This window comes from Achromobacter marplatensis (assembly GCF_049060505.1).
Taxonomy (GTDB): Bacteria; Pseudomonadota; Gammaproteobacteria; order Burkholderiales; family Burkholderiaceae_B; genus Achromobacter; species Achromobacter marplatensis_A.
Window position 1 is genome coordinate 1 of the sequence record NZ_JBMGRB010000003.1, and the last position, 56,844, is coordinate 56,844.

Annotated in this window: 53 protein-coding genes and 1 riboswitch; of the genes, 27 read left to right on the plus strand and 26 right to left on the minus strand. The window is 65.6% G+C overall.

Annotated features, from left to right (window positions below; all coding sequences use genetic code 11):
• Both ACI0FO_RS08195 and ACI0FO_RS08200 read right to left on the minus strand, forming a co-directional pair.
• The coding region (locus ACI0FO_RS08195; protein WP_416025701.1) for a hypothetical protein at nt 1-236 on the minus strand (236 nt) is incomplete at its 3' end.
• Nucleotides 237-303: 67 nt separating this feature from the next.
• Nucleotides 304-1,965: a ShlB/FhaC/HecB family hemolysin secretion/activation protein gene (locus ACI0FO_RS08200; RefSeq protein ID WP_416025703.1), complete on the minus strand. Its 1,662-nt coding sequence runs from the start codon at nt 1,963-1,965 to the stop codon at nt 304-306.
• Nucleotides 1,966-2,352: 387 nt separating this feature from the next.
• Here ACI0FO_RS08200 and ACI0FO_RS08205 point away from each other — a divergent pair, with 387 nt between their 5' ends.
• The 7 genes from ACI0FO_RS08205 (at nt 2,353) to ACI0FO_RS08235 (ending at nt 10,587) form a co-directional block, all read left to right on the plus strand.
• The gene (locus ACI0FO_RS08205; RefSeq protein ID WP_416025705.1) at nt 2,353-2,865 is read left to right on the plus strand and encodes a winged helix DNA-binding protein; all 513 of its coding nucleotides are present in this window, start codon (nt 2,353-2,355) and stop codon (nt 2,863-2,865) included.
• Nucleotides 2,866-2,874: 9 nt separating this feature from the next.
• The gene (locus tag ACI0FO_RS08210) at nt 2,875-4,728 is read left to right on the plus strand and encodes a dipeptide ABC transporter ATP-binding protein (protein ID WP_416025707.1); all 1,854 of its coding nucleotides are present in this window, start codon (nt 2,875-2,877) and stop codon (nt 4,726-4,728) included.
• A 50-nt stretch (nt 4,729-4,778) separates the two neighbouring features.
• Complete coding sequence (locus ACI0FO_RS08215) at nt 4,779-6,311, plus strand: ABC transporter substrate-binding protein (RefSeq protein WP_416025709.1); 1,533 nt, start codon at nt 4,779-4,781, stop codon at nt 6,309-6,311.
• Nucleotides 6,312-6,479: 168 nt separating this feature from the next.
• Nucleotides 6,480-7,403, plus strand: coding sequence for an ABC transporter permease (locus ACI0FO_RS08220; RefSeq protein ID WP_105556445.1), 924 nt, complete (start codon nt 6,480-6,482; stop codon nt 7,401-7,403).
• Between the two features lie 5 nt (nt 7,404-7,408).
• Entirely contained in the window at nt 7,409-8,278 is an 870-nt protein-coding gene (locus ACI0FO_RS08225) for an ABC transporter permease (protein WP_105556446.1), read from the plus strand.
• 69 nt (nt 8,279-8,347) lie between these two features.
• The gene (locus ACI0FO_RS08230; protein ID WP_416025712.1) at nt 8,348-10,087 is read left to right on the plus strand and encodes a peptidase M14; all 1,740 of its coding nucleotides are present in this window, start codon (nt 8,348-8,350) and stop codon (nt 10,085-10,087) included.
• 62 nt (nt 10,088-10,149) lie between these two features.
• Nucleotides 10,150-10,587 (plus strand): acetyltransferase, encoded by a 438-nt coding sequence (locus ACI0FO_RS08235; RefSeq protein ID WP_416025714.1) that lies wholly within the window; start codon nt 10,150-10,152, stop codon nt 10,585-10,587.
• A 233-nt stretch (nt 10,588-10,820) separates the two neighbouring features.
• Here ACI0FO_RS08235 and ACI0FO_RS08240 read toward each other — a convergent pair whose 3' ends face one another.
• The 5 genes from ACI0FO_RS08240 to ACI0FO_RS08260 form a co-directional block, all read right to left on the minus strand.
• Entirely contained in the window at nt 10,821-11,006 is a 186-nt protein-coding gene (locus ACI0FO_RS08240; protein WP_416025716.1) for an oxidoreductase-like domain-containing protein, read from the minus strand.
• Nucleotides 11,007-11,036: 30 nt separating this feature from the next.
• Complete coding sequence (locus ACI0FO_RS08245) at nt 11,037-11,594, minus strand: GNAT family N-acetyltransferase (protein WP_416025718.1); 558 nt, start codon at nt 11,592-11,594, stop codon at nt 11,037-11,039.
• 7 nt (nt 11,595-11,601) lie between these two features.
• Nucleotides 11,602-13,176 (minus strand): lytic murein transglycosylase, encoded by a 1,575-nt coding sequence (locus ACI0FO_RS08250; protein ID WP_416025720.1) that lies wholly within the window; start codon nt 13,174-13,176, stop codon nt 11,602-11,604.
• Nucleotides 13,177-13,264: 88 nt separating this feature from the next.
• Nucleotides 13,265-14,638, minus strand: a complete 1,374-nt coding sequence (locus ACI0FO_RS08255) for an MATE family efflux transporter (protein ID WP_416025722.1) — start codon at nt 14,636-14,638, stop codon at nt 13,265-13,267.
• Between the two features lie 7 nt (nt 14,639-14,645).
• The gene (locus tag ACI0FO_RS08260; protein ID WP_416025724.1) at nt 14,646-15,359 is read right to left on the minus strand and encodes a hypothetical protein; all 714 of its coding nucleotides are present in this window, start codon (nt 15,357-15,359) and stop codon (nt 14,646-14,648) included.
• A 158-nt stretch (nt 15,360-15,517) separates the two neighbouring features.
• Here ACI0FO_RS08260 and ACI0FO_RS08265 point away from each other — a divergent pair, with 158 nt between their 5' ends.
• The 8 genes from ACI0FO_RS08265 (at nt 15,518) to ACI0FO_RS08300 (ending at nt 25,143) form a co-directional block, all read left to right on the plus strand.
• Complete coding sequence (locus ACI0FO_RS08265) at nt 15,518-16,453, plus strand: LysR family transcriptional regulator (RefSeq protein ID WP_416025726.1); 936 nt, start codon at nt 15,518-15,520, stop codon at nt 16,451-16,453.
• A 44-nt stretch (nt 16,454-16,497) separates the two neighbouring features.
• Entirely contained in the window at nt 16,498-17,448 is a 951-nt protein-coding gene (locus tag ACI0FO_RS08270) for an adenosine deaminase (RefSeq protein WP_416025728.1), read from the plus strand.
• 153 nt (nt 17,449-17,601) lie between these two features.
• The gene (locus ACI0FO_RS08275; protein WP_416025730.1) at nt 17,602-18,882 is read left to right on the plus strand and encodes a carboxylesterase family protein; all 1,281 of its coding nucleotides are present in this window, start codon (nt 17,602-17,604) and stop codon (nt 18,880-18,882) included.
• 46 nt (nt 18,883-18,928) lie between these two features.
• Nucleotides 18,929-19,876, plus strand: coding sequence for a Bug family tripartite tricarboxylate transporter substrate binding protein (locus tag ACI0FO_RS08280; protein ID WP_416025732.1), 948 nt, complete (start codon nt 18,929-18,931; stop codon nt 19,874-19,876).
• A 139-nt stretch (nt 19,877-20,015) separates the two neighbouring features.
• Entirely contained in the window at nt 20,016-21,515 is a 1,500-nt protein-coding gene (locus tag ACI0FO_RS08285) for a DHA2 family efflux MFS transporter permease subunit (RefSeq protein ID WP_416025734.1), read from the plus strand.
• 141 nt (nt 21,516-21,656) lie between these two features.
• Complete coding sequence (locus ACI0FO_RS08290; protein ID WP_416025736.1) at nt 21,657-23,045, plus strand: amidohydrolase; 1,389 nt, start codon at nt 21,657-21,659, stop codon at nt 23,043-23,045.
• 173 nt (nt 23,046-23,218) lie between these two features.
• Nucleotides 23,219-24,196: a Bug family tripartite tricarboxylate transporter substrate binding protein gene (locus tag ACI0FO_RS08295; protein WP_416025738.1), complete on the plus strand. Its 978-nt coding sequence runs from the start codon at nt 23,219-23,221 to the stop codon at nt 24,194-24,196.
• Nucleotides 24,193-25,143: a BMP family ABC transporter substrate-binding protein gene (locus ACI0FO_RS08300; protein WP_416025740.1), complete on the plus strand. Its 951-nt coding sequence runs from the start codon at nt 24,193-24,195 to the stop codon at nt 25,141-25,143. The genes ACI0FO_RS08295 and ACI0FO_RS08300 overlap by 4 nt, the downstream gene beginning before the upstream one ends.
• On the opposite strand, the gene ACI0FO_RS08305 is transcribed toward ACI0FO_RS08300, so the two are convergent.
• Nucleotides 25,116-25,625, minus strand: coding sequence for a GNAT family N-acetyltransferase (locus tag ACI0FO_RS08305; protein WP_416025742.1), 510 nt, complete (start codon nt 25,623-25,625; stop codon nt 25,116-25,118). The two genes, ACI0FO_RS08300 and ACI0FO_RS08305, sit on opposite strands and share 28 nt — an antisense overlap.
• 140 nt (nt 25,626-25,765) lie before the next feature.
• On the opposite strand from ACI0FO_RS08305, the gene ACI0FO_RS08310 reads away from it, so the two are divergent.
• On the plus strand, nt 25,766-26,569 hold the full coding sequence (locus ACI0FO_RS08310) for an aspartate dehydrogenase (RefSeq protein WP_416025744.1): 804 nt from the start codon (nt 25,766-25,768) through the stop codon (nt 26,567-26,569).
• 109 nt (nt 26,570-26,678) lie between these two features.
• Here ACI0FO_RS08310 and ACI0FO_RS08315 read toward each other — a convergent pair whose 3' ends face one another.
• Complete coding sequence (locus ACI0FO_RS08315) at nt 26,679-28,511, minus strand: ABC transporter ATP-binding protein/permease (protein WP_416025746.1); 1,833 nt, start codon at nt 28,509-28,511, stop codon at nt 26,679-26,681.
• A 197-nt stretch (nt 28,512-28,708) separates the two neighbouring features.
• A complete protein-coding gene (locus ACI0FO_RS08320) occupies nt 28,709-29,596 on the minus strand; it encodes a LysR family transcriptional regulator (RefSeq protein WP_416025748.1) in 888 nt (295 codons plus the stop codon).
• 116 nt (nt 29,597-29,712) lie between these two features.
• On the opposite strand from ACI0FO_RS08320, the gene ACI0FO_RS08325 reads away from it, so the two are divergent.
• The 5 genes from ACI0FO_RS08325 to ACI0FO_RS08345 all read left to right on the plus strand — a co-directional run bounded on the left by ACI0FO_RS08325 (nt 29,713) and on the right by ACI0FO_RS08345 (nt 32,787).
• The gene (locus ACI0FO_RS08325) at nt 29,713-30,549 is read left to right on the plus strand and encodes an amidohydrolase family protein (protein WP_416025750.1); all 837 of its coding nucleotides are present in this window, start codon (nt 29,713-29,715) and stop codon (nt 30,547-30,549) included.
• Nucleotides 30,546-31,535, plus strand: a complete 990-nt coding sequence (locus ACI0FO_RS08330; RefSeq protein WP_416025752.1) for a tripartite tricarboxylate transporter substrate binding protein — start codon at nt 30,546-30,548, stop codon at nt 31,533-31,535. The genes ACI0FO_RS08325 and ACI0FO_RS08330 overlap by 4 nt, the downstream gene beginning before the upstream one ends.
• 147 nt (nt 31,536-31,682) lie before the next feature.
• Nucleotides 31,683-32,066, plus strand: coding sequence for an RNA-binding S4 domain-containing protein (locus ACI0FO_RS08335; RefSeq protein WP_105556465.1), 384 nt, complete (start codon nt 31,683-31,685; stop codon nt 32,064-32,066).
• A complete protein-coding gene (locus ACI0FO_RS08340) occupies nt 32,063-32,419 on the plus strand; it encodes a translation initiation factor Sui1 (protein WP_416025754.1) in 357 nt (118 codons plus the stop codon). The genes ACI0FO_RS08335 and ACI0FO_RS08340 overlap by 4 nt, the downstream gene beginning before the upstream one ends.
• Before the next feature lie 14 nt (nt 32,420-32,433).
• The gene (locus ACI0FO_RS08345; RefSeq protein WP_416025756.1) at nt 32,434-32,787 is read left to right on the plus strand and encodes a DOPA 4,5-dioxygenase family protein; all 354 of its coding nucleotides are present in this window, start codon (nt 32,434-32,436) and stop codon (nt 32,785-32,787) included.
• Between the two features lie 4 nt (nt 32,788-32,791).
• Here the strand turns inward: ACI0FO_RS08345 and ppk2 are convergent, their stop codons facing one another.
• Together ppk2 and ACI0FO_RS08355 are read right to left on the minus strand one after the other, a co-directional pair.
• The gene (gene ppk2, locus ACI0FO_RS08350) at nt 32,792-33,991 is read right to left on the minus strand and encodes a polyphosphate kinase 2 (RefSeq protein ID WP_416025758.1); all 1,200 of its coding nucleotides are present in this window, start codon (nt 33,989-33,991) and stop codon (nt 32,792-32,794) included.
• Nucleotides 33,992-34,140: 149 nt separating this feature from the next.
• Nucleotides 34,141-35,331, minus strand: a complete 1,191-nt coding sequence (locus ACI0FO_RS08355; protein ID WP_416025759.1) for a trans-sulfuration enzyme family protein — start codon at nt 35,329-35,331, stop codon at nt 34,141-34,143.
• 95 nt (nt 35,332-35,426) lie between these two features.
• Between ACI0FO_RS08355 and ACI0FO_RS08360 the strand changes: the two genes are divergently transcribed.
• Nucleotides 35,427-36,233, plus strand: coding sequence for a hypothetical protein (locus ACI0FO_RS08360; RefSeq protein WP_416025760.1), 807 nt, complete (start codon nt 35,427-35,429; stop codon nt 36,231-36,233).
• Nucleotides 36,234-36,270: 37 nt separating this feature from the next.
• Here ACI0FO_RS08360 and ACI0FO_RS08365 read toward each other — a convergent pair whose 3' ends face one another.
• From ACI0FO_RS08365 to ACI0FO_RS08420, 12 genes are all read right to left on the minus strand, one after another.
• Nucleotides 36,271-36,927, minus strand: coding sequence for a methionine ABC transporter permease (locus ACI0FO_RS08365; protein WP_088588938.1), 657 nt, complete (start codon nt 36,925-36,927; stop codon nt 36,271-36,273).
• Nucleotides 36,908-38,014, minus strand: coding sequence for a methionine ABC transporter ATP-binding protein (locus ACI0FO_RS08370; protein ID WP_416025762.1), 1,107 nt, complete (start codon nt 38,012-38,014; stop codon nt 36,908-36,910). Before ACI0FO_RS08370 ends, ACI0FO_RS08365 begins: the two co-directional genes overlap by 20 nt.
• 1 nt (nt 38,015) lies before the next feature.
• Nucleotides 38,016-38,888, minus strand: coding sequence for a MetQ/NlpA family ABC transporter substrate-binding protein (locus ACI0FO_RS08375; RefSeq protein ID WP_416025764.1), 873 nt, complete (start codon nt 38,886-38,888; stop codon nt 38,016-38,018).
• Between the two features lie 142 nt (nt 38,889-39,030).
• Nucleotides 39,031-39,456: a CopD family protein gene (locus ACI0FO_RS08380; RefSeq protein ID WP_416025765.1), complete on the minus strand. Its 426-nt coding sequence runs from the start codon at nt 39,454-39,456 to the stop codon at nt 39,031-39,033.
• Nucleotides 39,457-39,552: 96 nt separating this feature from the next.
• Nucleotides 39,553-40,416 carry a DUF2242 domain-containing protein gene (locus tag ACI0FO_RS08385; RefSeq protein ID WP_416025767.1) on the minus strand — a complete coding sequence of 288 codons (864 nt, stop codon included), beginning with the start codon at nt 40,414-40,416 and terminating at the stop codon, nt 39,553-39,555.
• A 163-nt stretch (nt 40,417-40,579) separates the two neighbouring features.
• Nucleotides 40,580-41,566: an ABC transporter ATP-binding protein gene (locus tag ACI0FO_RS08390; protein WP_416025769.1), complete on the minus strand. Its 987-nt coding sequence runs from the start codon at nt 41,564-41,566 to the stop codon at nt 40,580-40,582.
• On the minus strand, nt 41,563-42,621 hold the full coding sequence (locus ACI0FO_RS08395) for an ABC transporter ATP-binding protein (protein WP_416025771.1): 1,059 nt from the start codon (nt 42,619-42,621) through the stop codon (nt 41,563-41,565). Before ACI0FO_RS08395 ends, ACI0FO_RS08390 begins: the two co-directional genes overlap by 4 nt.
• Entirely contained in the window at nt 42,618-43,514 is an 897-nt protein-coding gene (locus ACI0FO_RS08400) for an ABC transporter permease (protein WP_416025773.1), read from the minus strand. The genes ACI0FO_RS08395 and ACI0FO_RS08400 overlap by 4 nt, the downstream gene beginning before the upstream one ends.
• Before the next feature lie 4 nt (nt 43,515-43,518).
• Nucleotides 43,519-44,472, minus strand: coding sequence for an ABC transporter permease (locus tag ACI0FO_RS08405; RefSeq protein WP_416025775.1), 954 nt, complete (start codon nt 44,470-44,472; stop codon nt 43,519-43,521).
• Between the two features lie 59 nt (nt 44,473-44,531).
• Nucleotides 44,532-46,199 (minus strand): ABC transporter substrate-binding protein, encoded by a 1,668-nt coding sequence (locus ACI0FO_RS08410; RefSeq protein ID WP_416025777.1) that lies wholly within the window; start codon nt 46,197-46,199, stop codon nt 44,532-44,534.
• A 194-nt stretch (nt 46,200-46,393) separates the two neighbouring features.
• Nucleotides 46,394-47,668, minus strand: coding sequence for a Zn-dependent hydrolase (locus tag ACI0FO_RS08415; RefSeq protein WP_416025779.1), 1,275 nt, complete (start codon nt 47,666-47,668; stop codon nt 46,394-46,396).
• 55 nt (nt 47,669-47,723) lie between these two features.
• Nucleotides 47,724-49,100, minus strand: coding sequence for a spinster family MFS transporter (locus tag ACI0FO_RS08420; RefSeq protein ID WP_416025781.1), 1,377 nt, complete (start codon nt 49,098-49,100; stop codon nt 47,724-47,726).
• Nucleotides 49,101-49,220: 120 nt separating this feature from the next.
• Between ACI0FO_RS08420 and ACI0FO_RS08425 the strand changes: the two genes are divergently transcribed.
• The 3 genes from ACI0FO_RS08425 (at nt 49,221) to ACI0FO_RS08435 (ending at nt 52,408) form a co-directional block, all read left to right on the plus strand.
• Nucleotides 49,221-50,204 (plus strand): helix-turn-helix domain-containing protein, encoded by a 984-nt coding sequence (locus tag ACI0FO_RS08425; protein ID WP_416025783.1) that lies wholly within the window; start codon nt 49,221-49,223, stop codon nt 50,202-50,204.
• A gap of 102 nt (nt 50,205-50,306) precedes the next feature.
• On the plus strand, nt 50,307-51,404 hold the full coding sequence (locus ACI0FO_RS08430; RefSeq protein WP_416025785.1) for an NAD/NADP-dependent octopine/nopaline dehydrogenase family protein: 1,098 nt from the start codon (nt 50,307-50,309) through the stop codon (nt 51,402-51,404).
• A 2-nt stretch (nt 51,405-51,406) separates the two neighbouring features.
• Complete coding sequence (locus tag ACI0FO_RS08435; protein WP_416025787.1) at nt 51,407-52,408, plus strand: 3-hydroxybutyryl-CoA dehydrogenase; 1,002 nt, start codon at nt 51,407-51,409, stop codon at nt 52,406-52,408.
• Between the two features lie 9 nt (nt 52,409-52,417).
• Here ACI0FO_RS08435 and ampC read toward each other — a convergent pair whose 3' ends face one another.
• The gene (ampC, locus tag ACI0FO_RS08440; protein WP_416025789.1) at nt 52,418-53,593 is read right to left on the minus strand and encodes a class C beta-lactamase; all 1,176 of its coding nucleotides are present in this window, start codon (nt 53,591-53,593) and stop codon (nt 52,418-52,420) included.
• Between the two features lie 100 nt (nt 53,594-53,693).
• Nucleotides 53,694-53,784, plus strand: a riboswitch (glycine riboswitch).
• Nucleotides 53,785-53,923: 139 nt separating this feature from the next.
• Between ampC and ACI0FO_RS08445 the strand changes: the two genes are divergently transcribed.
• On the plus strand, nt 53,924-55,153 hold the full coding sequence (locus ACI0FO_RS08445) for a D-amino acid dehydrogenase (protein WP_416025791.1): 1,230 nt from the start codon (nt 53,924-53,926) through the stop codon (nt 55,151-55,153).
• Nucleotides 55,154-55,205: 52 nt separating this feature from the next.
• On the opposite strand, the gene ACI0FO_RS08450 is transcribed toward ACI0FO_RS08445, so the two are convergent.
• Nucleotides 55,206-56,168: a GlxA family transcriptional regulator gene (locus tag ACI0FO_RS08450; protein WP_416025793.1), complete on the minus strand. Its 963-nt coding sequence runs from the start codon at nt 56,166-56,168 to the stop codon at nt 55,206-55,208.
• 229 nt (nt 56,169-56,397) lie between these two features.
• Here ACI0FO_RS08450 and ACI0FO_RS08455 point away from each other — a divergent pair, with 229 nt between their 5' ends.
• Entirely contained in the window at nt 56,398-56,754 is a 357-nt protein-coding gene (locus tag ACI0FO_RS08455) for a DUF1428 domain-containing protein (protein ID WP_416025795.1), read from the plus strand.
• Nucleotides 56,755-56,844 lie beyond the last annotated feature (90 nt).

Below are 56,844 nucleotides of genomic sequence, written 5' to 3' on the forward strand. Positions count from 1 at the left end.
TTGTTCAGCACTACGCCCGACGGGCCCACGTTGAATTGGGTATAGCGGTTGTTGGAAACCCCGCCCGCCGACGGCGGTGCGATGTTGACGACGGGCACGCCGTTGCTGACGCTGACCGACGGCTTCGCGCCGGCCACGCTCTTGTCCACCGAGATCGGCAACGTTTGGGCCAACAACGGGGTCCACACTTGCGTGAACACGGTGGACCAGACAATCAGCGAACGAAGCTTGGACATGAGGCGTACCTAAGAATGCAACTCGGGGATTGAACGAGCCATCACGACACGGTGACGGCGCGGGCGATCAGAACTCGAACATCACAACCATTGAAAACACGGTGGTCGACGTCTTTAAGGAGTCGGGCTTTTTCAACGGCCAGCCGGCAGACAGGTCGTAGCTGGCATTGACGTATGGCACGGAAAACCGTCCGCGCAGTCCGGCAACCGCGCCGACCAGCGTGCGGCCCGACAGGAATGCGGCGGACGGGCCGCCGACACGGCCGACGTCGACTCCGGTATAGAACTGCTGCCCCGGCAAGCCCGTCAGGCGCTCCAGATTCAACGAAAGGTCATTGCGCAGCGACCAGCCATCTTCAGCGGCAAGGGTCATCTGCCCATCAAAGCCGCGCACCGCATAGCGGTTGCCGATAGTGAAATAGTCCGCGGGCACGACGGCGGTCTTGGCGTGCTGGATCTGCCAATTGCCTTGGTACGCGAAGGGTTGGTCCGCAATCTTGAAGGGCACGTAAAGGCCGATATTCGCGGTATAGATGGTGCTGCGCCCGTTCCAATCCGGGTCGCCGTAGACATAACCCGGCTGATCGGAATACTGCGGCAAGGTGCCGCGCACCCCGCCCCCCACGTCCAGCACCGACTGCCCCAGATATTGGCGATGCGCGTAGCTGAATTCGTAGCCGGTAACGTCACGGCGCTGCACATCGATGGGCACATCGTTCAGCGTGCTGTCCGTGCGCTTGCGCAACAACGTGAACGACGCGTTGCCCTTATAGGCGGTGCCGCGATACGGCACGACCGACACGCCTGCCTGCAATTGTTTGGTGGTGCCGCCATAAACGATGGGCTCTTCAAAGCCCGCCACTGTCTGCCGATACGTGGATTTGCTGGCGCCGGCAAAGAACATCCAATAGCCAAACGGGATGCTGTAGTTGATGGACGCCGCACGCGTGTTTGAATTTGAATCCCGCCAGCGTGCGTTGCTGTTCCACGACACCGACAATTGGTCATACAGGAACAACGGTGAATCCAACGTCAGGCCGGCGTTGACTTGGTACTTGCCAATGGCGTCCATGCCGCCGTTGTCGCCGCCAACATAGCCGTGCCAGCGCTTGCCGGAGCCCGGGCGGATGACGATATCCGAATCCCCAAGCTCGGGGCCGGGCGCGACGTCTATCGCCGCGTCCGCCTGACCGGCGAGCCGGCGGACATTCTCCAACGCCTGGTCCAGATCGCGCTGGTTCAGTTCGCCGCCTGGGCCAGTGGGCACGGCGGTGCGCCACCAGCCGATGGCGTCCTTGCCTTTAACGCCGGATATGCGTCCCGGCACATAGCGCAGCGTCAGTTTTCCCGCAGCCAATGATTGTTCGGGCACCAGCACGCGAGCGGTCACCCTGCCGCTGTCAATCAATTCACCGGTCAGATATTCCTGCAACGCGCGCAAGCCTTGCCCGCCCACGCACTGGTCAAGCACCGCTCGGCTGGCTTCCGATAGGAATGCGGGGGGCAACACCCCGTCCCACACCAGCTGTTTGATGGCGAAGCATGGGGTTTCGGTCGGAAATTGTAGGGCTTGGGGGGTGGGCGCGACGTCGGGTGTCAGGACGTCAGGGCGCTCGGCGGCCCGTTGGCGCTGCGCATCGATTTCAAGTTCCTGTCGGCGCTGGATCTCGGCGGCACGCCCGCCATCAGGCACCGGCTGGGCAAGTACAGCAACGGGGAAAACCATCATGGCGACTGCGACCTGCGCCCTTCGTCGCCCGCACAAAGCAACTTCCATACGTAAATCTCGCTGCGAAAAAATCGATGTTCTTTTGTCTACTTTGGATATTTATCGTTACTGATTCTGCTGTCGGGGTGCACTATATAACAATTTGTGTCTTTTTATATTGAAATTTTGGACATCAAAGTTAGTAGAACTTGCCCGAAATAGGAATCGGAAAAGTCTTAAATGCGGTTTTTTGCCGTGCGGCCATCAAACGGCGGTGTGCCCGGCCCGTGACACAGCAACAGCGACATATGCTTATTTCCCCGGGTTATCCCGAATGCCTCCATATCAACAAATCGTCAATAATTCGCCAACGTTTTGTCATCGATCCGTCCCTTATCCGCCTCATCCATGTCTGTATCCATCCGGGACGCCATTGTTTCCTCCGCCCATCTCGCCTCGTCCGCCCCGGAGTTGTCCGAGGTGGAATTCGGGCTGATCATCGCGTCCCACGCTTTCAATCGCTGGATGGTGCGGTGCATGGCTTGCGCGGGCTTGCCTGAATTGACCTCGCTGGACATCCTGGTGCTTAACCATGTGTTCCACCGCGGCCGCGGCAAGAAGCTGGCGGACATCTGCTTCACCCTGAATGTCGAAGACACCCATCTGGTGAACTATTCGCTGAAGAAGCTGGAGCGGCTGGGCGTGGTGCAAAGCGCCAAGACAGGCAAGGAAGTGATCTACACAACCACCGAAGCCGGCGCCGCCGCCATCCAGCGCTACGCTGAAGTGCGCGAGCAATGCCTCGTCAAATCGTTTATTGACTCCCCTGCCGCGGAAGACGCCAACCATCAATTGGCCAACACCCTGCGCACCCTGTCGGGCCTGTACGACCAGGCTGCCCGCGCCGCCACCTCGCTGTGAGAATCCACGTTGTCTAGCACTACTGCCTCTTCGTCTGCCCCGTTGTTGTCCGTGCGCGGCGTATCGGTCGATTTCAATACCGACACTGGCGTGTTCCGCGCCGTCGATGGCCTGGACTTCGATGTCCGGCCGGGCAGGACGCTGGCGATCGTCGGCGAATCCGGCTCGGGCAAGTCGGTTACGTCCATGGCGATCATGCGGTTGACCGACTACACCAGCGGCCGCATCGCCACGGGTCAAATCCTGTTCCGCGACAACGACGGCCGCGAAACCGACCTGACGAAAGCCACCGACGAGCAGATGCGCGCGATCCGCGGCAACGACATCGCAATGATTTTCCAGGAGCCGATGACGTCGCTGAACCCGGTGTTCACGATCGGCGACCAGATCGTCGAGGCCATCATGCTGCACCAGCAGCTATCGCGCTCGGCCGCGCGCCAATCGGCCCGCAAGCTGCTTGAGAAGGTGCGCCTGCCGGACGCCGAGCAATTGCTGGACCGGTATCCGCACCAATTGTCCGGCGGCATGCGCCAGCGCGTGATGATCGCGATGGCGCTGTCGTGCCAGCCGCGCCTGTTGATCGCCGACGAACCGACCACCGCCCTGGACGTGACCATCCAGGCGCAGATCCTGAACACCATCCGCGAATTGCAGCGCGACCTGGGCACGGCCGTCATCTTCATCACGCACGATATGGGCGTGGTGGCCGAGATGGCAGACGATGTGGTCGTGATGCTGCGCGGCAAGAAGGTCGAGCAAGGCACCGTCGACGACATCTTCAATGCGCCCAAGCATCCCTACACCCGCGCACTGCTGGCCGCGGTGCCGCGCCTGGGCAGCCTGACCGGCAGCGACCTGCCGCTGCGCACGCCGCAAACGGTGCTGGAAGGCGACACCCTGCGCGAAGTGGGTGAAACGCGCGAACAGGACACGGCACGCTACGACGAGCCGGTGCTGCGCGTGGAAAAGCTGACCACCCGCTTCGATGTGGGCCACAACCTGTTCGGCCGCGTCACGCATCGCGTCCATGCGGTCGAAAAGGTGAGCTTTGACGTCTACCCCGGCGAAACGCTGGCCCTGGTGGGCGAGTCGGGCAGCGGCAAGTCCACCATCGGCAAAACCTTGCAGCAACTGGTGGCGCCGACCTCGGGCGCGGTGCGCTACAACGGGCAGGACATCTTTTCGATGGATGCCGCCGGCCGCCAGCGCCTGCGCCAGGAAATTCAGTACATTTTCCAGGATCCCTACGCGTCGCTGGACCCGCGCAAGACGGTGGAATTCAGCATCGCTGAACCCATCCGCACGCACGGCCTATTGAACGGCGACGCGGCCATCGCCCGCCGCGTGGGCGAATTGCTAGAGCAAGTCGGCCTGAAGCCCGAGCACGCCAAGCGCTATCCGCACGAATTCTCGGGCGGCCAACGCCAACGGGTGTGCATCGCGCGGGCGCTGGCCAGCAACCCCAAGCTGATCATTGCCGATGAATCCGTGTCGGCGCTGGACGTATCCATCCAGGCGCAGATCCTGAACCTGTTGATGGATCTGCAGAAAGACCGCGGCCTGTCGTACCTGTTCATCACGCACGACATGGCGGTGGTGGAAAAGGTCAGCCACCGCGTGGCCGTGCTGTATCTGGGCCAGATCGTGGAACTGGGCACGCGCCGGCAGATTTTCGAATCGCCGCAGCATGCCTATACCCGCAAACTGCTGGCAGCGGTGCCGGTGGCCGAGCCCGGCCGTCACATCGACACATCGTTGATCGAAGGCGAAATCCCCAGCCCGGTGCGCCGCGTGGGCGACGAGCCCGCCATCATTCCCCTGATCGAATTCGCGCCCGGCCACCAAGTGGCCCGGGCGGCCTGAAGCCCCCTCTTTCCCTCGGCCCGACCCGACTTCCCGTCCCTGGAGCGACCATGCAATCCCTACGCACCACCTTTACCGCCGCCGCCCTGACCCTGGCGCTGGGCGGCGCGATGCCCGCCGTCTTCTCGACCGCGCATGCCGCGGGCACGCTCAGCGTGGCCATCAACCAGGACCCGGGCAGCTGGGATCCGATCGACACCTTCGTGACCTTCTGGGGTTCCGTGGGCGGCAACCTGTACGACGGCCTGACGATGCGCGGCGCCGACCTGAAGCTGCAACCGGGCTTGGCCACCAGCTGGGAATACCTGGACGACAACAAGCGCCTGCGCTTCAAGCTGCGCCAAGGCGTCAAGTTCCACAATGGCGAACCCTTCAACGCCGAAGCGGTGAAGTTCACGTTCGAACGCCTGCTGGGCGCGGAAGGCGCCAAGGGACCGCAAAAGTCCAACTACGACTCGATCGGCGAGATCAAGGTCGTAGACGAATACACCGTCGACTTCATCCTGAAGCAGCCCGATCCGGTGCTGCTGACCAAGCTGGCCGGCTACGGCGCCATGATCGTGCCGCCGAAGTACATCAAGGAAAAGGGCGAGGACTTCTTCAACACGAACCCGGTCGGCACCGGCCCGTTCAAGTTCGAAAGCTACCAGCCCAAGGTCAACGTGACCCTGGCGCGCAACGATGAATACTGGGGCGGCAAGCCCAAGCTGGACAAGGTTGTGTACCGTTTCATCGGCGAACCCGGCACCCAGGTCGCCGAGCTGCAAGCCGGCCGCATCGACATCGCCACGCTGATCCCGCTGGGCTTGATCGAAACCGTGAAGAAGTCCGGCAACGCGGACGTCATCTCGACCGGCGGCCCCGTGGCCTTCGCGCTGCGCTACAACACCAAGGGCGGCATCACCCAGAACCGTGACGTGCGCCGCGCGCTGATCATGGCGGTCGACCGCGAAGCCATCGTCAAGCAGCTGCTGTTGGGCCAGGCCAAGGTCATCGCCAGCTTCCAGGGCCCGCAGTCCTTCGGCTACAACCCCGAACAGAAGCCCCTGCCCTTCAACCCCGCCGAAGCCAAGAAGCTGCTGGCTGCGGCGGGTGTGAAGCCGGGCGCCGCGGTACAGATCGACGTGCGCGGCAGCGATTCGAACTTCCGCGAAGTGGCCCAGGCCGTGTCGGGCTACCTGCAAGCCGTGGGCGTGCGCGCCACCATCAAGCCGTATGAAACCGGCGTGCTGCTCAATGACATCATCCCGGGCGGCAAGACGGGCGAAATGTGGCAGAACCAATGGGGCGGCTGGACGTATGACTACGACAACACCGCGTACCTGATGTACCACACGGGCCAGAAGTGGAATCCGTATGACAACGACGCCAAGCTCAACGGCATGCTGGAAGCGCAACGCACCGTCTACGACGTGAAGAAGCGCGAGGCCATGCTGCAGGAAATCGCCGGCTATGTCGCCGACCAGGCGCTGGAGTTGCCGCTGTACAGCCTGAACACGATCGTGGGCGTGAATAAGCGCGTGAAGAACCTGGAAGTGCCCGGCGACATCCGCTTCCGTTTCCTTGAAGCCAGCGTGGAGTAGCGTTCCCCCCCGAAGCGCTGCCGCGCTTCCCCCCAGGGGGCATGCCTCGGGACCGGCAAAGCCGGATCCCTGGCATCCCGCTGGTGCGATACCCGTTGAAGCATCGACGATGCCCGTTGAAGCAATAACATTACCGACCCTCTCCGGTGCAAGCCGGAGCGGCGCCTTATGACCGGATTTCTCATTAAACGCGTGTTGCAGGCGGTCTTCGTGATCGTCGCCGTGACACTGCTTGTCTCGTATGCCGTGCGTCTGACTGGCGACCCCGCGCTGATGCTCAGCCAGGGATCGGGCAGCGTCACTGAACAAGACCTGGCCAACATCCGCCAGGCGCTGGGCCTGAACCGGCCGTTCCACGAACAATACCTGTCCTACATGCAGGGGCTGTTGCATGGCGACTTCGGCCGCAGCTTCATGGGCGGCACGTCTGTCGCCAAGCTGATCGGCGACGCCCTGCCCGCCACCTTAATGCTAGCCTTCACGTCGCTGATCTTCTCGATCCTGATCTCGCTGCCGCTGGGCATCCAGGCGGCCATCAAGCGCGGCAAGGCAACCGACCAGGCTATCCGCATCCTGTCGCTGGTGGGCTTGTCATTCCCCAACTTCTGGCTGGCGTTGATGTTGGTCCTGCTGCTGTCGATCACGTTCCCGCTGCTGCCGCCTTCGGGCTGGAGCGGGCCCGCCAGCCTGATCCTGCCGTCCTTGACGATGGCCATCATCCTTAGCGCCACCAATATCCGCCTGGTGCGCACCACGATGCTGGAAACGCTGTCGGCGCAGTACATCATGGTGGCGCGCAGCAAAGGCCTGAAGGAACGCGTGGTGCTGTACAAGCATGCGCTGCGCAATTGCGCGATTCCGCTGATCACCTACCTGGGCCTGCAATTCGGCGGACTGATCGGCGGCATCGTCGTCATCGAGATGGTGTTCAACTGGCCCGGTCTGGGCACGCTGGCGTTCGACGCCATTTCCGGGCGCGACTACCCGGTGCTGCAGGGCACGGTCACCGTGCTGGCCACCGTCATCGTTCTGGTCAACCTGATCGTCGACATCGCCTACGGCATCGTCGACCCCCGTATCCGCACGCGGTGAGCCTTATGCAGACAACCACCCCCACCGCCGCCGCTCCCAAGCCTTTCAAGCCGCGCAGCCGCTACCGTTCCCTGGAATTCGTGCTAGGCGCCCTGCTCACCGGTGTCATGGTCCTGCTGGTGCTCAGCTCTGGCTGGCTGTTCCCGGATGGCGGCGAATCCATGGACCTGGCCGCCCGCCTGATGGCGCCCTTCTCGTCCGCCGCCCATCCGTTTGGCACCGACCCGCTGGGCCGCGACGTGCTGGCCCGTGTGATCGTCGGCGGCAAGATTTCGCTGATGGTCGGCTTTGCATCCGTGCTCGGCGGCGCGTTGCTGGGCATCATCATGGGTCTTATCGCCGGCTACTACCGCGGCTTCTGGGACATGATCGTCATGCGTTTCGCGGACGTGCAGCTGGCGCTGCCTTTCATCCTGGTGGCCATCACGTTCATCGCCATCCTGGGTGGCGGGTTGTACAACGTGATCTTCTTCATGATCGTGTCGCAATGGGTGCAATATGCGCGCCTGGTCCGGGCGCAGGTGCTGGCGCTGCGTGAACGCGAGTTCGTGCTGGCCGCGCGCGCTTTCGGCGTGCGCGACCTGGCCATGATCCGCCACCACATCGTGCCCAATCTGCTGGGCCCGCTGGTGATCCTGATGACGCTCAACGTGGCCAACAACATCCTGCTGGAAAGCAGCCTGACTTTCCTGGGCCTGGGCGTGGATCCCATGATCCCCAGCTGGGGCGGTATGCTTGCCGACGGCCGCACCTACATGCAGACGGCATGGTGGGTCAGTGTCTTCCCGGGGCTGGCCATCATGCTGACCGTGCTGGGCCTGAACCTGCTTGGCGACTGGTTGCGGGACCGCCTGGACCCCACCGGAAAGGTGTAAGGCAAATGCCCCGCAAGGGGCATTTTTCCCTTTACCGGATGATGAAAGAACATCGAAGGAACTGAAAGCATGTCTTTGCTGGAAAAAACATTCGACCGCACGCTGGACGCCTGGACGCACGCCTACATGGCCCCCGCCTGGCGCGGCGCGGTCGTGGAAGGCTGGCTGTTTGAAGGCGTAGAGGCCCGCCGCGCCGCTGAAGCCCGGCTGGCGCAGGCCGGCGTCACGGCGCGGTTTCGCAGCGCCTACAAGCCGCTGGTGCATTTCTTCCTGGAAGACGTTGACCGCGAAGGGTTGGTGTCGGCCCAAGTACGCTATCCGCTGCACGAACATGCCCAGGCCAAGCGCTTCACGCTGGAAGCCTACCCGCTGGTCGCCTTGATGGAGGGCGTGCGCGTCGTCATGCAACCGGGCGCCTCGGACCTGCACTACGACGTCTCGCTGACCTATGCGGACGGGCGCAAGGTCGACACGCGGGTCTTCGCCCCCAATCAATTGGGCCAGGCCCAGGACGGCAAACCCGAACTGTCGCCCACAGGCTGGCTGCGGGTCCGCGACGCCGAGGGCCAAGTCCAGATCGACGCCGCTCAAGCCACCGAGTATCAGCAGGTGTTCCGCATCATCGTCGACACCGTGCGCAACCACCCTTGGGGCACGCACGAACCATACTTCGACCGTCTGGAAATCCGTGTCGACCTGCCAGGGATGGATTTCGCCCTGCCGGTGGACGAAGAGATCGTCAGCACCTTCGAAGCGCTGCACGAGGACGTGTACTTTTCGTTGCTGGAACACTTCCAGCACCACTCCGGCCGACCCTCCGGTGACCGCGGCCTGCAGCCCGGCCAGATCATCCCCGATATCCGGCGCCATGACGGCGCGGCGCGCGTGCAGATTTCAGTGGAACCGTTCGAGGCCCCGGCGCCGGTCATCGCCGCGCCGCTTGACGCGCCGTTGGCCCAGCGCCGCGAACCCTTGACCGCCGGCCAAATCGCCGGCTGCATGGCGGCATTCGGCGGGGACGCGTTCCAGGCCGTGTCGCGCCAAGGCCGCCCGGTGCTGGGCACCTATGTGCGCGGCCCCGGGCCGGCTGTCTTCATTTCAGGCGCGCAGCACGCCAACGAGACCTCTGGCGTCGTGGGCGCCCTGCGCGCAGCGCAGACGCTGGCGGCCCGCGGCGACGCGCACTTCGCGCTGATCGCCGCCGAGAATCCCGACGGTTATGCGCTGTTCAACCGCCTGCGCGAACATCATCCCCGCCATATGCTGCACGCGTCGCGCTACAGCGCGTTGGGCGACGACATCGCGTACCGCGAACACGCGCCATTCTTCGAACGCGATGGCCGCCATCAGGCGCATGCGATCAGCGGCGCGCAGTTGCATATCAATCTGCACGGCTACCCGGCGCATGAATGGACCCGTCCGCTGTCGGGGTATCTGCCCCGCAATTTCGAACTGTGGACCGTGCCCAAGGGCTTCTTCCTGGTGTTGCGCCATCATCCGGGCTGGAGCGAACGCGCGCGTCGTCTTATCGAAGGCGTGACGGCCCGCTTGGCGCGTCATGTGCCGGGGCTGGTTGAATTCAATGCGCGCCAGCTGGAACTCTTTCACGCGCACGCGCTCGAATCCGGTTTCGACGTGCTGAATGGCATTCCGGTACAGATTACGGAAAGCGATCGCGAAGAACTGCCGCTGGCGCTAATCTCGGAGTTTCCGGATGAAACCGTCTACGGCGACCGTTTTATTTTCGCGCATACTGTGCAAATGGAAACCGTCCTGGCGGCTACCGAGTTGTATCGTTCAGGGCTGTAGCACGCATGAAGGCGCGGCGGCGAAGGACCGCGGCGCCTTTGACAAACAGAATCAATAAGAAAATGAATATCCGAGAACGCAATCACGGCGACGATCTGGTCCTGGCGGACATCTGGCTCCGTTCGGTGCGGGCCACGCATTCCTTCCTGACCGAAAAAGAGATTCAGGCCATGTACCCGCAGGTACTCAACACCTACCTGCCGTCCGTGCGCGTGTGGGTCTGTGAGGACGATGCCGGCGAACTCGCCGGTTTCATGGGCCTGTCCGGCAACAAGGTGGAAATGCTGTTCGTGGACGCCAACAAACGCGGCAAGGGCGCCGGCCGCCGCCTGCTGAACTTCGCGCGGTCGCTGCACGGCACCCTGCTGGTCGACGTGAACGAACAGAATCCGCAGGCGCATGGGTTCTACAAGCACTACGGATTCGAAGACATGGGCCGTTCGGCGCAAGACGACGCAGGCCGCCCGTTTCCGATCATCCACATGAAGCTGGCGGGCTGACGCGGCGCAGAAGCGGCGCAGAAGCGGCGTTGGTGCGGCGTTGGTGCGGCGTTGACGCGTAGGATGGGTGAAGCGCGAGAGGCCGCTGTCAAAAACTCCGGTGCCCCGCGCGCGTAACCCATCTGGCAGCGATTGTGCTGTGGCAGAAGCCGCGCGGCATTCACCGCTGCTTGATGGGTTGCGCGCGCTGGATTGTGGCGTTCTTGCCGCCGGCCTCCCGCGCTTCACCCATCCTACGGATGCTGGGGTTCGTGGCGGGCTCGCCAGGCCTTCAGCGCATCGCGATAGTGTTCCATGGCTTCGTCGTAGCGGTCATAGACGCAGGGGATGCAACCACTGTTGCAGCATTCCTCGGGCGCGGGGCGCTCGGGCGGGGTGGGCTGCGGATCGTTGTCTTCGGGAATCGTCGGCGTGCTCATACCGCAATGTTAGCGCCGATCCGCGGCCTTTCAGGCGCTTGCGTGCGCGTGGGCAACCCGCCATTCCAGGCGGCGGATCTCGTAGCGGACCTTGCCACGGGCGTCGTCGCCAGCCGTTTCTCCCACATACCGCAAGCCGGTCTTCTCCATGACGCGGCGCGACGCCGCGTTCGACCGCAACGCCACGGCCGACAACACGTCCACCGGCAGCAGCTCAAACCCCATGTCGATCAGCGACGCCGCGATCTCGCCCGCATAGCCACGCCCCCAGCAGTCAGGCAGGAACGCGTAGGCCAGTTCGATGGCGCCCAGCGCATCGGACACCGTGTACTTCAGGCCGGCGCGGCCCACCATCGCACCCGTGTCGCGGTCTTCCAGCACATACATGCCGTAGCCGTATTCGGTCCAATGCGCGACGTTCTGCGCCACATACAGCCGGCTGGCGGCGGCGTCGCGCGTGCCGCCCATTGTCTCCATCAGGCCCGCGTCGGCGTGCATGTCGGTGATGAATGACAGGTGGTCCTGCCGCATGCGCTGCGCGCGCAGGCGGCGGGTCAGGAACGCATCGGGGAACACGGCATGCGGCATGGTCGGCTCACTTTGGCGGGAGGGGCCGCGCTGCCAGCGCCGGATCGGCCTTCAGGATATCCAGGATGCGCTTGCCCACGCGGCCGTCCTGCGGCAAGTTGCGGCGTTCCTGCTCGGCACGCACCGCATCGCGCGTCTTGGCGCCCGGAATGCCGTCCGCCACGCCGATGTCGTAGCCGCGGCCGTAGAGATCTTCCTGCAACTGCTTGATTTCGGCACGCGACAGGCCGGCATCGTCCGTAGGCCACGCGGCGACGATAGCGGGACCGCCCTGCAAGCGGTTCAGCAACAGCGACACGGCCAAGCCGTAGCGGCGCGACTGGTTGTAATGCAGGATGGCATCAAAGTTGACCGTGGCCAGGAATACCGGCCCCTTGGCGCCGGTGGGCGCGAACAGGTAGGCCTGTTCGTCATTGCCAGACGGCAACTTGAGCACCGAGCCGTCGCCCTGCTTCAGGCCGGCCTGGGCCCATTGCGCGATGGTGCGGCGGTCTTGCGAACCCACGTATTCCGCGTCGGGTTCGGGCGGGATGGCGGCGGCCACGTCGGCCGGCACGCGCACTTCCACGACGGCCGGCAGACCGTGCGTCCACTTGGCGCGGCGCTTGCGCAAATGGTTGGCGGTGGACGCCAGCGCATCGGGCAGCGAGTTGTACAGATCGATGCGGCCGTCGCCGTCACCGTCCGCCGCCAGTTCATAGAAGGAGGTCGGGATGAACTGCGTCATGCCGAAGGCGCCGCTCCAGGATCCCACGAAACTGTCCGCGGGCACCGTGCCGTCGCGCAGCAGACGCACCGAGGCGTAGGCGTTCTTTTCCCACAGGGTCTTGTTCTCGGTGCAGGCCCGCGTCAACCAGGCGTTCAACACGTCGGTCTTGCCGATCTGGCGGCCGTAGTTCGTCTCGATGCCGAAGATCGCGACGAGCGTGGCCGGATCCACTTGATATTGTTGGCCGATCGCGGCCAGTTGCGGGCCAACTTTTTTCATGACGGCACGGCCGTCGTTGACGCGTTCGTCGTCCACGGTCTTGGCGATGTAGTCCCACCAGCTTTCGCGCCCTTCCGGCTGGCCCTTGGCGGACGCCACGGTCGTGGGCAGAAGTTTGGCGTTGGCGGTGTACTTGTCCCAGTCGGCGACGGTCAGGCCGTTGGCGGCCGCGCCCTTGCGCAGCTTCGCGATGCAGGCCTTGGTGTCCAGTTCGGTCGGGACAATGACCGTCGGCGCGGCGGGCGAAGCCGTCGCCGCAGGCACGGCCGTCGCGGCAGGCACGGCGGTCGCGGCAGGCGCCGGGGTCGCCGTCGCGGCCGGTGCGGGCGCCGGCGCAGGCGCTACTGAAGGGATGGGAGCTGGCGCAACGGCCGGCTTCTGTCCGGCGGATTGCGCCGCGGTCACATCGTCGAAAGTACGCTTCGGCGTCAAGGTCGGCTGCACCGGCGCGGGCGCGGGCGACGAGGCGCGCGATCCGGTCGCCGACTCGGGCGATTGCGCCTGTGCGGCGCTTGCGACGGCAGCCATCACGGCGGCGGCCAGCAAGGCGCGGGAAAAGGTATCGATTCGAGGGCCTGAGGAACGCGGACGCATGGTAATCCTGAAAAATCGAAGTCAGGCAGGATCGTACCGCGACCAGCCGCCGAAATCGAACCGCAAGCCGTCAAAGCGCAACTTGGCGCTACGCGGTCTGTTTGGCCATGATCAAAGCCGGCGGTTCGCGCAACACGCGCAGGCAGACCACCATGGCGATCACGCTGAACAAGGCAAAGCCCAGGGTCTGCCCCAGCATCACCCCCTCGGGGCCGCCGTAATGCGCGCCCAGCCACACGAACGGCAAGGTGCCCAAGGTGGAACGCAGCCAGCCGATGACCGTGGAATAGGTCGCGTAGCCCAGGTTGTTGAAGACGGCAATCGACACGAAGAACAGACTGTTCACCGCCCAGGCGAAACTGCCGTAGCGGCAGAAGAAGATGATCAGGTCGCGCCCCGGGCCGGTGACCTCGAAGACGTCTGGCATCCAGGGCGCAAGCACCGCCAGCACGGTGGCGGCGGCGAACCCGTAGAACAAGGCCCAGCGCGATGTCAGCCTTACGGTCTGTTTCACGCGGTCCCATTGCCCCGAGCCCAGGTTCTGCCCAAGAATGGGGCCAATGGCGCCGGGCAGCACGAAGAACAGCGCATAGGCCAGTTGCAGCACGCGGTCGACCACCGTGGCGCCCGCCATGACGCTAGGACCGAAGCTGGCATACGTGGAAACAGTGAAAATCACCGCGGCGGGCGTCGCCAGCGTGGTCAGCGCCGCGGGCAGCGCGATTTTGCCGATTGCAGCCAAGTCGGCCCGCAACACACGCAATGCGGGCCATGCCACCAGGCGATGCGTGCGAAACACCAGCCACGCGCCCAGCCCCACCGTCGCCAGGCGACCGCCCCCGCTTGCCCAGGCAATGCCTTCCATGCCGCCGTCCAGCACGAAGATGACGATCGGGTCCAGCGCCGCCACCGTGGCGGTGCCGGCCAGCAGCACCCACATGGACTGACGACCGTGGCCTGCCGCGCGCAGCAGGTTCGACAGCATCATGCCAACGCCCATCACCACCGTGAAGGGCGTGGTGATCAACACATACGACAGCAAGTGCCCGCGCACGTCTTGGGCCAGCCCGATGGCTGCGGTAAATGGTCCGATCGCCGCCAGGAACACCGCGCCGGCCGCCACCGCCGCCCCGGCCATCAAGATCAGCGAGGCCCCGGCCAGCGTGCGTGCGCGCGGCGCATTGCCGGATCCCAGCGCGCGCGACACCAGCGCCGCGCCCCCCACGGTCACGCCGATGCACACCGACGTGATCGTGAACTGCGTCATCGATCCGAACCCCACGGCGCCCAGCACCGCTTCGTCCTTCAGCGTGCCCAGGTACAACAGCGACAGGAACTCCACTGCGAAGACGGCCAGCATGCTGGCCCAGCCGGTCAGGATCATTTCAAGGACGTGCGGGCCCAGGGGCCCCGAGACAAAGCGGGCGCGTGGATCGGCGGTGGCGCGGGCGACGATGGCCAAGGCGGGCCTACCGTGCCGCGGACACGTTGCCGAACCAATACTGGGACACGCTGCTTTCGTTGGAATACCAGGGCAGCAGGCCGATGGAATCGGACTCGCGCCGCACGGTCACCAGCAAGCCGCCGGCCTCGGGGCGAAACAACGCCACATGCCGCCGCACGCCCATGGATTCGTGCTGGCGCCAGTCGTGCCGCACGCTGACCCACAGCCGGCCCTGCGCGCAACCGGTGTGACGCCGAATGCCGTCAGGCACGCCAGGCCTGGCGTCGTGACTCAACGCGGCGGGGTCTTGCGCGCCATTCAGCAAAGGCAAATGCGCGGCCGACCGCGCCCCGCGCCCGTCCAGGGCCAGCACGTCCCATCCGCCGGCGGCAGGCGAGAAGGCCACCGTGGCGTCAGGCGTCGATTGCCATTCAGGCAGCAGGTTGTCGTGCATGCCCTGAAGGTCCAGCGGGTAGCTCAGGAAATTGCGCAGGTCGACGAGCGACTTCGCTTCGCGGTCGCCCGAGCGGTATTCGCCTTGCGCCCGGTACGTGCCCGCCAGATCGGGGCATTGCGCCGGGTCCGACGACAACACCACCGGCGTGCCGTCCCGGAAAGGCGGCCACTTGACGGAGACCTCGTCCACCCGGGTTACGCCGCATGCACTCAAGGCCAGCGCCGTCAGCCCCGCAGCGGCAAGCCGGATCGTCCGTCGCGCGCCCCATCCCGCTGCATTCATGGCTGTCTCCTTGCTTGCCGGCTTTCGGGTAACTCCCACTGGCGGCCGTCCCGTATTCGTTGTTGTGCCTGGCGACGAACTATATCTGAATCCTGCACTGTCGTTGCCAAGCGCCTGACGCAGGGGAATAATCGGCCCATCCCTTACGCCCCCGCGCCATGACACCCTTCCGAGGCAAACTCCGTATCCGGCACCTGGAAATCGTGCTGACCGTCGCAGAATTGGGCAATGTGTCCAAAGCGGCGGCGCAGTTGCACAGCACGCAATCCGGCCTGTCCCGCGCCATCGCTGAAATCGAAGAGCTGGTGGGCGCGCGCCTGTTCGAGCGCACGGCCAAAGGAACGACGTGCACGCCGCTAGGCGACGCCATGTGCCGCCACGCGCGCCTGCTGCTCACCGACTTTCGCAAAGCCGAGATCGACCTGGCTGCGATGTCGCGCGGCGACGAAGGCAGCCTGACCGTGGGGTGTTTTTCGATGTTTGCCGGCTGGCCGATGGCGCAAGCCGCGCGCGGCTTTCGGCAGGCTTATCCCCGCATTACGCTCACCATCGAAATCGGCACGCACGAACGCCTGATCGAAGACCTGGATGCCGGTGCACTTGACGTGCTGATCAGCCGCTTCTCGTCCACCGTCAACCCGCAGATCTACCGGTCCACCACATTGCTGGAAGACTCGGTAGTGCTGGCCTGCGCCAACGGGCATCCGTTGGCCGGGCGGCCGGACACCACGCTGGCAGACTATGTGGCCTATCCGTGGATTACGGCGCTACCGGGCAGCCGCATCCGAGGCGAATTGGAGATGTCTCTGCGTAACGCGGGCTTGGCGATTCCGGATATGATCGGCGCCCTGTCGCTGGAGTTCGGCCGCGAGATGCTGCTGGGCGGGCAGTATCTGTGGATGCTGCCGGGCAGCGTGGCCGCTGTCCGGCAGGCCCGGCACGAACTCATCGTGCTGCCGGCGCGCCCCGGCATCGGAAAATCGCCTTTGGCCGCGATCTGGCGCCGAGACCGCCCCAGCACGCGGCAGGCCCGCGCTTTCGCCGAGCAAGTCAAACAAGCCATCCAGGCGGACGACATCGCACTGGCCGCCTGACCGCAGGCCTTGAATTCGCATCCCCCTTTTTTATCGGAGCACCCATGTACGACTGGCTCAACGCACTGCCCAAAGCCGAACTGCACCTGCACCTGGAAGGCTCGCTGGAACCCGAGCTGCTGTTCCAGTTGGCGCAACGCAACGGCGTGGCGCTGCCCTGGGCCGATATCGATGCCCTGCGCGGCGCCTACAACTACGGCAACCTTCAGGAATTCCTGGATCTGTACTACCTGGGCGCCGACGTGCTGCGCACCGAACAGGATTTCTACGACCTGACGTGGGCTTATCTGCTGAAGTGCCGCGAACAGAACGTGGTGCATACCGAGCCCTTCTTCGACCCCCAGACCCACACCGACCGCGGTGTGCCGTTCGCCGTCGTCCTTACCGGCATCCGCCAGGCGCTGGAAGACGGCCGCAAGCAGTTGGGCGTGACCAGCGGTTTGATCCTGAGCTTTCTGCGCCACTTGCCGGAGGCGCAGGCGATGCGGACGCTGGAAGAAGCGCTGCCCTTTCGCGACGCCTTCATCGCGGTCGGACTGGACAGCAGCGAAAAGGGCTTTCCGCCGCGCCTGTTCCAACGCGTGTTCGACCGCGCCCGCGCCGAAGGCCTGCCGGCCGTTGCCCACGCGGGCGAGGAAGGTCCGCCCGAGTACATCTGGGAAGCGCTGGACCTGCTGAAGGTGCTGCGCGTCGACCACGGCGTGCGCGCCGCAGAAGACCCCGAACTGATCGCCCGCCTGATCGATGAACAGATCCCCCTCACTGTCTGCCCCCTGTCCAATACCCGATTGCGCGTGTTCGAACACATGCGCGACCACAACATCCTGTCGCTGCTGGACGCGGGCGTGAAGGTCACGGTCAACTCCGACGACCCCGCCTACTTCGGCGGCTACGTCAACGAGAACTTCCACGCGCTGTACGAGCATCTGGGCATGACCCGGGCGCAGGCGCAAGCCTTGGCCGACAACAGCCTGGACGCTCGCATCACCAAGTAAACGCCGGAAGCCACGCGGCGCCCCAGCCATGCGAGTTGCGCATGGCAATGTTCAAAACCGGCATGGCTGCCCTGGCCAGATCTTCCCTACCATAGCCCCACGGTTGCGGCGCCTTCCGCGCCGGCCGCACGACAACGATGCAAGGGGCAGGATATGAATCAACCCGTCCAGGCGGTGCTGCGGGCCGGCACGCTGACTGGCCAACGCGATGCGGGCGGCATCTGCTGCTATCGCGCCATTCCCTATGCGCAGCCCCCGGTAGGCAGCCTGCGCTTCGCGCCGCCGCAGCCCGCCGCATGGCGCGGCCACCTCGATGCCACGCGCGCCGGGCCCGTCGCGCCGCAACTGCCTTCGCGGCTACGCGGCGCCATGGGCGATTTCGACGCGCCCCAATCCGAAGACTGCCTGCACCTGACCGTGTGGACGCCCGGCGCGGACGCTGCGCGACGGCCCGTGGTGGTGTGGCTGCATGGCGGCGCATGGCAAAGCGGCGGCGGCGCGCTGGACTGGTACGACGGTTCGCAGCTTGCGGCCCGAGGCAACCTGGTGGTCGTCGCCGTCAACTACCGGCTGGCCGCGCTGGGCTGGCTGTATGTGCCTGGACAAACGGCCAACGTCGGCTTGCTGGACCAGGAAATGGCGATCGACTGGGTGCTGGACAATATCCGGGACCTGGGCGGCGACCCCGAGCGCATCACGGTCATGGGCCAATCGGCAGGGGCGTCGTCGATCTGCGCGATGCTGGCTCGGCAACCCCGGTTCTCGCGCGCCATTCTGCAAAGCGCGGCGCTGGGCCGGGGCTTTCGCAGCGCCGCGCAAGCCGACGCGCTGGGGCAGGCGTTTTTACAGGCCGCGGGCGCCGAATCGCTGGACGCGGCACGTGGCTTGCCTGTGGCTGCCCTGCTGGCGGCCCAGCAGGCGCCCGCCGTACAAGACGTACTGCGCGCCGAAGGCAGCAGCCGCAGCCAGTTCTGCCCCGTGCTGGACGGCCAGGTGCTGCCGCACGACATCGCACCCGCGCTGCAACGGGCGGCCTCCCGCGCGGATGTGCTGGTGGCCTATACCCGCGACGAAATGGCAGCCTTTCCCGGCCAAATTCTCAACGCGGCCGATGCGGCCTGCCAGCAAGCCGGCGAGGAAGTCTTCGGCGCGCCTTCCCGTCAATGGGCTTTGGACGCCGTGGCAAGCGGTCGGCAAGCCTGGCTGGCGCGCTTCGACGTAGCGCCCACGGCGCGCTTTGGCGCCTGCCACTGCATCGAACTGCCGTTCGTGTTCGGCACCGTCGGCGCCTATGCCGCCGCACCGATGCTGGCGGGATTGCCCGAAGCCCAGGCATCCCAGCTCACGCAGCAGACGCAACAAGCGTGGATCGCGTTCATCCGCGGCGAAGCGCCCGGCTGGCCGATGGCGCCGCACCAGCTCATCCTGGCCTGAGCCCGCAGCCGCGGCACCGACTCACAACAACACAAGGGGAAATTCCATGTTCAAGCACATCGCGCTGGCGCTTGCGCTGCTGGCGCCCGTGGCCGCTTCGGCCACCTATCCCGACAAACCCGTGAAGATCATCGTGTCCAACCCGCCAGGCGGCCCGGTGGACGTCATGCTGCGTGTGCTGGCCAGCAAACTGGGCGCTGCCTGGGGGCAGCCGGTGGTTGTCGAGAACCGGCCCGGTGCCTCGGGCATCATTAGCACCAGCGCCCTGGTCAAATCCGCGGCCGATGGCTACACGCTGGGCATGGTGGTGGCATCCACCGTCACGATCGTGCCGTTCGCGGTGGATGCGCTGCCCTTCGACACGCAGAAGGATCTGCAGCCGATCTCGCTGGTGGCGCGCACCCCGTTCCTTTTTATCGTATCCAAGGACAGCCCGATCAAGACCTGGGAAGACTTCGTGCGCGAAAGCAAGGCGCGCAACCTGAGCGTGGGATCGTTCTCCATCGGCACGGCATTTCATCTGGTGTGGGAACAGACCGCCCGGCGCGCCGGCATCAAGGCGCTTTACGTGCCGTCGTCGTCGTCGGGCAAAACGCAGAACGATCTGATCGGCGGCCAACTGGACGTGGGCCTGGATGCGCCGTCCAGCGCCAAAGGCCTGATCGACAGCGGCCGCCTGCGCGCCATCGCCATCACCAGCCCCGAACGCTTCGCTGGCTTGCCCGGCACGCCGACGCTGAAGGAGTCCGGCCTGGACTACGCGCCGCAACCCTGGATCGGCTTGATGGCGCCCACGGGCGTGCCGAACGAACGCGTGGCATTTATTCAGAAATCGGTGTCGGACATTTTGAAAGACCCCGCGATGCAAACCCAGATGGAAACCCTGGGCATGATCCCGATCGGCAGTTCGCCGGAAGAATTGGCGGCCACCATCAAGTCGGACCGCGCCGACATGGCGCCGCTGATCAAGGAACTGGGCATCAAGCTGCAATAAGTGTCGCTGCCCGGCAAGGGCCGCCCCACCGTGCCAGGATTGGCCCTTGCCGCGATTGGTATCGAGAATGCGTTCTTTTCAATTGACCGACGGTCAGTCGGTAAATAGAATGGGGGTTTCGCCGCCGACGCTTTCTTCCATGCCGTTATCCCCCTCCCGCCGCCGTGCCCTGGCCGTTGCCGTCAATCTGGGCAGCTTCATCACCATCCTGGACATCAGTATCGTCAACGTGGCGTTGCCCACCATGCAGGCCGCGCTGGCGATTGACATGGCAGGCCTGCAATGGGTGGTGGACGCCTACGCCTTGTTCCTGTCCGCCTTGATGCTGTCGGCGGGCCCCCTGGGCGACCGCTATGGCCGCAAACGTTCCTGGCTGGCCGGCGTGCTGTTGTTCACGGCCGGCTCCGCAATCTGCGGATGGGCCGGCAGCCTGCTCGTGCTGCTGATCGGGCGCGCCGTGCAGGGCGTGGCGGGCGCCTTGCTGATTCCGGGCGCGCTGTCGCTGTTGACACAGGCCTTTCCGGACCCGAAAGCCCGCGCACAGGCGATTGGCGTGTGGGCATCGTGCAATGCGATCTCGCTGATCGTGGGGCCGATGTTGGGCGGCCTGCTGGTGGCGCATTTCAGCTGGCAGAGCATCTTCCTGATCAACCTGCCGGTGGGGGCGTTGGCCATCGCCCTGGGTGCGTGGGGCATCCAGGAAAGCGCGGACCCCGAACACGCCGCCTTCGACCCTGCGGGCCAGGCACTTAGCGTGGTCTGGCTGGGCGCGCTGACCTATGGCCTGATCGCGGCGGGCGAACACGGCTGGAATGCCAGGGACGCCGTGGCCTCCTTGTGCGTGGCGGCCGTGGGGCTGGCGGCCTTCCTGGTGGTTGAACACCGCGCGGCGCGGCCCTTGTTGCCGCTGCGCCTGTTCCGCGATGCCGGCTTCGCGACAACCAACTTCGCCTCGTTTGTGCTGGGCTTTTCGGGCTACAGCAGCTTGTTTTTCTTTTCGCTGTATCTGCAGCACGTGCAAGGCCTGTCGCCGCTGGACACCGGGTGGCGGCTGGCGCCGCAGTTCATCGCCACCGGGCTGGTATCGACGGTGTTCGGCCGCCTGAACCTGCGCTTCGGCCTGCCCCGGCTGATGGTCGCCGGCTACGGCCTGATTGGCGCCGCCATGCTGGGCATGATGCAATTCGAAGCGCATACGCCCTGGCTCGCGACCGGATCGCTGATGGTAATGCTGGGCGTGGGCATGGGGCTGGCCGTGCCATCGACCAGCATGGCCGTCATGGCGACGGTGCCGCGCGCCCGCTCGGGCATGGCGTCCGCCACCATGAACGCGCTACGCCAGACCGGCATGACGATAGGCATCGCATTGCTGGGCGCATTGATGAGCGGCCGCGCGATAGACGCGTTCACGCGCACACTGGCCGGCATGGGCGTGGCCGATGCGCCCGGCGTCGCGCGCGCCGCCGTCACGCGGCATGTCATGCCTGCCCAGCCGTCAGGTATTGCCGCCGGATTCGCCGACGCGCTGGCCGGCGGTTTCCATATCGCGATGCTGATCGCGGGCGCCGCATCCGTGTTGGCGGCGGTGTTGCTGTGGGTCGTGGCGCGCGGCGCCAAGCCCGCGCTGCACACGGTTTGAACGCCTGATCCGGCGCCCGGAATTCCACCTTCCGGAATCAAACGGCGGTGATTTTAAGCATCCGTAACAAAGCTGCCGGCCGCGCCGCGCTTGGGTAAGATCCTCATCCAATAACAGGTTAACAACCACGAGGAGAAGACCATGCAATCGCGTAAGACGTTGTTCCGGCTGGCCCCGCTGGCGCTGGCCGCCCATTTGCTGATGGCCGGCCCGGCAGCCGCCCAAAGCGCGCCGGGCACGCAAGGCCCGCTGCCCCCCGCGCCCAACACCGCGCTGTCCCAACAGATCGACCAGCGCGCGAAGGCAATCGAAGACAAGCTCATTGCCTGGCGCCGCGACATCCATCAGCATCCCGAACTGGGCAATCAGGAAACGCGCACCGCCAAGCTCGTGGCGGATCATCTGCGCGCGCTGGGCATGGACGTGAAGACCGGCGTAGCAGGCACGGGTGTCGTCGCCGTGCTCAAGGGCGGCAAACCCGGCCCGGTCGTAGCGCTGCGCGCCGACATGGACGCCCTGCCCGTCAAAGAGCAAGTGGACGTGCCCTTCGCGTCGAAAGCCAAGGGCACGTATCTGGGCAAGGAAGTGGACGTCATGCACGCCTGCGGCCACGATACCCACACCGCCATCCTGATGGCCACCGCCGAAGTCCTGGCCGGCATGAAAGACCAGCTGCCCGGCAGCGTGAAGTTCATTTTCCAGCCCGCCGAGGAAAGCCCGGCCGACTTCGAACCGGACGGCAAGAAAATCTGGGGCGCCAAGATGATGGTGCAGGAAGGCGTGCTGGAGAATCCGAAGGTGGACGCCATCTTCGGCCTGCATGTGTCCAGCGCGTATCCGGCCGGCTGGCTGTCATGGCGCAGCGGCCCGGCCATGGCCGCCGCCGACCAGTTCTGGATTGATGTCACCGGCAAGCAGACGCACGGCGCGCGCCCCTGGTCGGGCATCGACCCCATCGTCGTCAGTTCGCAAATCATCCTGGGCTTGCAGACCATTCCCAGCCGCCAGATCAACAGCATGCTGGAACCTGCCGTCATCACCGTGGGCGCCATCCACGGCGGCAACCGCATGAACATCGTGCCGGACAACGTCGCCATGACGGGCACCATCCGCACCTATGACGAAGGCATGAAGAAGGACATCCATCAACGCATCACCCGCACCGCCGAGATGATCGCGCAAAGCGCCGGCGCGAAGGCCGACGTGCGCGTGGTCGAACTCTACAACGCCACCGTCAACAACCCGGCGCTGACCGAGCAGATGGGTTCCACCTTGCGCCGCGTGGCGGGCGAAGGCAACTATGGCCTGCAACCGAAATCCACGGCGTCGGAGGACTTTTCCTTCTATCAGGAAAAGGTGCCGGGCATGTTCTTCTATCTGGGCGTGACGCCCAAGGGCACCGATGTGGAAAAGGCCGCCCCCAATCACTCGCCGCGCTTCTACGTGGATGAATCGGGCCTGATCAACGGCGTGCGCGCCTTGTCGAACCTGACCATCGACTACATGGCCCGCGCGCAGAAAGGCAGCTGAGCGGCACGCCATGCGGTCGTGAGGCCCGCCCGCGATGCAAGCCGCTTGAACCCTGCCCGCCGCGCCGTGCGGCGGGCATAAGCAAACGGCTACAAATTCTTTGTCAGGCGTGGCCCGGTTTTCTACAGTACGCCCCTTTGCCGCCCGCGCGGCCATCATGTAGAAGCCCCGCCATGCCGCTTTCCCGCCGCAAATTCATGCTTGCCAGCGCATTGGCGCTGCCCTTGGCGCGCCCACGCGCCGCGCGCGCCTCCGCTTGGCCCGAACGCCCGATCCGCCTGATCGTCACGTTTCCGCCGGGCGGCGCAAGCGACATCGCCGCACGCCTGATCGCGCCAGCGCTGGCCGAACGGCTGGGTCAGCCCGTCGTCATTGAAAACAAGCCGGGCGCGGGATCCACCATCGGCGCCAGCCTCGTGGCCCAGGCGCCGGCCGACGGCTACACCCTGCTGATGTCGAATTCAGCACCCTTATCGATCTCGCCCGCGCTGATGCCGCAAGCGGGATACGACGCGCTGGCCAGCTTCAAACACATCGCTTACGTGGGCGCGGTGCCCACCGCCTTTGTCGTGCATCCGTCGGTGCCCGTGTCCAGCTTGCAGGCGTTGACCGCATGGATCCGCGCGCAGGATCAGCCGGTGCAATACGGCAGCGGCGGGCTGGCCTCGGTGGGGCAGATCGTGGGAGAACTGTATTCCCGCCAGACGGGCGCGCGCTTGCAGCACATCCCCTACAAAGGGTCGGGCGCCATGCGCAACGACTTGCTGGGCGGACAGATCCGCGTTGCGATCGATGCCCTGCCGCAGAACCTGCCGTTCCTGCGTTCCGGCCAGTTGCGCCTGCTGGCGGTTACGACGCCGCATCCGGTACCGCAGGCACCCGAGATTCCCGCCGTGGGGGAACTGGGCTACCCCGGCCTGATCGCCGAGAACTTCGTGGGCCTGTCGGGTCCGGCAGGCTTGCCGGAGGCGGTGTCGCAGCGCTTGAACGAGGAAATCGGCCGCGTGATGCAGTCAGCCGATATCGGCACAAAACTTGCGGGGCAGGGCTTTGTCCTGGCGCGGAAATCGCCCGCCGAATTCACCGACTTCGTCCGGCGCCAGGCCGAGGCGTGGGGACCAGTGGTGCGCTCGACCGGGGCCAGCCTGTGAGCGCCCGCCGGATATTGGTGCTGTTCGGCCACCCCGGCCGGGGCGGCTTCAACGAAGCGGCCGTGCAAGGCGCCGCGCGCGCCGCGCAGGCCGGCCAGCCGCTGCAGCTGGAGTGGATTGCCGCGAACGACGCGGCGGCGCGCGCCCAGCGCATCACGCAGTTGTGCGCTGCCGCGCCGGACCTGGTCATCGTGCATGGCGGCCAGGGCGACGTCCCCGTCGCCGAGGTGGCGCCGCGGTTTCCGCGCACGCAATTCGCCATCACTCAAGGGCATCACACCAGTTCGAATGTCGCGTCGTATGAAATCCTGCAAGAACACACGGCGTTCCTGGCCGGAGTGCTGGCTGGCCAGCGCGCTGGCAATGGACGAGCCGCCCACCTGTCGGGCGAACGCGTGCGGCCGGGGTTGAAGGGCCGCGCGGCCTACGCCGACGGCGTGCGACGCGTGACCGGCCACGATCCGTTGACCGCATTCTGCGGCAATCAGCACGACCCTGAATTGGGCGCAGCATGGACTCGTGCGCTAGCCGCTCGAGACGCCCGCGTGGTGTTCGCCATGATGGACGGCGGGCGCGACGGCGTGACGCGGGTTTGCCGCGAGACCGGCGTATGGCAGATCGGCAACGTGGTGGATTGGGTGGCTCGCGATCCGCAGGTCTATCTGGCATCAGCCTTGGCGGATTCAGGCCTATGCGTGCAGCGCGCCGCCGCCGACCACGCCGCGGGCACGCTGGCCGTGGGGCGCGTCACCCGCTTCGGGTTGGAGCACGCCGCGTCGCTGCGCCTGGTGGTGGGCGCGCAGGTCGGAGCAGAAGAGCGCCGCGTGCTGGACGACTGGGCCGGACGATTGGCGGCAGGCGCTATCCGCATTGCGTCGGACTACGCTGGCACGGAGTTCCAGATGCCGGCCCCGCGCCTTCAGCGGTCCACCGACGCGGTGGCGTAAAACCCCTGGTGATACGCCACCTGGCCCTGCGCCGGGCGCGTGAATGCCTGCGCCATGAAGTACTCCGGCGGCACGCCGGGATACGTCAGTGCGGGCGTCGGCTCGAATCCGAAACGCCTGTAGTACGCCGGGTCGCCCAACACCACGCAGCCCGCGGCGCCCAGCGCCTTCAGGCGGTCAAGGCCTGCCCGGATCAACGCCCCGCCAATGCCGCGGCCCTGCAAGCCAGGCAGCACCGCGATGGGGCCCAGCCCGTACCAATCCACCGCCCCGTCGCTGATCTGGACGGGAGAAAACGCAACGTGCCCCGCGACACGCCCGTCTACCCGCGCCACCAGCGATAGCGTCAACGCACCGGCTTCGCGCAGCGCATTGATGATGTAGCCTTCCGTCTGCTGGCTATGAAGATGGTCTTTGAACGCGGCCTGCGTCACCATGAAAATGGCATCGTGGTCTTCCGGCGTTTCCGGCTGGATCTGCATGCAGGGGCTCCCGTCGAATCAAGCAGAAAGTGTAGCCGCGCCTGGCGGCCATTGCGCATTGACGACCGCCGGCACGGTGGCTACAGTGGCCGGCAGCCCTGCGCCTTCGTCGGCGCTTTTTTCCGCCCTTCAGGACTCTTATGAACAGCTACCGCGTCGGCATCGCCGGCTTCGGCGCCATCGGCCAGGCCGTGGCGCAATCCCTGGACGCCGGCGTGCCCGGCCTTGCCTTGGCCGCCGTCGCCGTGCGCGACCCCAAGGCCCCGCCCGCCTTCGCATGGGCCCACGCGGCCCCGGTCTTCACCACCCTCGACGCCTTGCACGAGCATTGCGACGTGGTGGTGGAATGCGCGCCCGCCGCCGTGTTCCGCGACATCGCCGAACCCGTGCTGCGCAACGGCAAGAAGATGGTGGTGCTGAGCTCCGGCGCCCTGCTGCGCCACGACGACCTGATCGAACTGGCGCGCCAGCATCATGGCCAGATCATCGTGCCGTCGGGCGCCATCCTGGGGCTGGACGCCATCACGGCTGCCGCCGAAGGCGTCATCCATTCCGTCACGATGATCACCCGCAAGCCCGTGCGCGGCCTGCTGGGCGCGCCTTACCTGACCGACAACAACATCGACATCGCCGACATCACCGAACCGCAACTGATCTTCCGCGGTTCGCCACGCGAGGCCGCAGTAGGCTTTCCAGCCAACCTTAACGTGGCCGTCAGCGTATCGCTGGCAGGCATCGGACCCGACCGCACCACGCTGGAGATCTGGGCCGACCCGTCGCTGGAACGCAATATCCACCGCGTGGAAGTCGTCTCGGATTCGGCGTCGTTCTCGATGGAAATCCAGAACATTCCCTCGGCCAACCCCAAGACCGGCCGCATCACGGCGCAAAGCGTAGTTGCCGCGCTGCGCAAGCTGACGGGCCCGCTGCGCATGGGCACCTGAGCGAGCACGCACGGCTTCACGTTTGCCGCCCGGCCGCCCGGTCGGCCGGGTCGGCCGAATCAGATGGGTCGAAGCTGGATAGGTCGAACCCGCGGGTCGATCCGCAGCATCAGGCTGCGGCGCGCAAGGCTGCGCCGTCGGCCGGCGGCGCCATCGGTTCCACCGCCCAACCACCCTCGCCGTCCAGCGCCAACCGATGCGTGTGGAACGGGTCCAGCGTGCTGCGATGGCCCACGCTGACCAGCATGCAGTCGGGCAGCGCGCGCCGCAACAGGCTGTACAGCATGTGTTCCAGCCCTTCGTCGGTGGCAGAAGTCGCTTCGTCCAGGAACACGATGGCCGGCCGGTTGAACAGTACCCGCGCAAATGCCACGCGCTGCTGTTCGCCCAGCGACAGGATGCGGGACCAGTCCGCGACCTCGTCCAGGCGGCCGGCCAAATGCCCCAGATTGACTTGTCGCAATGCGTCAGCCAGCCTCGCGTCGTCCTGCGGCCGCGCCTGCCCCGGGTAGGCCACGGCGCCCCGCAGATCGCCCAGCGGCAGATAGGGCCGCTGCGAAAGGAACAGCGCCGATGCGCCTTCGGGTCGCCGCACCCGGCCTTGCGCATAGGGCCACAACCCGGCCAACGCCCGCAACAGGGTCGTCTTGCCGCTGCCTGACGGTCCTTTGATCAACAAGGTCTGCCCGGGGCGCAACCGCAGGTTCAACTGGCGCAGCAGCATGCTGCCGTCAGGGCGCGTCACGGTGACGCCATCGATGTCCAAGCCATCCCGCCACGGCTCGGTTTGCACGGACGGCAACCCGCGCGCCGCTTCGTTGGCATCCAGAAATCCATTCAGCCGATCAAGCGTGGCGCGATATTGCGCGAAGGTGTCGTAGGACGTGCGAAAGAACGACAGCGCATCCTGCACCTGGCCGAACGCCTGCGAGGTCTGCATCACATCGCCCAGCTTGATCGCGCCGCTAAAAAAACGTGGCGCCTGCAGGATGAAGGGGAAGACCACCGCAACCTGGCTGACCGACAAATTGAAGCCGTCGAACTTCAGGCCCCGATAGACCCGTGCCCAGAGGTTCGCGATGTAGGCCGTGAAGCGCGTCCACAACGTCGCCCGCTCTGCCGCTTCGCCTTGATAGAACGCCACGTTTTCTGCGTTCTCACGCAGCCGGACCAGCGCGTAGCGGAAGTTGGCGGTCAGCCGTTCCGACAAGAAATTCAGTTGGATCAACGGCCGGCCGATCTTGAAGGCGAACCACGTTGCGACGATCACATACAGGAAGACCACGAACACCATGGCGCGCGGGATGTCGATGCCCCCAACCGACAACGGGCCGGACAAGCCCCACAGGATGCCGGTAAACGCCACCAGCGACACCACGGCGCTGAGCGCGCCGATGGCCAGCGTGCGCGATCCGGTAACGAACATCGCGATGTCCTGCTCGATGCGTTGATCAGGGTTATCGACGGGCGCTTCCACGAAGTGCCCGCGGTAGTACGCGCTGGCGCCGAGCCAGTCGCGCGTCAGGCGGTCGTTCAACCACACGCGCCAATGGATATCGAATGCCTGGCCGGCATAGCTGTCGGCGAGCGAACGCACGACGTGCACGGAGGCCAGTATCGAGAAGATGCCCAGGAAACGCCAGAAGGCAGTGGGATCCAACGCTTGCAGCGCGCTATAAAAGCCGTTGTACCAAAATGAGAACAGCACGGTCATACGCACCGCGGCCATCGCCAGGAACAGCAGCAGCGCCAGCGTCAACAAGGGCCGCCAACTGCGCCGGGGCGTCAGGTACGGCCATGCCAGGCGCCAGAACTTGCGACCCCAGTCGGTCGTTCGGGCCAGCGCCACCGCCATCAGCGCCGTCGCGACGGCCGTGATGCCAAACGCGCGCGCAAGCCACAGCGCGCTTTCCGTCAATTGCTGCTGCCAGTTCAGATCCATGGGCACCCCCCGAAAAGCCGTTTCTGGTTAGACGGGGCGGTGGCACGGGGTTCCAGAGAAAATGCCGTTTTAAGCCAGGCTTAAGCGTTCTGAAAGGGCTGCTGAATGCACAGTGAAAGGCTGGCGCGCAGGCAATGCAAAAGCTGCTCGGGAGCGGTAGGGAATCAGTCCGGAATCGGCGCGGAATCAGTCCAGAATCAGCGCGGACCCAGGTCCAGATTGGCGAACAGGTCGGCCAGCGTCGGCACCGAACGCGCGGGCCAGATAGCGCTTAGGTCGAAGCTGGGCAGGCGCTGACCGTCGCGCACTTCACAGAAGCGCACGCCGCCGAAATTCATCGTCCGGATCCAGCTAGGCAATAGCGCCACGCCGCACCCGCCCGCCACGCACGACAGGACGGTCAGCGTGCGGTTGGCTTCCTGCGCCACCTGCACGTCGTGCCCGCCCTTGCGCATCGCGTCCAGGATGCCCGCGTAGAACGCCGGCAATTGCGCCTGCGGATACATCACCAGGCCCGCTTGCGCGATCTGCGCCATCGACACCTGCCCGTCTTCGGCCACGATGAACTCGTCCGGAACCGCGGCCACCAGACGGTCGCGCAGCAACTGCCGTTCACGCATGCGCCCGCCCACGGCGACGGGCGTGTGCATCAAGCCGATATCGATCTCGCCGGTTTGCAGCGCCTCGGCCTGCTCGGCATTGCTCATCTCTCGCAAGATCACGCGCACGCCCGGCGCCTGCCGCCGCATTTCGCGCAGCGCGCGCGGCAAGGTGTCGAACAACGCCGATGACACCAGGCCCACCGTCAACTGCCCCGCGCTGCCTCGCCCGATCTCGCGCGCCCGCTGCGCCGCCGCGTCGATACGCGCCACGCTGGTCCGCACGTCTTCCAGGATGGCCAGGGCAGCGGGCGTGGGCGCGGCGCCCTGGCGCGAGCGCTCGAACAGGCGCACGCCCAGGTCCTTTTCCATGCGGGCGAGCGCCTGGCTCAGCGCGGGTTGCGCAATCCCCAGCCATTCCGACGCCCGGCTGACGCTGCCATGGTCCACGACGGCCAGGAAGTAACGCAAGTGGCGCGTTTCCATATCATTCCAATATATAAAAAGCGATTTTCTACAATAGAAAACTATACCCCGACTTCTTAGAATCCCGCCTTATAGAACAGCGCGGACCACGTCCGCGCACAAGACAGGAGACCGCTTTGCCCCCGCTCGCGACCGGCGCCGCCGTCGACACCCATGCGCACGTATTCCAGCAAGGCCTGACGCTGGCCGACACGCGTCGCCACACGCCCGACTACGACGCCACGCTGGCGGATTACCTGGCGTTGTTGGACACGCACGGGCTTCGTCACGGCGTGCTGGTGCAACCCAGCTTCCTGGGCACCGACAACCGCTACCTGCTTGAGGCCCTGCGCGCCGCGCCTGACCGCCTGCGCGGCGTGGTGGTGGTGGCGCCCGGCATCGCCGACGCCGAATTGCGGGCCCTGGCCGATGCCGGTGTCGTGGGCATGCGGCTGAACCTGATCGGGCTGCCCGTGCCCGACCTTGCCGCCCCCGGCTGGCAGACACTGCTTGCGCGCGTGAACGCGCTGGGCTGGCATGTGGAAGTCCATCTGCAGGCGGCTCGGCTGCCCGATGTGCTGCCCACGCTGCTGGCCGCCGGCTGCCGCGTGGTCGTGGACCATTTCGGCCGCCCAGAGCCGGCGCTGGGTGTGGCCGACCCCGGTTTCCAATACCTGCTGCAACAGGCCGACAGCGGCCGCGTGTGGGTCAAGCTGTCTGCCCCCTACCGCAACTGGCCGGCGGCAGACTGCGCCGCCTCTGGCCGGCAGGCCGCGGGCCAGCTGCTAACCGCCTATTCCGCTGATCGCCTGATGTGGGGCAGCGACTGGCCCCACACCGAACATCGGCACCTGGCGTCCTATCCTGCGGCGACGCAATGGCTGGACGCCTGGATCGACGATCCAACGCAACGGCGCGCCGTCCTTTCCGGCACGCCGTTGCAGCTATTCCAATTCCAAGGAGACAACCCATGACCCCTCTGATCAAACGCGTGGCGCGCCGCGGCGCCCTGCTGATGGCCGCCGCCCTGTTGGGCAGCGCCGCGGGCGCGGCGTCCGCCGCCTATCCCGAACGCGCCGTCACACTCGTCGTGACCTATCCGCCAGGCGGCACCGTTGACGTGGTGGCTCGCTTGATCGGGCCCAAGCTGGCCGCCGAACTCGGTCAACCCGTGGTGATTGAAAACCGGGGTGGCGCCGGCGGCATGATTGGCGGGGCGGTCGTGGCCAAGGCGCAGCCTGACGGCTACACCTTGATGCTGGACGCCTCCAACCACGCGCAGAACCCCGCCCTGCATTCCAAAATGCAGTTCGACACACTAAGCGCATTCGCGCCGGTCTCGCTGCTGCTGCGCGTGCCGAACGTGCTGGTCGTGACGCCGTCGTATGAAGTCAAGACGGTGGCCGACCTGATCAAGCTGGGTCAGCCCGGCGCCAAGGACGCGGTGTATTTCGCGTCGGCCGGCCCCGGTTCGGCGCAGCATCTGGCCGGCGAACTGTTCAACCTGCTGGCCAAGACGCAGTTGCAGCATGTGGCCTACAAGGGCGGCGGCCCCGCCATGATCGACGTCATGTCCGGCCAGGTGCCGGTCATGTTCGCCAGCATGGGCTCGGCCTGGCAGCACGTGAAGAACGGCAAGCTGCGCGCCGTGGCCGTCGGCGGCCTGGAACGCTCCAAGACCGCCCCCGACCTGCCGACCATCGCCGAATCGGGCGTACCGGGCTACGAGACGTATGAATGGAACGCGGTGTTCGCACCCGCCGGCACGCCGCCCGCGATCGTGGACCGGGTATCGCAAGCGCTGGCTAAGGTGCTGAAGGACCCCGCCATTGCCGAGCAATTGGCCGGGATCGGCGCGGAACCCATTGGCTCTACGCCTGCCGAACTGGACACCTTCCGCCGTGCCGAAATCGCCAAATGGCAGCGGGTGGTGAAGGAAGCCGGCCTGAAGCTGGATTGAGTATGAGTACTGCCGGGCCGCCAGGCCCGGTTGCCGGATAGCCGGACTTGCGGCGCTCGAAAGGGCGCCGCTTTTTTTTGCCGGGCGCGGCCACGGCGGCGCGGCTATCATCATGGCTTGAAGCAGATTGACGCAGGGACAGGCAAGATGGACAAGATTCGACTCGACAAGTGGCTTTGGGCCGCCCGCTTCTACAAGACGCGCAGCCTGGCGGTGCAAGAGATCGGCCGAGGCCGCGTATCCGTGAACGACCAGCCCGCCAAACCGTCGCGCGAAGTCGCCCCCGGCGACCTGATCACCATCCGCAAAGAGGATCCGGCGCTGCATGTGCGCGTCGTCGCGGTGAGCGGCGTGCGTGGCCCGGCACCGACGGCCCGCCTGTTGTACGACGAAACCCCGGAAAGTATCGCGGCCCGCACGCGCGCGGCCGAAATGCGGCGCCTGGCGCCCGAACCCGCGTTGGGCATCGAAACCGGGCGCCCGACCAAGCGCGACCGCCGGCTGATCGACCAGATGCGAGGCAAATCATGAAACGCAGCGCTACAGGCGGCCTTGTCTATTCCACCGAAAGCGGCCGCATGTGCCCTGTTTGCCGGCACGCGCTGGCGCAATGCCAATGCCAGGCCGCCGCCGTGCCCGCAGGTGACGGCGTGGCACGCGTGTCGCGCGAAACCAAGGGGCGCGGCGGCAAGAGCGTGACCGTGGTGCGGGGGCTGGCGCTGGATGCGGCGGCGTTGGCCGTGCTGGGCAAGCAGTTGCGTACCGCATGCGGATCGGGCGGCACGGTGAAGGACGGGGTGATCGAAGTGCAGGGAGACCACTGCGACCGGATCATCGAGACGCTGACGAAGAACGGCCATCGCGCCAAGCGCGCCGGCGGCTGAACCAAGAGAAAAATATGAACGATGTCGCTATGGATCGCGTTGCCAGTTGGCACGCCCACGTGTATTTCGACGCGGCCAGCCGTGACGCCGCATACGCCCTGCGCGAAAGAGTGATCGCAAGGTTCGAGGGCAAGATGGAGATGGGGCGCTTCCACGAGCGCCCCGTCGGCCCGCATCCGCAATGGAGCTACCAAATCGCATTCGCCCCGGCGCACTTCGCCGAGATCGCGACCTGGCTGACCCTGAACCACGGTGTGCTGGACGTCTTCATGCATCCGAACACCGGCGATTCGCTGCGGGACCATCGCGACTGCGCGGTGTGGATCGGACGCAGCTACGCCTTGAACCTGAAGGCGCTGGGCGCCTGAACGCTTACAGCGCCCGGCCCACGATCAGCGAATCCAGCGCCATGCCGGCGTCGCCGCTCTTGCCTTCGTATGGCAGGCGGCTTAGCACATAGCGCATCGCATTGAGCCGCGCGCGCTTCTTGCAGTCGGATTTCACCACGATCCACGGCGCGTCGGCCGTGTCGGTATGCGCGAACATCGCTTCCTTGGCGCGCGTGTAATCGTCCCACTTATCCAGCGAAGCCAGGTCCACGGGGCTCAGTTTCCATTGCTTAAGCGGATGCACCTTGCGCTGAAGGAAGCGGCGGCGCTGTTCCTCCTGGCTGACCGAAAACCAGAACTTGACCAGATGGATGCCGCTGCTGACCAGATGGCGTTCGAAATCAGGCACCTGACGCAGGAAATCCAGGTATTCCTGCTGCGAACAAAACCCCATCACGCGTTCCACGCCGGCGCGGTTATACCAGGACCGGTCGAACATCACGATCTCGCCAGCCGTGGGCAGGTGCTGCACATAGCGCTGGAAATACCACTGGCCTTTTTCCGTGTCCGACGGCTTTTCCAGTGCGACCACGCGTGCGCCGCGCGGATTCAAGTGTTCCATCATGCGTTTGATGGTGCCGCCCTTGCCCGCCGCGTCGCGCCCTTCAAACAGGATCACCACGCGCTGGCCAGTGGCCTTGACCCAGGCTTGCAGCTTTAACAGTTCGACCTGCAACTGGTATTTCTGCTTTTCGTAATTGCGGCGCAGCATGCGGTGGCGGTACGGGTAAATGCCCTCGCGCCAATCGGTGGCCAGTTCCTCGTCGGGGTCGCGGCGGCCGGCCGGCCCCTGGGTATTGGCGTCCAGCAGGGCGCGATGCACGGCGCGGGCATCGTCCGGCGACAGTTCTTCGATCACCGAACGCAAGGCTTCGTGAGCCTGCGCGTCCGGGCCCACCGTATAGCGACGCGCGATATCGGACAGCACAGACACCGCTTCCTGGCGGGCGGCGTCTTCACGGGCGGCCACGCGCTTGTGGGCCTGCACCACGGGTTCGATGGAAGGAACCGCCGCCGACGACCGTTTGCGCGGCGCGACGCCGGTACGGGGACTGGCGGTACGGGGACTGGCGGTGCGGGGACTGGCAGCGCGGGGGCTGGCGGTGCGTTTGGCGGCGGCCCCTGCGCGCTTGGTCGGCGCGGTGGCAACGGTTTGTTCGGCTTGCGGTGTCTTGTCTGTCATGAATCCTGTCCTGGCTGCGCGTATTGCCTGGCCCACGCCCGCCGGCAAACGCCAGCGGCCCATCAGGCAAAACTGAAACCCTAACGCGCCCGGCGTGACGTGGATTTGACGAGAATCAAATGTTGTAACATTTTTTACAGGGCCGGCGCCTACACCCGGTCCAACCCCTGCTTGAGGTCGGCCAGAATGTCGTCCGAGGTTTCCAATCCCACGGACAGGCGCAGCAGCCCTTCGGACAAGCCGTACTTCTCGCGGTCCTCCGCGGAATAACTGGCGTGCGTCATGGAGGCCGGATGCTGGATCAGGGTTTCCGGATCGCCCAGGCTGACGGCGATGCGTGCCAGTTTCAGGCCGTTCAATAGCTGTCTTCCCGCTGCCAAGCCGCCCTTCAATTCAAACGCCACCAGGCCGCCGCCCAGCGCTTGCTGACGCCGCGCGATATCCGCGCCCGGGGTGCCTTCCAGGCCCGGATAAAACACGTCTGCCACGGCCCGATGGTCGCGCAGCAGCTTGGCCACCTTCAAGGCGGATTCACTGTGGCGCTGCACCCGCAATTCCAGCGTCTTCAGGCCGCGCAGCACCAGAAAGGCCGTGAACGGCGACAACGTCGCCCCCGTGAAATAGCGCAGGCCCTGCAATCGGATGGCGTCGATGTGCGCCTTGCTGCCCACGACCGCCCCGGCCAGCAGGTCACCGTGGCCGCCCAGGTACTTGGTGGCGGAGTGCAGCACGATGTCGGCGCCATGCGCCAAGGGGCGTTGCAGTACCGGGGTGGCAAAGGTGTTGTCCACGATGGTCAATACGCCCTTGCCGCGCGCGATGGCGGACACGGCGGCGATGTCGACCAGCCGCAGGTTCGGGTTGGCCGGCGTTTCGAAATAGACGGCCCGGGTTTTGGGGCCGATCGCGGCGGCGACGGTCTCGGGCCGCGTAAAGTCGGCGAAGACCGCGTGGATGCCAAAGCGGCTTAGCCCTTGCGTGAACAAGGTGAACGCGGTGCCGTAGACGATCTGGTCCACGACGATCTCGTCGCCGCTTTGCAGCAGCGAAAACAAGGTGGCGGAAATGGCGGCCATGCCGGAGGCCGTCACAACGCCAGCCTCGGCCCCTTCCAACGACGCCAACCGCGCTTCCAGCAACGCTTGCGTGGGATTGCGCGTGCGGCCATAGACATAGCCCTGCTTTTCGCCCAGGCGGATCTGATCGAACGCTTCGATGCTGTCCTGGGTATAGGTGGACGTCAGATACAACGGCGGCGACAACGCGCCTTGCTCGTCCAGCGGGTCATAACCCAGGTGGATGGCGCGGGTGGCGAAACCTTGCTGAGTGGTGTCGGACATTACTGAACTCCTGTCATCGAATATTGCAAAGGCCTTGCGCCCTTGCCAGAAAACTGCGTTACATTCAAAACCATGTCCCCAATTTTTGGTGCGCCATGATTCCCCAGGACAAGCCTCTGCCCACTCCGCGAGCGCGCCCTGCCTGGTTGCGTATTGCGCTCATCGCCGGCCTGGCGGTGCTTGCGTCGGCCGTGGTGATCGGCCTGCGCAACGCCGGCGAACGCGAGCAGGAACAGGTGGCCGCCGCCGAAATCCGCAAAGTCGCGGACACCTTGAGCTTGATGGTCGACAACCCGGAAGGCGGCCCCGAGGCCGTGCCCGCCATCGACCCCACGCCCAAGGCCACTGGTTTCTACGGCGAACTGGAACGCGTCATCAAGACGGTGGCCGGCGAACGAGTGGCGCAGCACAAGGCCTATCTTCAGGACCTGCACGACATCGGTATGCCCCGGCTGCTGGACGCGCACCGGCTGGCGCGGGACACCGGCCTGGTGGAAAGCCGGATGATTCTTGAGCAGGCCGAGCACCTGGTGCCGAAGTACCAGCAGCAAAGCATGCAGGTGCTGAAGAACATGCCCGCGCTGATCCGCTCGCTGGCGATCCGCGAACCGGAAAAGCAGAAGATGCTGACGCGTCTGAACGCGACGCTGGCCCAGCGCAGCGCCAACCTGGAGCAGGTCTGGTCGCTGGAAGCCCGCATCCTGCGGGAGTTCGGCCAGATGATCACGTTGCTGGACGACAACCGCCAGCACTGGTATGCGGACCATGACGAATTGCTGTTCGACCGCGATGACGACCTGAACCGCTTTCACCAGCACATGGCGGCGATCGGCAAGCTTTCCGCCGAGCAAGAAAAATTGGGCAGGCAGCAATTGGCAAGCATTCTCTCGGCGCTGCCCTGACCTCGTTTTTCCGCGCCCCCGCATCGCCGGCCCTGGCCTATCGCTTGTGGTCGGCGCGGCGCGATAGCCATTCGCCGGTGAACTGCACGATCGACACCAGCGCAATCAAAATCACGATCACCTCGAACATCACGCGGGTTTCATAGCGTTCGTAGCCGTAGCGGATCGCCAGGTCGCCCAGCCCCCCTGCGCCGACCGCGCCCGCCATGGCCGACGCGTTGATCATGGCGATGACGCTGACCGTCATGCCGCCGATGATGCCGGGCAAGGCTTCGGGCAGCAGCACGTGCCGCACAATGTGCCAGCGCCGGCAGCCCATGGCACGCGCGGCCTCCACCAGCCCGTGGTCCACATCATTCAGGCTGACCTGCGCGATTCGCGCGAAGAACGGCACCAGGTTGGCCGACAGCGGCACGATGGCCGCCCACGTGCCCAAGGTGGTGCCCACCAGGAAGCGCGTGAATGGCAGCATGGCCACCAGCAGGATGATGAAGGGAATGGCGCGGAACGTGTTCACCGTGATCGACAACGCCTTGTTCAAGCGCGGCTTCGGGTACAGGTTGCCGGGCGCGGTCACCGTCAGCACGACTGCCAGCGCCAGTCCCGACACGATCGCGATCACGGCCGACACGCTGACCATCGCCAGGGTCTGCAGGAACGCCTGCAGGTATTTATCAAGCATCGGCAGCGACATAACCCAGCACCTTGATTTGATCGGCCACCAGCGCGGCGCGCGCGGCCTCTTCGTGTAATGCGCCGGCGGGCACCGACACCAGCAGACTGCCCTGCGCATGGCCGCGCAACCGGTCCAGCCCGCCATGCAGCAGCGTCGCGCCGGGCCCCATCGCAGCCAGCGCCTGCAGCGATACGCCATCGGGCCGACCCTGCCCGGTGAAACGCAGCCGCAGCACGGCAACGCCGTCGCGGCCCTGCAGGTCGGGCACCAGCTTGGCCGCCAGGTCGGCGGGCAATTCATGCTGCAACGGACGCAACAATGCGCACGTCGCATCCGCCTGCGGATTGCCGAACACGCGCCAGACCTCGCCCAGTTCCACCTTGCGGCCGCCGTCCAGCACCAGCACCTGATGGCAGACTTCGCGGATCACCGCCATGTCGTGCGTGATCAGCACGACCGTCAGCCCCAGTTTGCGGTTGATGTCCTGCAGCAGGGCCAGGATCGATTGCGTGGTCTCGGGATCCAGCGCCGACGTGGCTTCATCGCACAGCAGGATTTCCGGTTGATGCACCAGCGCACGCGCAATGCCCACGCGCTGCTTCTGGCCGCCCGACAGTTTGGACGGATAGACATCCGCCTTGTCGCGCAATCCCACCATGTCCAGCAAGGCCTCGACCCGCCCGCGCGCGGCGGCGGGTGCAACGCCTGCCACACGCAGCGGCAACGCGACGTTCTCGGCCACGGTCTTGGCGGAAAGCAGATTGAAGTGCTGGAAGATCATGCCAATGCGGCGGCGCAGGCCGACCAGCGCATCCTCGTCCAGCTGGCCCACATCCACGCCGTCCACCAGCACGCGGCCGGCGGAGGGCCGTTCCAGCATGTTGATGGAACGCAGCAACGTAGATTTGCCCGCCCCGCTGCGCCCGATGATGCCGAAGACCTCGCCGCGCGCAACCTGGAACGACACGTCGGACAGCGCCGCCACCGTGCCCTGCGCGCTTTGATACCGCTTTTGCAGCCCCTCGAAGACGATATGGGCGTCAGGCCCTGGCCCCAGGCCGGCAACCGCCACGGCGGGGCCGGGCTTGGAAAATTCGTGCTGCATCTTAGAAAACCGGGATCACGGAGCCTTCGTACTTGCTCAGGATGAACTGGCGAACTTCTTCCGAGTGGTAGGCCTTGATCAATTCGGGCACCCAGGGCGCGTTCTTGTCTTTTTCGCGCACGGCAATAATGTTCACGTAGGGATTGTTTTCTTTCTTCTCCACCGCGATGCCGTCACGCGTAGCGATCAAGCCGGCCTGGTAGGCAAAGCTGTTGACGATGGCGGCGGTGTCCACGTCCGGCAACGAACGCGCCAGCACGACAGACGCGCTCTCGACGAAATTCAATTTCTTCGGATTAGCGGTCACGTCGGCCAGCGTCGCGGTGCCGGTCGCCGGGTCGAAGCCGTCTTTCAGCGTGATCAAGCCATGGTCGCGCAGAATCACCAGCGCGCGGGTCTGGTTGCTGGGGTCGTTCGGGATGCCGACGCGGGCGCCGTCCGGAAGATCCTTCAACGACTTGTACTGCTTGGAATAGAAGGCGATGGGCGAGATCAGCGTGTTCGCCACCGGCACCAGCTTGTAGCCGCGCTGCTTGATCTGGTCGTTCAGGAAAGGGATGTGCTGGAACGCGTTGGCTTCCAGGTCGCCGTTGTTCAACGCTTCGTTGGGGCTGGCGGTGCCCGTGATGACGACGGGTTCGACGGCCAGGCCATTCTTCTTGGCCACTTGGGTGACGACTTCCCAAATCTGCTCGTCGACGCCGCCCCGCACGCCCACTTTAAGGGGCTTGGGATCCGCGGAAAACGCCGGGCCATGGAACATCGCGGCGGAGGCCAGCACGGCGCCAAGCAACGCCTTGAGGACGAGGCGCGTCCGCCTGACGGGCGTGGTCCGGCCCTGCGCGGCGCGCGCACCTTGAAAACGGGTAGTCATGATGGAATCGCCTCTAAGTCAATGCGGTTATGAGAGAGACGATTCTAGGGATGGCCCCGGCGGCCACGAACGAATACTTCGTTGAGTCCTTATTACGGGGATCTTTGGATATGGCCGGTCGGCATAAGCCGGCCGCGCCGGATCAGAACGGCTTGACGACAACCAGCGTCACGATGACCGCGCACGCGATGACAGTGAACGGGGCGTAGAAATCCACCGCGGGCGGCCGCTTCGGACTGCCATTGGCCATGCGGCGCAAGGCGGCGCTTTGAATGCCCAGCAAGGCGGACAAGGCCAGCGCGACGCCAACCTTGACCCAGATCCAGTGCATGGCGAACCAGCCGAAGGTCATTGCCAGATGCAGGCCGATCAACCACGAGACGACCATCGCCGGGGTGGTCACCCACAGCGTCCAGCGGCGCAACGCGCCCAGCATCTTGCGTTCTTTCGGCGCATCGTCGCCGTCTTGCGGCTGTGACGACAGCAGGAACAGCGAAACAAACAGCGAGCCGACGATCCAGGCGACAACGGCCGCCACGTGGGCCATCTTGAGAAGTTGGTATGTCATGGCCGGCATTATCGCCGCAAGCACGCGATCTGAAGCGCCGACAGCCGGCACCGATTTGCGCCAAGGCAAACCGGCGCCGCGCGCTTGAGCCGTGGCTTAGTTGCCGGGCGCCGCAGCCGGCGTTGTGGAAGGCGTTGTGGAAGGCGTGGCGGCGGGCGTCGCAGCCGGCGTCGCGGCAGGCGAAGCGTCGGCTCCCGAAGGCGTGGCAGCCGGTGTCACCGTGGCAGCGGCCGGTGACGGCGCAACCGCGGGCGCCGGCTTGGCCGAGCCGGCTTCCGTATTGCCCGGCGCGGGCGGCGCTGCCGCGCGCGCTGGTTCAGCCGAGGACGCCGGCTTGTCGCCTGCCCCGGCGGGGCCGTTGGCGACGGCCGGGTTAAGCGTGTCGGCAGGCGCGTCCGGCGCGACCACAGGATCCGCTGGCGGCGCAGGGGCCTTGGGCGCGTTGCCGCGGGCGCGGGCCGGCGTCGGCGCATGCGGCGCGGCGGCCGCTTCGGCATCCGGCAGGAAGCGCTGCAGAAGCTGGAAGAAGCCTTCGTAGAACTTCGGCCGCGACACGGTCTGGCTAGCCGTCTTCACCAAGGAGTCGTCGCTGGATCCGAAGGGCATGGAAACCTGGCCCAGCACGCTGACGCCCACGCTGGCGGAACTGCTCGTGCGCTTGATCGAATAGCGGTCCTGCACGGCGTTGGCGAACACGGTGGCGCGCTGGTTGGCGCTGCCGTCCGAGGCGCAGTCGATGTTGAAATTGATCTGGGTATGCTGCCCGTCTTCGCCCTGGAAGTTCTTGTGCCCGGACACGCGGGCCGGATCGAAGCGATCGATGTTGTAGCCCTGGCTCAGCAAGGCACGGCGGCCTGCGTCGCAGGCGGTGGTGCTGGCGGTGGGGAACGTGCGCGAGAACACCTCGTTCTGGGTGAAATCCTCTCGTTCGTAGGCGGGCTTAGGGGCGGTACATCCCACTAAGACGGCCGAGAGGACGGCGAACAGCGGCAAAGAAACACGACGGGCAACACAGCGCATAGAGGGTCCTGCTTGGAGCAACGACAAGCATTATCGGCCAAGAATGAGAATTCTTATTAGGGACGGGTTATGCGGTGATACGTTGAAACAAATTTAGCCGCGCCTACGCGGTCTCGGCCACCCGAATGCACCGCACCTGGTGCCCCGGGGCGATGGGTTCGATATCGGGCACCGCCGCCTGGCAGCGCGGCTGGGCCAGGCCGCAACGCGGCGCGAATGAACAGCCTGGCGGCAAAGCAGCCAGGTCGGGCGGGGACCCGGGAATCGTTTCAAGCCGCTGCCCTTTTTGCATCGCGCCGTGCGCCCTGCCCTTCAGCAGCGCCAGCGTGTATGGGTGGCGCGGGGCACGCAGCAGATCCGCGACGGCGCCTTGCTCGACGATCCGTCCGCCATACATGACCGCGACGCGGTCGGCGATTTCGGCCGCGGCTCCGATGTCATGCGTCACGAACACGATCGACAGGCCCATCTCCCGCTGCAGTTCGCGCAACAGCAGCAGAATCTGGATTTGCACCGTGGCATCCAACGCGGTGGTGGGCTCATCGGCCAGCAGCACTTGGGGATCGCAGCACAAGGCCAGCGCGATCATGGCGCGCTGGCGCATGCCGCCGGACATCTCGTGCGGAAAGGCCTGAAGGCGGCGCTCGGGGCTGGGAATGCGCACTCGTTCAAACAGCGCCAAGGCGTGTGCGCGCGCCTGTGCCGCCGTCTTGCCGGTATGCCGGCGCACCATCTCTTCAATCTGGCGGCCCACCGTGTAGACCGGGTCCAGCGCCAGCAACGGTTCCTGGAAAACCATCGACACCACCGGCCCGCGCATCGCGGCCAATTCGCGGGCGCTCATCGCCAGTACATCGCGTCCGTCCACGTGCATCTGACCGCGCATGCGCGTGCGGCGCGGCGGGTGCAAGCGCATCAACGCACGCAGCGTCACGCTTTTTCCCGAGCCCGATTCGCCGATCAACGCCACGGTTTCGCCGCGCGCCACATCCAGGTTCACGCCGTTCAGCGCCTGCACGGTCTTCGCGCCGGCCTGGAAAGCGACTTCCAGATTACGGATGCTGACCAGGGGTTGCAAGGCGGTTGTCATGTCGGCGCTCCTGAGGCGGCGTAGCCGGAATCGGGTTGGTGGATGAGGCAGCGCACGGCATGACCGTCCTCTTGCCGCGTCATGGCGGGCGCCTGTTGCGCGCAGATCGCGCGCGCCTGGGCGCATCGCGTATGGAAGCGGCAGCCCGACGGCGGATCGATGGGATTGGGCGGATCGCCCGACAGCGGCGCCGATTCCGTCCGCTGCCCCGGCTCCATGGACGGCATCGATCGCAGCAAGGCTTGCGTGTAGGGATGGCGCGGCGCATCGAACACCTGGGCGACGGGGCCCAGTTCGACGACCTCACCCAGATACATGACCATCACCCGGTCCGAGATGTACCGCACCACGTTCAAGTCATGGCTGATGAACAGGTATGTCAGCCCGAAATCGTCCTTCAGGTCCAGCAGCAGGTTCAACACCTGCGCTTCCACGGATTTATCCAACGCCGATACCGCTTCGTCCAGGATGACCAACCGCGGATGCAACGCCAGCGCGCGCGCGATGTTCACGCGCTGGCGCTGGCCGCCGGATAGCTCGTGCGGGTAGCGGCCGGCGAAGCGCTGCGGGTCCAGGCCGACGCGGCCCAGCAAGCCGCGCGCCACCGCGATGGCATCGTTCCTGGCCGTACCGTGAACCAACGGACCGAAGGCGACGGAATCTTCGATGGTCATACGCGGATTCAGCGACGAATAGCTGTCCTGGAACACCATCTGCGTCTGCCGCCGGAATTCCCGCAACGCCAGCGCGCGCGAGCCCACCGCGATGCCATCGAACACCAGCTCTCCACGGTCCTGGGCGATCAGCTGCATCACCAGCCGCGCCGTGGTTGATTTGCCGCAACCGGATTCGCCGACCACGCCCAGGGTCTCTCCCTTTTTCACGTCGAAGTCGACGCCGTCCACCGCGCGCACGGCGTTGCCGCCCCGTTTGCGCGACAACAGATCCCGCTTAAGCGGGAAGTGCTTCACCAACCCGCGCACGCTCAGCAGCGGTTGGGCCGGCCCGCCCACATCGTCGTGGGCGGCGCGAGCCGTTTCGATCAGGGCGCTCATTCCTTGACCTCCATGGCGGACCGCAGGCCGTCGGACAGCAGGTTGAAAGACATGGACGTCATGAAGATCATCACGCCGGGCAACGCCGCCACCCAAGGTTGGGTGTAGATGGCGGTGCGCAGCGTATTGAGCATCAGCCCCCATTCGGGTTCGGGCGGCCGCACGCCCAGGCCCAGGAATGACAGCCCGGACGCCAGGATCATGGACACCGAGATCAAGCTGGTCGAATACACGAAAATCGGTCCCAGCACGTTGGATAGCACGTGCGCCCGCACGATGGTGAACGGCGACGCGCCCGACGCCCGCGCGGCGTCGACATAATCGCTGCGCCGCACCTGCGCGGTAACGCTCTCGGCCACGCGCACGACCTGCGGGATAAAGACGATGGTCAGCGACACGATAGCGTTGAAGGTGCCGGCCCCCAACGTGCCTGACAGCGCGATCGCCAGCAACACGGACGGGAACGCGTAGAACACGTCTACCACGCGCATGATCAGCGTGCTGGTCCAGCCGCCGGCGTATCCGGCCAGGATGCCGATGGCGCTGCCCACGGCGAATGCCGCGATCACCGGCACGATGCCCATGAACAGCGACAGGCGCGCGCCCAGCATCAACCGCGAAAGCATGTCGCGGCCCAGTTCGTCGGCCCCCAACGGATAGCCTTCGGTGCCGATGGGCCGCAAGCGCTTGAGCATCGACGCCTGGAAAGGATCGGCGGGCGAGATCCAGGGCGCCAGGATGGCCATGAGGATCAGCGCCAGGATGACGGCGCCGGCGGCCACGGCCACGGGATCGCGGCGCAGGCGGCGCACCACGTTGGACCAGTAGCCGGGCGACCGGACGACCGGCGCCACGACCGGCGCGACCGCCGGGCCAGCAAGGGAATGGGTCATATGGTCAGCTCCTTTCGATGCGCGGATCGAACAGGCCTTGCAGGATATCGACGGCCAGGTTCAAGACCACGAAGAACAACGCCAGTACCAGGATCGTGCCCTGCAGCAGCGGCAGGTCGCGCTGGAAGATTGCGGCGTTCAGCAGGAAGCCCGTACCCGGCCAGGAGAACACGGTCTCGATCAGGATGGACCCGCCCAGCAGGTAGCCCAGTTGCAGGCCCATCACGGCCAACGCGGTCGGCGCGCAATTCTTGGCAACGTGCAAGAACACGCCCAGGTCGGTCAGGCCACGCGCACGCAGCCCCACTACGAATTCCTGCGACAGGGTCTCGGCCACCAGCGCGCGCACCGTGCGGGCGATGATGCCCATGGGGATCACCGACATGGTCACGGCCGGCAGGATCATGTGGCGAAAGTGCGCCCAGTCCGCGACCCATTCGCCGGAACCGCCCGGCCCCGCCCCCGTGGGAGGCAACCACATCAGCTGGGTCGAGAACACGATGACCAGCACCATGCCGAGCCAATAGTGGGGCACGCTGACGCCGATGACCGACACGAACGATGCCAGGCGGTCCATGAGCGAGTTACGGTAATAGCCGCCAACAAAGCCCAGGAACGCCCCCACGATAAAGCCCAGCATCGTCGCCAGACAGGCCAGCCGCAAGGTATTGCCCACGGCGTTCAGCACTTCGGCGGCCACGGGACGCCCCGTGGCGATGGACGTGCCCAGATCGCCATGCAGCGCGCGCCACAGCCACCCCGCGAATTGCTCGATCAAGGGTCGGTCAAAACCGTATAGCTGCATCAATTGCCGCTGCAGGTCGACGGACGCGTCGGGCGGCAGGATGGATACCAACGGGTCGCCGGGCGCCAGATGGATCAACAGGAAACAGAGCAGCGCGACCCCCGCCATGATGGGCAGGGCGTACACCACGCGCCGGAAGATGTAGGACAGCATAGGCGTCACCGGCTAATGCGGGAAGGCCGCCGCGCGGGGCGGCCTTCCCGCGTTCAACATCAATCCATCGACATCGTGGCGATATCGATGAACCAGCTCTTGGGCTGCACCACGCCCTTGACCTTCGGAGACATCGCGCGCGGGCCGACGTCATGCGCGATCCAGACGAACGGCGCTTCCTCCACCACGCGCGCATGCAGCTTTGCCAGCGCGGCGTCGCGCTCGACAGGCGTGAACGTCGTGCGCGCATCCTTGATCAGACCGTCGATCTCGGCGTTGCCGAAGTAGCCCCAGTTGTTCGACGTGGGCGGGAAGGTCTTGGTACTGACGAAGCGCACGATCGCGAAGAACGGATCCATGGCCGCGAAGCTGACGTTGATGGCGTCGCTGCCGTTGGCGGAAGGGTCCTTGGCGCCCTTGCGCCAATTGGTGAACAGCGTGTTCCACTCCACCACGTCGAAACTCACGTCGAAATAGCAGTCCTTCAGATTCTGCTGCACGAACTCGTTCATCGGCAGCGGCTGCATCTGGCCCGAGCCCGACGCGGAAGTCTGCACCTTGACCTTCACCGGCTTGGCCTTGGAGTAGCCCGCGTCCGTCATCAGCTTGCGCGCGGCGTCCGGGTCGTACTTGATGTCGAACTTCGGGTTGCCCCACCAGGGATGCCCCGGCGGCACGGTGCCCTTGGGCTCGGCCATCATGCCGCCCAACAATTGCTTAAGTTCGCCCCGGTTCACGCACAGATTGGCGGCTTGGCGCACGCGTTGGTCCAACCACGGCGAGCCCTCCTTGAACGACAGTTGCCACGGCCACACGTGGGGCTGCTGGTTGGAATAGATGACGAAACCCCGGGCCTTGATCGCGTCGAACGCGTCGGGCGCCGGCGCCTCGATCCAATCGACCTGGCCGGACATCAACGCGGCGGTGCGGGAATTGGCCTCGGGCAGCGGCAGCATCACCACGCGGTCGATTTTCGGCCGGCGCTTCTCGTCCCAATACGCGTCGTACTTGACGACTTCCAACCGTTCACGCGGCACGAACTTAGCCATCTTGAACGGGCCAGTGCCCGCCGCGTCCGCCGCAAACGCAGCCCAGGCCTTCTGCGACCGTTCGGCGGCGTCCGTGACGGACGCCGGCACCGCGGCCAACTTCTTTTGCCACTGCGCGGGCGACGCCATATACAGGTTGGTCAGATTGATCGGCAGGAACGAATCCGGCTCGGACGTCTTAAGCTCCACCGTCAAGTCATCGATCTTGCGGGCCGACACCAACGTCGGCATGCGCGAGGCCGTCACGCCCACCTGGCTGGGATCGAACTGCGGCGCGCTTTTATCCAGCACCTTGCCCACGTTCCACACCACGGCGTCCGCATTGAAATCCGATCCATCATGGAACTTCACGCCCGGGCGCAACTTGAACACCCACTTCGTCTTGTCGGCCGCGTCCACTTCCCAGGACAAGGCCAGGCCCGGGATCAGCACGCTGGGCGCGTCCTGCTTCGACAGGTCCCATTGGGTCAGCCCGTCGTACATCGGAATACCGGTAAAGCGGTTGCCCTCGAACCCCTGGTCGGGCTGGCCGAGCGTGCGCGGGATATCCCCTGCCGTCATGCCGATGCGCAGCACCTTTTCGGCACGCGCCATGGCCGGCGAGAGGGCGGCGGCGCCTGCCGCCGTCAGCGCCAGCGCGGCGGCCAGGGATTTGATGCGGATACTCCGTGTGTGCATTGCGGTTCTCCAGGGTCACGTGCACAGAGTTAGTACACAGAATTTGTATAAGCAAGTTCTGTGCCATATGCAGCGACGTGGAGCGCCCCGGCCACGGCCGGGGAATTGCAGTCAGGGGCGGTGGGCGGATTCGGCTGGCGGCACCACGACAGCGCAAGATGCGCCGAGGTGGTGCGGGCATGCGCGCAAGCGGATCATGCCGCCACGCCGGCTTGCGCCAGCATGGCGCGCAGCAGGACGTTGCATCCTGCTTCCAGGTGCTCGGGACGCGCGTCCTCGATCTCGTTGTGGCTGATGCCGTCCTTGCACGGCACGAAAATCATCGCGGCCGGCGCCACGCGCGCCAGATACACGGCGTCGTGCCCTGCCCCGCTGACCACGTCCATGGCGGATAGCGACAAGGCCGTGGCCCCGTCGCGCACCGACTGCACCAGCGCGGGCGCGAAAGGCTGCGGCGGGAAATACACCACTTGTTCCACCTGGGCGGTCACGCCCCGCGCCGCTGCGGCGGCATCGGCCGCCGCGCGCAACGCGGCGTCCATGGCCGACAACGTGGCGTCATCGGCCGCCCGCAGGTCCACCGTCATGCGCACGCGGCCGGGAATCACATTGCGGGAATTGGGGAACACGTCCATCCAGCCCACGGTGCCCCGCGCATTCGGCGCGTGCGCAAGCGCGATCTGGTTCACGGCCAACACCAGCTCGGAGGCCGCCAGCAAGGCGTCGCGGCGCAGCGGCATGGGCGTGGGGCCGGCGTGCGCTTCCACGCCGGTCAGCACGATGTCGTACCAGCGTTGGCCCAATGCGGCCGTCACCACGCCGATCACGGTATCGGCGGCCTCCAGCACCGGGCCTTGTTCGATATGCGCCTCGAAGTACGCCCCCACCCCGCCCAGTTGCGCCGGGGGCACCGCGGCGTCGCCGTCATAGCCGATGCCGTGCAAGGCCTGGCGCACGCTGACGCCGTCGCGGTCTTGCTGCGCCAACGCGTGCTCCAGCGTGAAGGCGCCCGCGTACACGCCGGACCCCATCATCACCGGCACGAAACGGGAGCCCTCTTCATTGGTCCACACCGCCAGTTCCAGCGGCGCGTTGGTCTGCACGCCCGCGTCGTTCAGCGTGCGCAACACTTCCAGCCCCGCCAGCACCCCATAGTTGCCGTCGAATTTTCCGCCGGTGGGCTGCGTGTCGATATGGCTGCCCGTCATGACGGCCGGCAAGCTGTTGTCGCGGCCCGGACGGCGCGCAAAAATGTTGCCGATGGCGTCGACGCGCACGTCACAGCCGGCCTCCGTCGCCCAACGGACGAACAGGTCGCGGCCCTGCCGATCCAGGTCGGTCAGGGCCAACCGGCACACGCCGCCCTTTTCCGTGCCCCCGATACGGGCCAGGTCCATCAGCGACTGCCACAAGCGCGCGCCGTCCACGCGCAGGTCGGCCAGGGTGGGGAATGCGGAGGCAAGCGTCATGGAAGTTCCTGTTCCGGTAACGGCCGCGGCGTGCGGCATCGATGCAGGCCATTTTTCACTGTGTACCAGCGCCCTGCAAGTGCGCATTCGCCGCGGTCTCTTCCCATGCCAGGCTGCGCCGGTAGCGCGCGCAACCGGACGCCAGCAGCAGCACGCACAGCACCGTCGCGCCGCCGATCAGCAGCGACAGCGACTGCCCAACCGCCGCCGGCTGTTTGAACAGGCGGTCGGTCAGCAGTGCCACGGCGGTAGTGCCCAAGCCCAGGCCGATCAGGTTCGAGATCAGCAGGAACAGCGCCGACACCTGCGCGCGGAGCTGGTTGGGCGGCAAAATCTGCATGGCCGCGGTGGAGGTCGGCATGGGGAAAGACGCGAAGAACATCGCGGGCAGCAGCAATCCCACCGACAGCCACAGGCTGTCCACCTGCGTGAAGGCCACCGCCGGCAGGGCCATGCCCAGCGCGCCGATCACGCCCGCGCGCAGCGGCGCGTCGCCGTAGCCGCGCCTGGCCAGCCAATCCATCAGCCAGCCGCCGCAGAACACGCCGGCGGTATTGGCCACCAGCACCACCACGCCAAGCATGTAGCCCGCGTCGACCGGCGACATGCCGAATTTGCGCATATAGAACGCAGGCGTCCAACCGAGCAGCGCGAACAGCACCATGGCGTAAAACGAGAAACCCAGGTAATGACAGAAAAAGGTGCCTCGATGCCGGCCCAGGAAGCGGGCGGTGTCGCGCAGCGTGGGCTTTTGCGCCTGGCCGGCCGCGTTGCGGCGCAAGCCCAGCCGGTGGGGATCGCGCACGGTCAGCAGGATCAGCAGCGCCACCAGCAAGCCGGGCAGTCCAACGATGAAGAACGTGACCTGCCACGGCCGCATCGCGCCGACCCCCGGCACCACCACGGTGTCCACGCTTTTGAGCAGATTGATCACGTAGCCGCCGATCAGAAAGGCCATGCCGCCGCCGATGAACGACCCGATCGAATAGATGCCCACCGCCCGCCCCAGCTTGTCGCGCGGGAACATGTCGCTAAGCATGGAATAGGTGGCGGGCGATAACGCGGCCTCGCCCACGCCCACGCCGATGCGCGCCAGGAACATCTGCGCAAAATTGCGCGACAGGCCGCAGGCAGCAGTGGCCAGGCTCCAGAACGCCACCCCGATCGCGATGATCTTCGGCCGCGAATAGCGGTCGGCCAGCAGGGCGATGGGAATGCCCATGAAGGCGTAGAACAACGAGAACGCCAAGCCGTGCAACAGGCTGAACTGGGTATCCGACAACTGCAGATCTTGCTTGATGGGTTCGATCATCAGCGCCAGGATCTGTCTGTCGACGAAGGAAAATATGTACGCTAGCATGCATATCACGACGACGTACCACTCATAGGCGTAGCTTCGTCTTGTCCCTTGGTGCAGGGTGGCGTCAGTCATGTTTTTCCCTTGGAGTGTGCCGGGATCGGGCTGCGTCCCGTTTGTCCATCTGTTGTAGGTCTTTGCTCGGCCCGGCTCTATACGCCGGACGCAACGACTGTTCCCACCGCGCAGGAAAGCATGTTCAACGACACCTATCCGCTGAACCGCCATTGCTTGCTGGACTCGGCCAACGCCGCCGAGATCAAGGACCAGGTCAGCCAACACCTGTGGTCGCACCGTATGTGCGTCGCCCAGGGGAAACCCTTGCAGTCCAGGTTATATGGCGTGTTCTTCGGCAGCGCGGCGCTGTTCGACCTGCACTACGGCGCAGAGGTCGAAATCGACGCCGGCGACATCGCCAGTTATTACCTGATCCGCGTCACCCTGCAAGGCACCGGCCTGGTCACGCTGGGCAAGCGCCGCGCGCCCATGCGCGAAGGCGGCCTGACGATCTCGTCGCCGTCGGAACCCAGCGTGATCAGCATCGGCCGGGATTGCCGCAACCTGATCCTGCGCGTAGAGCGCCAGGCGCTGGAACAGCAGTTGCAACGCCTGTTGGACCGCCCGCTCCGCCACGCCCTGGTATTCGACCTGGAAGTGGATGCCGACACTCCCGGCCTGGCCGCCGTGCGCGAAACGCTGGACTACCTGTGCCGCCTGTACCAGCATCCCGCCATTGACGGCGTCACCCAGACACTGGCTGCGGGCTTTTCGGATTATCTGCTGGCGTTGCTACTGACGCAGCTACCCCACAACTATTCGGATCTGTTGCGCGCAGGCAGCCGGCAGCCCCTGCCCCAGCATGTGCGCCAAGCGCGCGAGTACATCGAAACGCATGTCGACGAAGCCATCTCGCTATCGGATCTGGCGGCGCATTGCGGCGTGTCGATCCGCACGCTGCAAAACGGCTTCACGCAGTTCTTGAAACAAAGCCCCAGCGAGTATGTGCGCAACCAGCGGCTGGCGCTGGTGCATGCGGCGCTTGAAGCCGCGCGCACGCGCGACAGCGTGACCGACATCCTGCTGCGCCACGGCGTGACCAGCTTCGGGCATTTCGCCACCCACTACCGCAAACGCTACGGCTGCCTGCCATCGGACACCTTGCGACGGCACCGCGGATAAGCGCCTCATTCCCTTGCCGGATCGGAACGGCGGTTGCGCGTTTTGCGCAGCCCGAGCCGGGCGGCACCGCTAGGATCAAGCTTCTATCGAAGGAGCTTGATCATGCGAATCAGCGTATTGGGCGGCGGCCACGGCTGCTACGCGGCGGCGGCCGAACTGGCGGGAAAAGGGCACGACGTGCGCTGGTGGCGGCGCGACGGCGCGGCCTTTGAAGGCCTGCGCAACGCAGGCGCGCTCACCGTCACCGACTATCGCGGCACTCGCCAGGTCCCGCTGGGCCACGGCCCCGGCCATCTGCAACTGGCCGACGCCTTGGGCGACGCGGTCGCCGATGCGCAACTGCTGGTCATTCCGCTGCCGTCCACCACCCACGACACGCTGGCCCTTGAATTGGCGCCGCTGTTGCAAGATGGGCAGGTTGTGTTCCTGCCGCCGGGCACCTTCGGCTGCTACGTCTTCGCCCGCGCCCAGCAGCGCGCCGGCAACCCCGCGCGCGTGGCCTATGCCGAAACCGGCACCCTGCCCTACCTGGCCCGCAAGCATGGCAACACCGTTGTCGTCAGCGGCTACGCCACGCGTCTGCCCACCGGCGTGTTTCCCAGCCGCCTGTCGGCACAAGCGCTGGCGCTGCTGCGGCAGGCCTACCCCGCCATCGAACCGGTCGAAGACGGCCTTTCCGGCGCCTTGATGAACGCCGGCCCCATCATCCACCCGCCGCTGATCATGATGAACGCCGGCCCGCTGGAACATTTCGACAAGTGGGACATCCACAACGAAGGCACGCAGGCGTCGATCCGCCGCGTGACCGATGCGCTGGACGCCGAACGCATCGCCATCCGCAAGGCGTTGGGCTACGCCGCGCCCCACTTCCCGCTGGCCGACCATTACGCCCGCGAAGGCGACGAATGGATGTACGGCCGCGGCGCCCACGGCAAGCTGACCGACAGCGGCGACTGGCGCGAAACCATCGACTTGCGCACCCACCGCTACATGCAGGAAGACACGCGGCTGGGCCTGTCGTTCCTGGTGTCCACGGGGCGCTGGGCGGGCGTGCCCACGCCCCTCGCGCAAGGCTTGCTGAGCATCGCCAGCGCCATCACCGGCCAAGACCTGTATGCGGAAGGTCGTACCCTGGAAGGCCTGGGGCTGGACCGCTTGTCGCGTCGCGGCATGGCCGAACTGCTGGCGCAAGGATGCTGACCATGGACGCCAGAATTTGCGTGGTAGGCGCCGGCCGCATGGGTGAAGGCATCACCCTGTCTTACCTGCTTGCCGGATGGGCCGTGACGCTGATCGACATCAAGCCGCGAGCGCCAGCCGAACAATCGGCGCACGATGCGAGCGTAGCGGCCAACTTAAGGCGCGAACTCGGCACGCTTAGCCAACTGGGCCTGCTGGATGCCGGTCAAATGGAGTCGGCCCTGGGCCGGGTGCGCCTGAGTCGACGCGACGACGCCGTGGCCGACCTGCGAACGGCGCGCGTTACCTTCGAGGCCGTGCCGGAACGGCTGGACGCCAAGCGGGACGCCTTTCTGTGGCTGGGGCAGACCTGCGCCCCCGATGGCGTCATCGCTTCCACCACGTCCACCTTCCTGGTCACCGAATTGGCCAAGCTGATGGCGCATCCTGCGCGCTTTCTGAACGCGCACTGGTTGAACCCCGCCACCTTGATCCCGCTAGTGGAAGTCAGCCGCGGGCCGCAAACGAGCGACGCCGCGGCAACGTTGCTGCTGGACACGCTACGCCAGGCCGGCAAGGTGCCGGTGCAGTGCGCGCCGTCCGCCGGCTACATCGTGCCCCGCATCCAGGCCTTGGCCATGAACGAGGCGGCTCGCATGGTGGAGGAAGGCGTGGCCAGCGCCGAAGATATCGACACCGCCGTGCGGCTGGGCTTCGGGCTACGCTTTTCGGTGCTGGGCCTGTTGGAGTTCATCGATTGGGGCGGCGGCGACATCCTGTACTACGCGTCGCGCTACCTGTCCGGCGAAATCGGCCCCCGCTTCGCCGCACCCGACGTCATCGCCCGCAACATGGAAGAAGGCCGCAACGGCCTGCGCGACGGCCAGGGCTTCTACAACTACGCCGGCATGGACGTGGACGCGTACAAAATGGAACGGCTGGAACAATTGTGCAAGCGGCTGGACATCATGGGGCTGCTGCCTCGGGCAGGCAGCCCTCCCTCCGCACCCGGCCACCCGCGCTGACGCCGTGGCTCAGCGTGCCAGGTCTTCCAGGATCCGGTACGCCAGCCGCACCCGGGCTTCATTCGGATAATTCTTGTTGGCCAGGATCACGATCCCCGTCTTCTTGGCTGGCACGAACGCCACATACGCACCGAAGCCATTGGTTGATCCGGTCTTGTTGATCCACACCGCCTGCTGCGGCGCCAGCGGCGGATTCAACGCCGTTACCGGGTGGCTCTGGCTGTTCAGCGTGCCCGCGTTAGCGGTCAGCAGCGCGTCCAGCGCCACCGGATAGGCCAACTGTTCCCAAACCAGGTCTTGCGTCATATCGCCGATACGGTAGTAGCCCACATGCGTGCGCGCCACGGCGCGCTGAATGTCCGCGTCGCCCGTCGTATCCATGTTGGCCTCGACGAAACGCAACAGGTCGCGCGCGCTGGTCTTCACGCCATACGCCTCCGCTGCCAGCACCCCGGGGTTCACGCGGACCGGCGCATCCTGCTTGTTGTAGCCCTGGGCGTAATCCGCCATCGCGGCGGCTGGCACGTCGATATACGTGTGCGTCAACCCCAACTTCGGGAACAGCGTTTTTTCCATCGCCTGGGCGAACGGCTGCTCCAGGCTCTTGGCCGCCACTACGCCCAACATGCCGATGCTGGGATTGGCATACGTGCGGGACGTGCCGACCGGCGCCTGCGGCGTCCAGGTCTTTAGATAGTCCATCAACTGCGCGTCGTTGCGCACGGCATCGGGCACCTGCAACGGAAAGCCGCCGCCCGTGTGCGTACCCAGATGTACCAGCGTCAGTTGCGCGAACGCCGAACCTTGCAGGGCGGGCAGGAAGCGCGCGGGGCTGTCGTTGAGCGACAGCTTGCCCAGCGTTTCGGCGTAGGCCGCCAGCGTCGCGGTATAAGTCTTGCTGATCGAGCCCACTTCAAACAGGGTGTCGCGGTTGACCTTGGCCTGCGTCTGCCGCGATGCCACGCCGTAGTTGTAGAACTGCTGCCGGCCATCCCGAGTGACGGCAATCGCCAAACCCGGCACGCCGTATTCGCGCATCACCGCTTGCGCGGCTTCGTCGATCTGGCGGTGGGTTTCCACTGGCGTTGCCGGCGCGGCTTGCACGTGCGGGGCTGCCGCCCCCAAGGCCACGAGCGCCAGCGCCGACAAGGCGGCGCGCCGGGTTCGATCAACGCGCTTTCTCATGCTTGCATCCCTTCTCTTGCCGTCTCGGTTGAATGCCCGCCATAGTACTTACCCTGAATCCAATCCGGCAAGAACTTGGCTATTCTGTACCCCGTCGATTCAAAACCGCGCAGAAGAGACCGGCACTCGTGGCCGGCGCCGACGGAGCAACCGCCCCGGAAACTCTCAGGCAACAGGACTGCGCGCGTCTAGACAATCTGGAGAGAGGCGCCGTGCGCGCCCACCGAAGGGGAACCCGCAGCCGTCTGCGCCGCGGGTGAAGCTCTCAGGTACCAAGACAGATGGGGTGCTGCGGCCATATCGGCCGCGGCCACCCCATCTGGAGCCACCATGCCCCGCATCGCCATCATTGGCGCCGGTATCACCGGCGTCACGTCTGCCTACGCCTTGTCCAAGCTGGGATACCAGGTCACCGTCTACGATCGCCAGCGCTACCCCGCCATGGAAACGTCCTACGCCAACGGCGGCCAGCTGTCGGCCAGCAACGCCGAAGTCTGGAACAGCATGGGCACGGTCCTGAAAGGGTTGCGCTGGATGTGGCGCAAGAACGCGCCGCTTTTGCTGAACCCAAAATTCAGCTGGCACAAGTATTCATGGCTGGCGCAGTTCATGGCGCAGATCCCCCACTACCGGGAAAACACCATTGCCACCACGCGGCTGGCAATCGAAGCGCGGCAGCACCTGTTCGACATGGCCGATACCGAGGGCATCGACTTCGATCTGGAGCGCCGGGGCATCCTGCACATCTATCACGACGCAGCCAGCTTCGAAGCCGCCCGCCGTTCCAACACACTGCTGCAGGCCGGCGGCCTGGAGCGCTTTGCCGTGTCCGGCGGCGAAGCCCGCAGCATCGAACCCACGCTGCAAACGGATTGCTATGGGGGGTTCTACACGCCGTCGGACGCCACTGGGGACATTCATAAATTCACCAGCGGGCTGGCGCGGGCCTGCACGCGCCTGGGCGTCACGTTCATGCAGGATGCCGACGTCGGCCAGATCAGCAGCGGCCAGGCTCCTTATGTGCTGGACGTCTTGCGCGACGGCGGCACGGTGCGTGAACAGCACGAGACCGATGCCATCGTCATCTGCGCCGGCGCGGTCAGCCGCAAGTTCGCGCGGCAACTGGGCGACTCGTTGAACATCTATCCCGTCAAGGGATACTCCATCAGCGTGCATCTGGACGACGCACAAAGCCTGGCTGCCGCGCCCCGTGTCAGTCTGCTGGACGAAGCGGCCAAGATTGTCACCAGCAGGCTGGGCGACCGCTTCCGCGTGGCGGGCACGGCGGAGTTCAATGGTTTCAACATGGACATCCGCGCCGAACGGGTGCAGCCGCTGGTTGATTGGACGCGCAAGCACTTTCCCGGCATCCGGACATCGCGCGTTGTGCCGTGGTGCGGCCTGCGCCCCATGACGCCCAACATGATGCCGCGCGTCGGTCCCGGCAAGCGGCACGGCGTGTTCTACAACACCGGGCATGGCCACCTGGGCTGGACCCTGTCGGCCGCCACCGCGCACCTGCTTGCGGCAAGCGTCGGCAAAACGCTGCCGCTGCCTTGATAACCCGCTTCCAGGCTGTTGCCGCGATGGCGTCAAGGCCGGCGGCGCAGCCTCATTGATAGCGTTCGCGATAGCCCACGGGCGACATGCCGCAGTACTTGTTGAAGATGTCGCGAAACGCCTTGGTGTCGTTGTAGCCCACCTCGTACATCACTTCCGCCACGCTCTTCCGCGACGTCTCCAAGCGCTTCTTCGCGGCTTCGATACGCACCCGCTGCACGTATTCCACGATGCTGTTCCCCGTGGCTTGCCGGAACCGGCGTTCCAACGTGCGGCGCCCCATCGCGTGGCGGCCGGCCAGGTCTTCCACGGTGATCTTTTCGGTGTAGCGGCCTTCGATGTAATCCTGCACCGCCCGCACCACCTCGTCGGCGTGGCCCTTCTGCCCCATGAACACCGCAAACGGCAGCTGGCTCTGCCGGCTCCAGTCCAGCTGGAAGTATTTGGCGCACCAGATCGCGGTGTCGCGGTCGGTGTACTTTTCGATCAGATGCAGCACCAGATGCGCCGCGGAAAACGCGCCGCCGCTCGTGTAGACGCCGTTGTCGGCCATGACGATCCGGTCGCTGATCCATTGCACATTTGGAAAAAGGCTGGCGTACAGGTTCTGCGCCACCCAATGCACCACGGCTTGCTGCCCGTCAAGCACCCCGCCTGCCGCCAGCAACGCGGCCCCCATGCACAAGCTGGCAACTTCGCCCCCCTCGCGGTGATGCCGCGACACCCAGTCGATCAGTTCGCGGTTGGACAACACGGCATCGGACACGGCTCCCAGCAGCGGCGGCGCAATGCAGATATCGATGTCCGTGGCGTCGGCCAGCACCATGTCGGCCTGCACCTTGATGCGCCCGTCGTCCAGGCTGACCTCGCGGGTCAGCGCCAGCGTGCGCACCCGGAACCGCGGTTCACGGCCATGCGCCATCAAATACTCGTTGGCGACCAGGAAACCATGGCGCGCGGTCTCCAGGGAAGCGATATTCGCTCCCGTCGGCAATAGGAAAGCGACGTTTTTCATGGGTCGAAAGTCCGGGCGGCGGGCGCCGCGGAGCGGCATTTTTGATGACGCCAAGCATACGCCTGCGGGCTGACGCAATCCACCCGCAAGAATGTCGCAATTCCCTATCTGAAAGCGCCGCCGATCCCGATACAGTGACATCTGCCGGCTTCACTGCCGGACGACGGCGGACGTGACCCGCGGGCATGCCCGGCCCCCGCTAAAACAACATGGATCAAAGGAGCGTTTGATGGAAAAGTACATAGATGGTTACCTTCTTGCCGTCCCCAAGGCGAATCTGCCGGCGTACAAGAAAATGGCTGAACAGGCCAAGGACGTCTGGCTGGAACACGGGGCGCTGGACTACCGCGAGTGCGTGGCCGACGACATCGACATGGAAGGCTTTGGCTCTTTCACGGCCGCCGCTGGCGCGAAGGAAGACGAAACCGTGGTGTTCGCCTGGGTCTTGTTCGAAAGCAAGCCCGAGCGCGACCGGATCAACGCCAAGGTGATGGCGGACCCGCGGCTGACCGGCATGTCCTGCGAAGGCGTGTTCGACTTCAAGCGCATGTGCCTGGGCGGCTTTAACACCTTGGTCGGCAAGTAAAAAAAAAGCGGGCGGCATGTCGAAACCGGCACCGCTCGTTCGTCGTATATGCAGGAGCCGCCGAACCGCACCCCCGGCGCTCCGTCCCCC

Coding starts and splice junctions, on each gene's coding strand:
- ACI0FO_RS08200 (WP_416025703.1), bottom strand. CDS start 1,965: ATGATGGTTTTCCCCGTTGCTGTACTTGCCCAGCCGGTGCCTGATGGC.
- ACI0FO_RS08205 (WP_416025705.1), top strand. CDS start 2,353: ATGTCTGTATCCATCCGGGACGCCATTGTTTCCTCCGCCCATCTCGCC.
- ACI0FO_RS08215 (WP_416025709.1), top strand. CDS start 4,779: ATGCAATCCCTACGCACCACCTTTACCGCCGCCGCCCTGACCCTGGCG.
- ACI0FO_RS08220 (WP_105556445.1), top strand. CDS start 6,480: ATGACCGGATTTCTCATTAAACGCGTGTTGCAGGCGGTCTTCGTGATC.
- ACI0FO_RS08225 (WP_105556446.1), top strand. CDS start 7,409: ATGCAGACAACCACCCCCACCGCCGCCGCTCCCAAGCCTTTCAAGCCG.
- ACI0FO_RS08230 (WP_416025712.1), top strand. CDS start 8,348: ATGTCTTTGCTGGAAAAAACATTCGACCGCACGCTGGACGCCTGGACG.
- ACI0FO_RS08235 (WP_416025714.1), top strand. CDS start 10,150: ATGAATATCCGAGAACGCAATCACGGCGACGATCTGGTCCTGGCGGAC.
- ACI0FO_RS08240 (WP_416025716.1), bottom strand. CDS start 11,006: ATGAGCACGCCGACGATTCCCGAAGACAACGATCCGCAGCCCACCCCG.
- ACI0FO_RS08245 (WP_416025718.1), bottom strand. CDS start 11,594: ATGCCGCATGCCGTGTTCCCCGATGCGTTCCTGACCCGCCGCCTGCGC.
- ACI0FO_RS08250 (WP_416025720.1), bottom strand. CDS start 13,176: ATGCGTCCGCGTTCCTCAGGCCCTCGAATCGATACCTTTTCCCGCGCC.
- ACI0FO_RS08260 (WP_416025724.1), bottom strand. CDS start 15,359: ATGAATGCAGCGGGATGGGGCGCGCGACGGACGATCCGGCTTGCCGCT.
- ACI0FO_RS08265 (WP_416025726.1), top strand. CDS start 15,518: ATGACACCCTTCCGAGGCAAACTCCGTATCCGGCACCTGGAAATCGTG.
- ACI0FO_RS08270 (WP_416025728.1), top strand. CDS start 16,498: ATGTACGACTGGCTCAACGCACTGCCCAAAGCCGAACTGCACCTGCAC.
- ACI0FO_RS08275 (WP_416025730.1), top strand. CDS start 17,602: ATGAATCAACCCGTCCAGGCGGTGCTGCGGGCCGGCACGCTGACTGGC.
- ACI0FO_RS08280 (WP_416025732.1), top strand. CDS start 18,929: ATGTTCAAGCACATCGCGCTGGCGCTTGCGCTGCTGGCGCCCGTGGCC.
- ACI0FO_RS08285 (WP_416025734.1), top strand. CDS start 20,016: ATGCCGTTATCCCCCTCCCGCCGCCGTGCCCTGGCCGTTGCCGTCAAT.
- ACI0FO_RS08290 (WP_416025736.1), top strand. CDS start 21,657: ATGCAATCGCGTAAGACGTTGTTCCGGCTGGCCCCGCTGGCGCTGGCC.
- ACI0FO_RS08295 (WP_416025738.1), top strand. CDS start 23,219: ATGCCGCTTTCCCGCCGCAAATTCATGCTTGCCAGCGCATTGGCGCTG.
- ACI0FO_RS08305 (WP_416025742.1), bottom strand. CDS start 25,625: ATGCAGATCCAGCCGGAAACGCCGGAAGACCACGATGCCATTTTCATG.
- ACI0FO_RS08310 (WP_416025744.1), top strand. CDS start 25,766: ATGAACAGCTACCGCGTCGGCATCGCCGGCTTCGGCGCCATCGGCCAG.
- ACI0FO_RS08315 (WP_416025746.1), bottom strand. CDS start 28,511: ATGGATCTGAACTGGCAGCAGCAATTGACGGAAAGCGCGCTGTGGCTT.
- ACI0FO_RS08320 (WP_416025748.1), bottom strand. CDS start 29,596: ATGGAAACGCGCCACTTGCGTTACTTCCTGGCCGTCGTGGACCATGGC.
- ACI0FO_RS08330 (WP_416025752.1), top strand. CDS start 30,546: ATGACCCCTCTGATCAAACGCGTGGCGCGCCGCGGCGCCCTGCTGATG.
- ACI0FO_RS08335 (WP_105556465.1), top strand. CDS start 31,683: ATGGACAAGATTCGACTCGACAAGTGGCTTTGGGCCGCCCGCTTCTAC.
- ACI0FO_RS08340 (WP_416025754.1), top strand. CDS start 32,063: ATGAAACGCAGCGCTACAGGCGGCCTTGTCTATTCCACCGAAAGCGGC.
- ACI0FO_RS08345 (WP_416025756.1), top strand. CDS start 32,434: ATGAACGATGTCGCTATGGATCGCGTTGCCAGTTGGCACGCCCACGTG.
- ppk2 (WP_416025758.1), bottom strand. CDS start 33,991: ATGACAGACAAGACACCGCAAGCCGAACAAACCGTTGCCACCGCGCCG.
- ACI0FO_RS08355 (WP_416025759.1), bottom strand. CDS start 35,331: ATGTCCGACACCACTCAGCAAGGTTTCGCCACCCGCGCCATCCACCTG.
- ACI0FO_RS08360 (WP_416025760.1), top strand. CDS start 35,427: ATGATTCCCCAGGACAAGCCTCTGCCCACTCCGCGAGCGCGCCCTGCC.
- ACI0FO_RS08365 (WP_088588938.1), bottom strand. CDS start 36,927: ATGTCGCTGCCGATGCTTGATAAATACCTGCAGGCGTTCCTGCAGACC.
- ACI0FO_RS08370 (WP_416025762.1), bottom strand. CDS start 38,014: ATGCAGCACGAATTTTCCAAGCCCGGCCCCGCCGTGGCGGTTGCCGGC.
- ACI0FO_RS08375 (WP_416025764.1), bottom strand. CDS start 38,888: ATGACTACCCGTTTTCAAGGTGCGCGCGCCGCGCAGGGCCGGACCACG.
- ACI0FO_RS08380 (WP_416025765.1), bottom strand. CDS start 39,456: ATGACATACCAACTTCTCAAGATGGCCCACGTGGCGGCCGTTGTCGCC.
- ACI0FO_RS08390 (WP_416025769.1), bottom strand. CDS start 41,566: ATGACAACCGCCTTGCAACCCCTGGTCAGCATCCGTAATCTGGAAGTC.
- ACI0FO_RS08395 (WP_416025771.1), bottom strand. CDS start 42,621: ATGAGCGCCCTGATCGAAACGGCTCGCGCCGCCCACGACGATGTGGGC.
- ACI0FO_RS08400 (WP_416025773.1), bottom strand. CDS start 43,514: ATGACCCATTCCCTTGCTGGCCCGGCGGTCGCGCCGGTCGTGGCGCCG.
- ACI0FO_RS08405 (WP_416025775.1), bottom strand. CDS start 44,472: ATGCTGTCCTACATCTTCCGGCGCGTGGTGTACGCCCTGCCCATCATG.
- ACI0FO_RS08410 (WP_416025777.1), bottom strand. CDS start 46,199: ATGCACACACGGAGTATCCGCATCAAATCCCTGGCCGCCGCGCTGGCG.
- ACI0FO_RS08415 (WP_416025779.1), bottom strand. CDS start 47,668: ATGACGCTTGCCTCCGCATTCCCCACCCTGGCCGACCTGCGCGTGGAC.
- ACI0FO_RS08420 (WP_416025781.1), bottom strand. CDS start 49,100: ATGACTGACGCCACCCTGCACCAAGGGACAAGACGAAGCTACGCCTAT.
- ACI0FO_RS08425 (WP_416025783.1), top strand. CDS start 49,221: ATGTTCAACGACACCTATCCGCTGAACCGCCATTGCTTGCTGGACTCG.
- ACI0FO_RS08430 (WP_416025785.1), top strand. CDS start 50,307: ATGCGAATCAGCGTATTGGGCGGCGGCCACGGCTGCTACGCGGCGGCG.
- ACI0FO_RS08435 (WP_416025787.1), top strand. CDS start 51,407: ATGGACGCCAGAATTTGCGTGGTAGGCGCCGGCCGCATGGGTGAAGGC.
- ampC (WP_416025789.1), bottom strand. CDS start 53,593: ATGAGAAAGCGCGTTGATCGAACCCGGCGCGCCGCCTTGTCGGCGCTG.
- ACI0FO_RS08445 (WP_416025791.1), top strand. CDS start 53,924: ATGCCCCGCATCGCCATCATTGGCGCCGGTATCACCGGCGTCACGTCT.
- ACI0FO_RS08450 (WP_416025793.1), bottom strand. CDS start 56,168: ATGAAAAACGTCGCTTTCCTATTGCCGACGGGAGCGAATATCGCTTCC.
- ACI0FO_RS08455 (WP_416025795.1), top strand. CDS start 56,398: ATGGAAAAGTACATAGATGGTTACCTTCTTGCCGTCCCCAAGGCGAAT.